The organism is Mycobacterium sp. UNC410CL29Cvi84 (assembly GCF_000686745.1).
In the GTDB taxonomy this organism is placed as follows: Bacteria; Actinomycetota; Actinomycetes; order Mycobacteriales; family Mycobacteriaceae; genus Mycobacterium; species Mycobacterium mucogenicum_B.
In genome coordinates this window covers 148487-204879 of record NZ_KK366011.1, presented here as the reverse complement: position 1 = coordinate 204879, position 56393 = coordinate 148487, and the positions used below count along the sequence as shown (strand labels likewise).

The window sequence follows — 56393 nt, the reverse complement described above, 5'->3', positions numbered from 1 at the left end:
ACCTGGACCCGCGGATCGACCTGCGCGAAGCCGACGTCAAGCCGGGCGACAAGTGGACCGGTTTCCACGTCCTGGAGAAGCAGCTGTGGGTCACCGGCCTGCAGCCAGACGCCAACGCCCTGGCCGACCAGCTGGTCGCCGACGTCAAGGAGCTCGACGCCGGCGTCAAGGATCCGAAGTGGACCATCGACTCCACCAAGATCGCCGGCGGCGCGCAGGAGCTGCTGGACGAGATCGCCAAGACCAAGATCACCGGCGAAGAAGACATCTTCAGCCACACCGACCTCTGGGACATCCAGGCCAACATCGAGGGCTCGCGCACCGCGGTCGGCTCGGTGGACCCGATCCTGGACGAGCGCAACCCGCAGCTGGGCAAGGACGTCGAGGCGGCCTTCGAGAATGTCCAGAAGCTTTTGGACAAGTGGCGCCAGGGCGACGGCTTCATCTCGTACGACAAGGTGACCGAGCCTGAGCGGCAAGAACTTTCGCGTGCCGTCGATGCATTGAGCAAGGAGGTCAGCGAGGTGCAGGGTGTCGTCGCCAAGCAGTGAGCCCCAGCCGGCAGCCGCTGAGCCCACCGTGACCGCGTCCGGAGGGCTCAGCCGGCGCAAGCTCTTCGGCGCCGCCGGGGTGACGGCCGCCGTCGTCGGCGCCGCCGCCACCGGTGCGCTGGCCGGCCGCTCCTCCGCGGCCGTCGTCGAGGACACACTAGGTAAGCCGGTGCCGTTCCGCGGTACCCACCAGGCCGGCATCGTCACCGCGGCGCAGGACCGCATGCACTTCGCCACCTTCGACGTCACGACGGACAAGAAGGCCGACGTCGTGGCGATGCTGAAGAAGTGGACCGAGATGGCCGAGCGCATGACGCTCGGCGAAGAGGCCGTCGCCCACGGGGCCATCGGACTCAATCCGTACGCCCCGCCGGCGGATACCGGTGAGGCCCTTGGCCTTTCGCCCTCTGCTTTGACGCTGACCATCGGCTTCGGCCCGGGCTTCTTCCGCAAGGACGGCAAGGACCGGTTCGGCATCGACGCGCAGCGACCGGCGCATCTGGTGGACCTGCCCAAGTTCCGCAACGAGAAGCTGGACCCGGCCCGCTGTGGCGGCGACATCGTCGTGCAGGCCTGCGCCAATGATCCGCAGGTCGCGGTGCACGCCATCCGCAACCTGGCGCGCGTCGGCTTCGGCACCGTCGCGGTGCGGTACTCGCAGCTCGGGTTCGGCCGCACGTCGTCGACCACGCGGAACCAGTCCACACCGCGAAACCTGTTCGGGTTCAAGGACGGAACCAACAACCTCAAGGCCGAGGACACGTCGGCCATCGACAAGCACGTCTGGGTCGCGAATGGCGACGGACCGGCCTGGATGACGGGCGGGTCGTATCTGATCAGCCGGCGCATCCGGATGCTCATCGAATCGTGGGACCGCACGGTACTGGCCGAGCAGGAGCGGGTGATCGGCCGCCAGAAGGGCAGCGGTGCCCCGAACGGGTACACCGACGAGTTCACCCCGCTGGACTTCGAGAGCAAGGGCGCCGACGGCGCCCCGCTGATCGACGTCGACTCGCACGTGCGGCTGGCCTCCCCCGAAGCCAACAACGGCGCCCAGATTCTGCGCCGCGGCTACAACTTCACCGACGGCTCAGACGGTTTCGGCCACCTGGATGCGGGTCTGTTCTTCATCGCGTTCGTCCGCAACCCGGCCGAGTCGTTCATCCCGATGCAGACCAAGTTGTCCGACAACGACGCCCTGAACGAATACATCACGCACACCGGCAGCGGCATCTTCGCCTGCCCGCCGGGTGTGCGTGATGGTTCGTCGGACTACTGGGGGTCGACGCTGCTCGGCTGAGTGCCGGGCTGGTCGGCGGTGCGGTAGCGGTTGTAGAACGCGAACGACGCGAGCGCTGCCGCAGCACCGATGACGCCCCACAGCGCGATCTGGAAGACCAGCGAGCCGAACAGGAAGTCGTAGGTCATGGTCAGGTACAGCGACCAGGCGACGCGGTAGCCGGACCAGAAGGCCAACAGGCCGGTGCTGATCGCGATGATCAGGCTCTGCTGACGGTCGAAGCGGTTGACGTGCCGTTCGATGGCGGCGGGGAGCTTCATGGTGATTCCTTCCTCAGGTTGCTCGGACGCTCGTTGTCGGCGTCGTTGGAGCAATCACACCGGGGCCGGCCGGCTACCGATCCCAAGTTCACGAGTCAGTCCGCGCGGCCGACGGTGTTGCGCCAGCGCAGCGGCGGGGCCCCGAACCGTCGGCTGAACGCCCGGCTGAAGCCCGCCTCGGAGGTGTAACCCACTGCCGCCGCGATGGCGGCGACCGACGCGGTATCGGTCCGCAACAACTGCGCCGCCCGGTCGAGCCTGCGGTCGATGAGGTAGCCGGCGGGCGGACACCCCAGCAGGCGGGTGAACCGCTCGGCGAACGCGGTCCGTGACAGGTTGGCCATCTGGGCGAGTTCGGCGACCGACCACGGCCGCGCCAGGTCCTGGTGAACAGCCGAAAGCACTTGGCCCAGTACCGGATCCAGCGCCGCAGTCAGCCAGCCCGACGGCGCGGCGGCGTCGCGCGACCAGGCCCGCAGGGTGTGGATGAACAGCAGGTCCAGGATGCGCGAGATCATCACCGCCGAGCCGGGCCGCGGCGCCGCGACCTCTGCCACCAGCAGCCGCAGGCTGACCTCCAGCCACTCCCGATCGACGCCGCCACCGGACACCACGATGGCCGGGGGCAACACCGACAACAGCGGATCAGCGACGGCGTCGTCGACCGCGAACGTCCCGGTCACCCAGCGCGGCGAATCCTGTTGCGGGAGTTCGCCTTCGTCGGTGTAGCGGTCGGCATCGACGGTTTCGCGGACCGGCACACTCGGGCCCGCCTGCAGCTGGTGCCGGTCACCCCGGGCCAGCAGCACGAGGTCACCGTCGTGCAGGGTGATCGCCGGACCGCCATCGCTCACCCGGAGCCGGACGTCGCCGTGCTCGACGATATGCAGCAGTCGTTGCCCGGGCATCGCGATGGTGAACGGCACGGAACGGGGTGCATAACGAACGACGTCCTGACCGCGCAGCCGTACGGTGTCGAGGATCTCGGAGAACGCATCCGCTCCAGATGCCGGTGAATCGGCAAAGTTTGACGCCGTATCGGTCATTGAACTTGCCTCATCGTCCAAATACTGTCACCGCATGACCGAAAAACCAACAGTCGTCCTCGTCCACGGATTCTGGGGCGGCGCGGCCCACTGGGCCAACGTGATCGTCGAACTGAACCGGCGCGGCTACTCGTCGCTGCGCGCGGTGGAGAACCCGCTGACGTCGCTGGCCGACGACGCCGAGCGCACCCGCAAGATGGTCAGTCAGGTCGACGGACCCGTCGTTCTGGTCGGGCACTCGTACGGTGGCGCCGTCATCACCGAAGCCGGAGACCTGCCCAACGTGACGGCCCTGGTCTACATCGCGGCCTTCGCACCGGACGCCGGCGAGAGCCCGGGCGGAATCACGCAGGAGATGCCGCCCGCGGCGGCCGCCAACCTCGCACCCGATTCGGACGGCTACCTCTGGGTCCGCCAGGACAAGTTCCACGAGAGCTTCTGTCAGGACCTGTCCGCTGACGACGCCCTCGTCATGGCCGTGACCCAAAAGGCGCCGCTGGCATCGACTTTCGGCGACACGGTGACCGCACCGGCCTGGCGCGTCAAGCCGTCGTGGTACCAGGTCTCGACGCAGGACCACATGATCCACCCCGACAACGAACGCCGCATGGCAGAGCGGATCAACCCGCGCAAGATCATCGAACTGGACGCCAGCCACGCGTCGCTGGCTTCGCAGGCAGTGGCCGTGGCCGACCTGATCGACGAGGCCGCGACTCAGTCGGCCTGAGCCGGCCAGTGCTCCCGCCACTCATCCTCTGACACGGCACCCAGCGGTGCCGCGTCCAACTCCACCGCCACTTCGTCGCCGCGGCGGGCGGCGACGACGCGGCGCTCGGTCTCGCGCACGGTATCGATGAATTCCAGAGCCACTGTGCGCAAGGCACTTTCGGCGTCGAAGTCGGGCGCCAGGGTCACCGAGGTGAGTCCGGCCGGAAGCAGATCGGACGGCAAACCGGCAGTGCCGGCCCGTTCGATCAGCTTCTGCGCCAGGGCCAGCGCCGGCAGCGCCGTCGGCACCTCGTCCATGCACGAAATGCGGGGCGACGCCTTCGCCCGCATTTCCAAAGCCTTGCGCTCTTCCCACTGGGCGATCTGGTCTTCCAGCGAAATCTCTTGCCCGGCAAGCACTGCCGGCACGCGGTTGCCCAGCTTGCGAATCAGGGTGTCGGCCACGTCGTCGATGCCGAACGGGTGCAGCGGCGCGTCTTCGGCGATGCGGGCGTGAAACAGCACCTGCAGCAAGACATCTCCGAGTTCCTCGCGGACGTCGTCGGCGTTGCCGCCCCGCACCGCGTCGAACAGCTCGTAGGTCTCCTCCAGCAGGTACCGGCGCAGCGAGTCGTGCGTCTGCTCGCTCTCCCACGGACCGTTGGTGCGCAGCTTGTCCATCATCGTGACGGCGTCGATGAGCCGCTCGCCCGGTTGCGCACCGTCCGCGGCGATCAGCTTCTCGCCGGCCGCGAGCCGGGCCCGCACCTGCGGATGTTCCGGGTCGGAGGACAGCAGCACCGGTGCCGGATTGTCGGCGTCACCGTAGGCCGGCCGGCCCGACGGCAACGACCATGGCACCTTGATCGGCAGTTCCTCGGTGTACTGCACGTCGCCGGTGAGCAGCCCCAGCGCGTCGATCGGCATCAGCGAGGGGCGGCGCGGATCGACCAGGACGACCGTCATGCGCGATCCGCCTCTCCCACCGCACTACCTCCCAGGTCGGTTATATCAACTTCACCTGCCGCTTTCCCGTCGAGCACCAGCAGCAGACCGGCTACCGCGCGGGCCAACTCCAGGTCACGGATGCGGGGTGCGCCGACCCCGGCGCCGGCCCGCGGGATCGGGATCTGCACCGTCGACGTGGTGGCCCGGTACGTCGCGCCGGGATACATCCGCTTGAGCCGCAGCTGCCCGGAGTCCATGAGCGTCAGGGGCGTCAGCCGGATGGTCGAGTCCGAGATCGCGCTGACCTCGGTGACGCCGTACTCGCGGCACAGCAGCCGCAGGCGGGCCACCGCGACCAGGCGCTGCGCAGGGTCGGGCAGCGGTCCGTAGCGGTCCACCAACTCCTCGACGACGGACGCCACCGCCGCGTGGTCGGACGCCGCGGCCAACCGGCGGTAGGCCTCCAGCCGTAGCCGGTCGCTGCCGATGTAGTCCGGCGGCAGGTGGGCATCGATCGGCAGATCGACCCGCACCTCCTTCGGTTCCTCCACGGCCGCAATGGTTTTCCCGTCCACCGCAGCCCGGTAGGCCTCGACGGCCTCACCGACGAGCCGGACGTACAGGTCGAAGCCGACGCCCGCGACGTGCCCGGACTGCTCGACACCGAGCACGTTGCCCGCTCCGCGAATCTCGAGGTCCTTCATCGCCACGGCCATACCGGCGCCCAGATCGTTGTTCTGCGCGATGGTCGCCAGCCGGTCGTGCGCGGTCTCGGTGAGCGGAACCTCAGGCGGGTACAGGAAATACGCGTAACCACGCTCACGGCTGCGGCCCACGCGGCCCCGCAGCTGGTGCAGCTGCGACAGGCCGAAGGTGTCGGCGCGCTCCACGATCAGCGTATTGGCGTTCGAAATGTCAAGGCCCGTCTCGACAATCGTGGTACACACCAGGATGTCGTACTCGCGGTTCCAGAAGCCCTCGACGGTCTTCTCCAGCAACTCCTCGGGCATCTGCCCGTGTGCCACCACGACGCGCGCCTCCGGCACCAGCTGGCGCACCCGGGCGGCGGCGCTGTCGATCGACTTCACCCGGTTGTGGATGTAGAACGCCTGCCCATCACGCAACAGCTCGCGCCGCAGGGCCGCGGCGACCTGCTTATCGTCATGCGGCCCAACGTAAGTCAGCACCGGGAAGCGTTCCTCGGGCGGCGTCAGAATCGTCGACATCTCCCGGATGCCGGCCAGGCTCATCTCCAGGGTGCGCGGGATCGGGGTCGCGCTCATGGTCAACACGTCGACGTGGGTGCGCATCGACTTGATGTGCTCCTTGTGCTCGACGCCGAACCGCTGCTCCTCGTCGACGATCACCAGACCCAGGTCTTTCCACGTGACGCCCGTCGCCAGCAACCGGTGCGTGCCGATCACCACGTCGACCGAGCCGTCCTTCAAACCCTCGATCACCAAACGGGATTCAGCCGGATCGGTGAAGCGGGACAGGCCCTTGACCGTCACCGGGAAGCCGGCCATGCGCGCGGTGAAGGTCTGCAGGTGCTGGTCTGCCAGCAGCGTCGTCGGCACCAGGACCGCGACCTGCTTGCCGTCCTGCACGGCCTTGAACGCCGCGCGCACCGCGATCTCGGTCTTGCCGTAGCCGACGTCACCGCAGATGACCCGGTCCATCGGAACCGGTTTCTCCATGTCGGCCTTGACCTCGGTGATGGCGGTCAACTGGTCCATGGTCTCGGTGAAGCCGAACGCGTCTTCCATCTCGGCCTGCCACGGGGTGTCCGGGGCGAAGGCATGCCCCGGCGCGGACTGCCGCTTGGCATACAGCGAGACCAGCTCACCAGCGATCTCACGAACGGCCTTGCGCGCCTTGGTCTTCGTGTTGGTCCAGTCGCTGCCGCCGAGCCGGCTCAGCGTGGGCTCGGTGCCGCCGACGTATCGGGACAGCTGGTCCAGCGAATCCATCGGCACGTACAGCCGGTCGGACCCGCCGCCACGTTTGGCCGATGCGTACTCCAGGACCAGATACTCACGCCGCGCGCCACCGACCACGCGCTCGGTCATCTCGACGAACTTGCCGATGCCGTGCTGGTCGTGCACCACCAGGTCGCCGGCCGTCAACGCCAGCGGATCGACGACGTTACGCCGTTTGGCGGCAAGCCTTTTGCCCTCGGTGGCCCCGGCCCGGTTACCCGTCAGGTCGGTCTCGGTGATGATCACGAGGTTGACGCCGGACAGCACCAGACCGTCGTGCAGCGGGCCCTTGAGCACGCCGACGACACCGGGCTTCGGCACCTCGCCGGGCTCCAACATCGTTGCGGCGACATCGGATTCACCGAGCTGCTCGACGACGCGGTGCGCGGTACCGGTGCCCGGGGTCACCACCGCGGCGAGCCCGCCGGTGGCGATGTGTGCCCGCAGCATCGCGAAGATCTCTTCGAGGCTCTGCTGACTGCGCGCCGACGGCGCCGGCCGGATGTCGAGCTCCTGCGCCGACTCGTTGGCCAACTGGCTCAGCGTCCACCACGGGTGGCCACCGGCGGCCGCCGCCTCCCGGATCTCCGCGAAGTCCCGGAAACCCGAACCACCAAGTTGCTCAATGTCGATCGGTGCGTCACCGCCCACGGCGGCCACCGACCACGAAGCCTCCAGGAACTCGCGGCCGGTCTTGATCAGATCGGCGGCGCGGGTGCGCACCTTCTCCGGATCGCAGATCAGCAGCGGCGCACCGGCCGGGAGCCGATCGGTGAGCAGCGCCAGCTCGCCGGGGCGCAACACCGGCAGCAGCGCCTCCATGCCGTCGACCGGAATGCCTTCGGCGAGCTTGGCCATCATGTCCGCGATGCTGCCGGTGACCTGGTTGTCGCTACTGGGCAAATCCGCGCCGATCTCGGCGGCGCGGTCGCGGACGTCCGCGGTCAGCAGCAGTTCACGGCAGGGCATCGCGATCACGGTGTCGACGGCGATCTCGGGGATGGACCGCTGGTCGGCGACCGAGAACATCCGCATCTCGGTGACCTCGTCGCCCCAGAACTCGACGCGCACGGGGTGCTCGGCGGTCGGCGTGAAGACGTCGAGAATGCCTCCGCGGACGGCGAATTCGCCGCGCTTGCCCACCATGTCGACGCGCGTGTAGGCCAGTTCGACCAGCCGCGCCACGGTGTCGTCGAAGTCCGCTTCACCGCCGATGGTCAGCGTCACGGGTTCGGCGTCGGTCACGCCGCCGGCCAGCGGCTGCAGCAGTGACCGGGCCGTCGTGACCACCACGCGCAGCGGCGGGCCGAGGCGGGCGTCGTCGGGCCGCGCCAGCCGGCGCAGCACCGTCAGCCGGGCACCCACGGTGTCCACGCCGGGCGAGAGCCGCTCGTGCGGCAGCGTCTCCCACGACGGGAACAGCGCCACGGCGTCGCCGTGGACGGCCCGCAGTTCGGCGGCGAGGTCGTCGGCCTCGCGACCGGTGGCCGTGACGACGAGCACCGGGCCGGCGGCGGCCAGCGCGGCCGCGACCGGGAGCCGCGCGCTGACCGGGCCCACCAGAGCCTGCTCAGCGACACCCTCGGCGGCCTGCCGCGTCAATTCCTGCAGGCCAGGATCGGTGAGTGCGAGTTGGACGAGCCCCGCCAACGGGGTTTGGATCGATTGCTGCCCCGGGGAGGTCATGATGCCTCCGATTGTAGTTCGCAGGACTTCGTCAATATTGGGCACCGTCCCGTCAAGGGATCGTCAACGGAGCGCTCAGCGGGCGATTCCGGGCGCAGGGTGGATCCATGACACTGCTCGACATCCTGCCGTCCCTGCGGGGCGCCATGCGTCCGCGCATCGACACCACCATCTGGCCGTCGACCACCCAGGTCGACGCGCTGGGACGACTCTGCGTCGGGTCGGTCGCGCTCACCGACGTCGCCGACGAGTTCGGCACGCCCGCATACGTTCTGGATGAGGCCGACTTCCGCAAGCGGGCCCAGCACTACCGCACCACGCTGCGCGGCGTCGAGGTCGTCTACGCCGCCCAGTCCCTGCTGACCAGGACCGTTGCCGGATGGGTGTACGAGGCCGGCCTCGGCATGGCGGTGTGTTCGACGGCCGAGCTGGCCACGGCCCTCGCCGGCGGCATGGACCCCGCGCGCATCGTCGTCCACGGCAGCGGCAAGTCGGTCGACGAGCTGGCGACCGCAGCGGGCGCCGGCGTCGGCCGCATCGTGCTGGACTGCCCCATCGAGATGGCCTATCTGGCCGGCGTCGCGCGCCGGCGGCAGGCGGTGCTGCTGCAGGTCCGCCCTGGTGTCGACGTGCTGCCGACCGTCCGTCGCGCACTGGCCACGCCGCAACTGCCGCTGGCCGGGCTGTACTGCAATCTCGGCACACAGATCGCCGAACCGGAGGTCTACGTCGAAGCCGTGCGCGGCCTCGTCGACACCATGACCGATGTGCGCGCCGCCCACGGCGTGGTGCTCACCGAACTGAACATCGGCGGCGGCCACGCCATCGCCTACCGGACCGGGGAACCCGAACTCGACGTGCCGGCACTGGCCGATTTCCTCGAAGACGCCCTCGACGCCGCCTGCGCCGCCAACCGGTTCCCCCGGCCGCGGCTCGTCGTCGAACCCGGCCGGGCGATCAGCGGCCGCGCCGGCGTGACACTGCACCGCGTGCAATCGGTGTCGGCCCGCACCGACGGCCGCGCCGTCGTCACCGTCGACGGCAGCCATCCGCATTCCGCGCCCGTCGCGAATTACACTGTCGCCCTTGCCAACCGGCATCCGATCGGACCCACGCGCGAGTCCACCGTCGTCGGCCGCGACGGATCCGTCATCGCAGACCATCTCGACCTGCCCGACGACGTCCACCCGGGCGATCTGCTCGCCACCGCGTGCACCGGCGCCTACCACCACAGCATGGCGTCGAACTTCACCATGACGACGCGGCCGCCGGTCATCGCCGTCTGCGATAGGCGGGTGCGGCCGCTGATCCGCCGGGAGACCACCGCGGACCTGCTGCTGCGCGACTGCGGGTAACAGCTTCAGCCGAACATGAGCTTGTGTGCCAACTCTGCGCCGAATCTCGCACACAAGCTCATGTTGGGCGAGCTACGACTCAGTTCTCGTGCAGCTCCGGGTCGGACTCAAGATGCGTCAGGCCGTTCCACATCAGATTGACCAGGTGCGCCGCGACGACTTCCTTCTTCGGTTCGCGGGTGTCCAGCCACCACTGCGCGGACATCGACACCGAGCCGACGAGCGCTTGCGCATAGAGCGGGGCCAGCTCCGGGTCGAGCCCGCGACGGGAGAAGTCGCCGGCCAGGATCGAGCTGACCTGGTTGACCGCGTCGTTGAGCAGCGTCGAGTAGGTGCCCGATGTAATAGCCGCCGGCGAATCCCTGATCAGGATGCGGAAACCGTCGGTGTGCTCCTCGACGTACGTCAGCAGCGCCAGCGCCACCCGCTCGACCCGCACCCGGGACCGGTTGTTGGTCAGGGACGACGTGATGCCGTCGAGCAGCGCGGACATCTCCCGGTCGACGACGACGGCGTAGAGGCCTTCCTTACCGCCGAAATGCTCGTAGACCACCGGCTTGGAGACGTTGGCGCGCTGCGCGATCTCCTCGATGGAGGTGCCGTCGTAACCCCGCTCCGCGAACAGCGACTTCGCGATCTCGATGAGCTGCTGACGGCGTTCACTGCCGGTCATGCGCGCACGAGGGCTGCGCGCCCCGTTCTCCGCCGCTGCCATGGTCGCCAGCCTATCCGCTTGCATTAGAGTCTCTGGCGAGTAATCCGTCGTGGTGTAATCGGCAGCACCTCTGATTTTGGTTCAGATAGTTCAGGTTCGAGTCCTGGCGACGGAGCAAGACGTGCCGAGCGACCATTGGTGGAGCGCTGAGCAGTCAAAGCGCGACATCGCGTAGAGAGAGGCGTACGTGACTCGAGGCGAAGCCGCTGTCATCGTCCTGGCAGCCGGGTCGGGCACCCGGATGCGCTCCGACATCCCGAAGGTCCTGCATACGCTGGCCGGCCGCAGCATGCTCGCGCACGCGCTGCATGCCGTGGCCAAGGTCAATCCCACGCACCTCGTGGTGGTCGTCGGCAAGGAACGCGAGCGCGTCACCGCCCATGTGCATGAAATCTCGGGCCGGCTCGGCCGGACCGTCACCGTGGCCATCCAGGACGAACAGCTCGGCACCGGGCACGCCGTCAGCTGCGGCCTGTCGGCACTGCCCGACGACTTCGCCGGCACGGTCGTCGTCACCGCGGGTGACGTGCCGCTGCTCGACGCCGACACCATCGAGGGCCTCGTCGACACCCACGCCGCCGCCACCGCGGCCGCCACGGTGCTGACCACGACCGTCGGCAACCCGACCGGGTACGGCCGCATCCTGCGCACGCAGGACCACGAGGTGATCGGCATCGTCGAGCAGGCCGACGCCACCGAATCCCAGCGCGCCATCCGCGAGGTGAACTCCGGGGTCTACGCGTTCGACGCGGCGGCCCTGCGCTCGGCGCTGAGCCGGCTGCGCTCGGACAACGCCCAGCAGGAGCTCTACCTCACCGACGCCATCGCGATCGTCCGCGGCGACGGCCAGATCGTCCGGGCCCACCACGTCGACGACAGCGCGCAGGTCTCCGGTGTCAACGACCGCGTGCAGCTGTCCGAGGTGGCCGCAGAGCTGAACCGCCGCATCATCGCCGGGCACCAGCGTGCCGGCGTCACGATCATCGACCCGGCCACCACCTGGATCGACGTCGACGTCAGCATCGGCCGCGACACCGTCGTCAAGCAATGCACCCAGCTGCTGGGCGCCACCGACATCGGCGCGAACTGCGTCATCGGCCCCGACACCACACTGACCGACATGGAGGTCGGCGACGGCGCCGAGGTGATCCGCACCCACGGCCAGCTGGCCGTCATCGGCGCCGGCGCCACCGTCGGACCCTTCACCTACCTGCGGCCGGGCACCGAACTGGGCGCCGACGGCAAACTGGGCGCGTTCGTCGAGGTCAAGAACTCGAAGATCGGCACCGGCACCAAGGTGCCGCACCTGACCTACGTCGGCGACGCCGACATCGGCGAGTACAGCAACATCGGCGCGTCCAGCGTCTTCGTCAACTACGACGGCGAGACCAAGAACCGCACCACCATCGGATCCCACGTGCGTACCGGCTCGGACACCATGTTCGTCGCACCCGTGAGCGTCGGCGACGGCGCCTACACCGGCGCCGGCACCGTGGTCCGCGAGGACGTACCTCCTGGTGCGCTGGCCGTTTCGAAGGGTGAGCAGCGCAACATCGAGGGCTGGGTCGAGCGGAAACGCCCCGACTCGAAGGCCGCCGCCGCCGCCAGGAAAGCGCGCGGCGAGAGCTGAGCTCGACGTTTGTTGTTGGTGTTCTGGTAACCCGGCAACAGTTCCGGGTTACCGGCAAGTACCATTACCGCGTATCGATCCCCCACCGCGAAAGCAGCACACAGTGGCCACGGACTGGACCGACAACCGCAAAAATCTGATGCTCTTCTCGGGGCGCGCGCACCCCGAACTGGCCGAACAGGTCGCCAAAGAGCTCGGCATCGAGGTCACCCCGCAGACGTCCCGGGACTTCGCGAACGGCGAGATCTTCGTCCGCTTCGACGAGTCGGTGCGTGGCAGTGACGCCTTCGTGCTGCAGAGCCACCCCGCGCCGCTGAACCACTGGCTGATGGAACAGCTCATCATGATCGACGCGCTCAAGCGCGGGTCGGCCAAGCGGATCACCGCGATCCTGCCGTTCTACCCGTACGCGCGCCAGGACAAGAAGCACCGCGGCCGCGAGCCCATCTCGGCCCGCCTGGTCGCCGACCTGCTCAAGACCGCCGGTGCCGACCGCATCGTCTCGGTCGACCTGCACACCGACCAGATTCAGGGCTTCTTCGACGGCCCCGTCGACCACATGCGCGGCCAGTCGCTGCTGTGCGGCTACATCGGTGACAAGTACTCCGATTCCGACCTCGTCGTCGTCTCCCCCGACTCCGGCCGCGTGCGCGTCGCCGAGAAGTGGGCCGACTCCCTGGGCGGCGTGCCCCTGGCCTTCATCCACAAGACCCGCGATCCGCTGGTCCCCAACCAGGTCAAGGCCAACCGCGTCGTCGGTGAGGTCAAGGGCAAGACCTGCATCCTGACCGACGACATGATCGACACCGGTGGCACCATCGCCGGCGCGGTCAAGCTGCTGCGCGAGGACGGCGCCAAGGACGTCATCATCGCCGCGACCCACGGCGTGCTGTCCGACCCGGCGGCCCAGCGCCTCGCCGACTGCGGTGCCCGCGAGGTCATCGTCACCAACACGCTGCCCATCACGCCGGACAAACAGTTCGACGCCCTGACCGTGCTGTCGATCGCGCCGCTGCTGGCGTCGACCATCCGCGCGGTGTTCGAAAACGGCTCGGTTACCGGCCTTTTCGACGGATCCGCCTAAATGGCCCGGATTTTCCACAACCCGAAGTGCTCGACCTCCCGCAAGACGCTGGATCTGTTGCGGGAGAACGGCATTGAGCCCGAGGTCGTGCAGTATCTGAAGACGCCGCCGACCCGGGCCGAGATCGCGGCGATGATCACGGATGCGGGCATCGATGTCCGCACCGCGGTGCGCAAGCGCGAAGCCCTCTACACCGAACTCAATCTCGCCGACGCCACCGACGAGCAGCTGCTCGACGCCATGGCCGAACACCCGATCCTGATCGAGCGGCCGTTCGTCGTCACCGACAAGGGCACCCGGCTGGCCCGCCCGATCGACGCGGTCCGCGAGATTCTGTGACCCTGCTGCGGGTGGCCGTGGCGTCGGCGTCCATCGCTCTGGCACTCACCGCGTGCGAGGCGAAAACACCTGACTACAAGTCGATCTGGTCGACGACGCCGACCACCAGCACGACTCCGGTGGACAAGGCCAGCCTGATCCCGTTCCCCGACTACCTGAACAAGCTCGGGGTGCAGAGCAAGCAGGTGGTCCCCGACCAGCTCACCGATCTCAAGGTGACGCTGCCGCGGCCACCGGGCTGGACGGGCTACAAGAACCTCAACTACTCGCCCGGCACCGTGACGATCGCCAAGAACGACACCTATCCCCTGGCGATGCTGATGGTGTTCCAGTTGTCGGGCGACTTCGACGTCAAGGACGCTCTCAAGCACTCCGACGCCGACGCGCTGCTGTCGGAGAACTTCAAGAAGCTCTACAGCTCCAGCGAGGACTTCCAGGGCTATCCATCGGCGATGATCGAGGGCAGCTACGACCTGCACAACCGCCGGATGCAGTCGTACAACCGGATCGTGATCGCCCAGCCGTCACCGCCGCGGCCGGGCATCCACTACCTGATCCAGCTGACCGTCACGACGTACGCCGAGCAGGCCAAGGAACAGGCCGGCGACATCGAGGCGATCATCAAGGGATTCTCGGTCGGACCGAAGTAGCGGCGCCGCACTAAGCTCGCCGTCATGAGCGAATGGACCGCCGCCGACCTTCCTTCTTTCGCCGGCCGCACCGTCATCGTCACCGGCGCCAACAGTGGCCTCGGCGAGATCACCGCCCGTGAACTGGCCCGCGTGGGCGCCAAGGTCATCCTGGCCTGCCGCAACACCGCCAAGGGCGACGCCGCGGCCGCGGGCATGACCGGCGACGTCGAGGTTCGTCCGCTGGATCTCCAGAGTCTGGCCTCGGTGCGCGAGTTCGCGGCCGGCGTCGACAAGGTCGACGTCCTGATCAACAACGCCGGCATCATGGCGGTGCCCTTCGCGCTGACCGAGGACGGCTTCGAGAGCCAGATCGGCACCAACCACCTGGGCCATTTCGCCCTGACCAACCTGCTGCTGCCCAAGATCACCGACCGCGTCGTGACGGTGTCGTCGGAGCTGCACCTGCTGGGCTACATCAGCCTCAAGGACCTCAACTGGAAGTCGCGGCCGTACTCGGCCTGGCTGGCATACGGGCAGTCGAAGCTGGCGAACCTGCTGTTCACCAAGGACCTGCAGCGCCGGCTGTCGGTGGCCGGCTCTCCGGTACGGGCGCTGACCGCACACCCTGGCTACTCGGCCACCAACCTGCAGGGCCACACCGGCAACGAGTTCGGCGACAAGTTCTGGCTCGCCGCCAACAAGATCGCCACCGATGCGTCGTTCGGTGCCCGCCAGACGCTGTTCGCGGCGTCGCAGGACCTGCCCGGAAACACGTTCGTCGGCCCGAAATTCGGCTTCCGCGGACCGACCGGCCCCACCCAGCTGATCAAGCCGGCCGCCCGCTCGGCACGCACCGCGACGGCGCTCTGGGACCTGTCTGCCCAGCTCACCGCCACTGAATTTCCGCTCTGAGGGGCGTTTCCGCTAGTCTGACTGACGATCACGGCGAGGGTAGGTCCACCAGGACCACCGTTATCGACGGGAACTTCACAGCACTTATGTGCGCTGATATCCCAGCCCTGGCCGTGCCACCCAGTAGATACGGCATCAGGAGCGATTCACATGGCCAAGAACGCGGCCCCCACCTCGAACAATCTGACCGCTGAGGTCCGCACCCGGACCGGCAAGGGCGCCTCGCGTCTGGCCCGTCGCGAAGGCCGTGTGCCGGTCGTCCTGTACGGCCACGGCACCGAGCCGCAGCACCTCGAGATCAACGCCCGCGAGTACGCTGCCGTGCTGCGTAACTCGGGCACCAACGCGGTGCTGACCCTGGACATCGCCGGCAAGGAGCAGCTCGCGCTGACCAAGCAGGTCGTCGTTCACCCCATCAAGCGCAACATCCAGCACGCCGACCTGATCGTCGTGAAGCGTGGCGAGAAGGTCACCGTCGACGTGAGCATCGTCGTCGAGGGTGACGCCCAGTCCGGCACCCTGGTGGCCCAGGACACCAACACCATCCAGATCGAGGCCGACGTCCAGTCGATCCCCGAGTCGCTGACCGTTTCGGTCGAGGGCATCGAGGCCGGTACTCAGATCCTCGCCGGCCAGGTCGAACTGCCCGCGGGCGTCACGCTGGTGACCGACCCCGAGGTGCTGGTCATCAACGTCGTCGCGGCGCCGACCGCCGAGGACCTCGAGGCCGAGGGCTCCGGCGAAGAGGCCGCTTCGGGCGAGGCCGCTGCCGAGGGCGAGGCGGCCGACGAGGCCGCCGCCGAGTCGGAGTAGTCCGCTTTGGCCGAGCCACTGCTGGTGGTCGGCCTGGGCAATCCTGGGCCGCGCTACGAAACAACGCGGCACAACGTTGGATTTCTGGTTGCCGACATCCTGGCCGAGCGCATCGGCGCAGGGTTCAAGGTGCACAAGAAATCCGGAGCTGAAGTCACCACGGGCCGGCTTGGAGGCCGGTCCGTGGTGCTCGCCAAGCCGCGCACCTACATGAACGAATCCGGTAGGCACGTGGGGCCTTTGGCGAAGTTCTATTCGATCGCACCGGCCGATGTCGTGGTGCTCCACGACGAGCTGGACATCGACTTCGGCCGCATCCGGCTGAAGTTCGGTGGCGGCGAGGGCGGCCACAACGGCCTCAAGTCCGTCGCTTCAGCCCTGGGCACCAAGGACTTTCAACGCGTCCGTATCGGCGTCGGCCGCCCGCCGGGGCGTCAGGACCCCGCGGCGTTCGTGCTGGAGAACTTCAACTCGAGGGAACGGCCCGAGTTGGGCACCATCCTCGAACAAGCTGCCGACGCAACGGAATTGCTGCTGCAGCACGGCGTCGAGGCGGCGCAGAACACTGTCCACGCCTGGTAGCCGTTCTTGATCCAAAGCCACGAAAACCCCCAAATTCCACCGAATTTGGGGGTTTTCGCGATTGGTCGCGAAAAACTATCCGCAGATGTGTTGCCGGTCAACGGCATCGGTGTAGCAGTTACGGCGGCCCTGCGCGCCCACGCGCGAGCTCTGGGTGTTGTCCTGACTACGGATGCCCGGGGTCGCCTTGATCGCCACGCTGCCGTTGGTCTCACACGTCGAAGTGCTGCCGGAGTCCTGACAGGTCGGGCGAGCACCAGCGACGGGCGCCATGATGCCGCTGACCGAGGCCAGGCCCACCAGCAGAGCTGCCATCGTGCGCTTGCCTTGATGAGTCATGTCACCTTCTCACTTTCGGGGGAAGGCCGTCTGTCTCTCAGCTGCCTTTTGGCCCCGCATGTTAGTTCGACTATATGTTTCGGCCATGTGACCGTGCCATGAACTCATGGCAAACTCACATGTCCGTGAGCAGCCGAAATGCGGTGACCTGCCGATCTTGAAAACTGCGGTGAGCAACGTCACCGAATGGCCGAGGAACTTTCCCAGGCAACGGAATTCGTCACGACCGCCGCGTGAGTGCCTCAGCTCACGGGCAGGACGAGGCCAATGTGGGTGAGTCCGCAGCAAGAGGGGTGTTGTTGGCCGCCGCCCGGTTGAACGCGTCGCGGCGGGCGTCCTCGAGGGTCGGCCCGGCGCCACCGGCGACGACGCCGCTCGCGGGCGCGTGGACGTTGACGATGCACAACCGGTCGTTGGTGACCTCGTCGCTCGTGCACTGCTCGGCGCCGGCCCGGTGACACGCCGCGATGACCGCAGTAGCGGCAGCGCCGACGTCAGGCCCGCTTGCGGTGAAGCCGACGATGACGCCGCCCCGCACGCCCGAACCGACCGCCGCGGCAATGTTGTTCGGCTTCCCGAGCACGCCCGCCGAGCCGTCGGCGCACGCGGGTATTGCGGCGACGGCACCCGCGCTGAGCACTGCCGCCAGAGCCGCAACTACACGCCCCATGAATACGCCGATCCTCTCGTCAATAATTCAGCGAGATTACCCGGGGTTCACAGCTTTCGCTCAGCGTAGCGAGCGATCAGACCCGCGCGAAAAACGTAAAAACCCCTGATTTCCGGGAAATCAGGGGGCTTTCACGTCTGCACGGAACCTAGCCGGTGACGAGTTCCACCGAGTTGGCGCGGCGCAGCTTGCCGGACGGGGTCTTCGGAATGGTGCCGGGGCCCAGCACGACCACGTTGCGCGGCCGCACGTCGACCTCGGTCACGACTTCGTGCGCCACCTGGTGCTCGATGCGGCGCACTTCCACCGGGTCCTGCCAGGCGTTGGATTCGACTGCGACAGCGAAGGTTTCACGCGAATGACCGGCGTCCAGGCGCACCGCGACGGCACAGCCCGGGCGTACGCCTTCCACCCGGCCCGCCGCGCGTTCAATGTCAGTCGGGTAGATGTTGCGGCCCGCCATGATGATGACGTCCTTCACGCGGCCACACACGACGACGTTCTGCTCCTCGGTGATGTACCCGAGGTCACCGGTGTCGTACCAACCGTTCTCGTCCTGCGTCGGCAGGAAGCCGGCCATGGTGATGTAGCCGGGGGTCACCGATTCACCGCGCAGCTGGATGACGCCGACGCCGCGCTCGGGCAGGACGTTGCCGTCCTCGTCGACGACGCGGGCCTCGAGGTCACGCAGCAGCGGGCCCAGCGAGGCCAGGCGGCGCGTGTTGCCCTTCGACGCGGGTACCGCGCGCCGCAGGGCGGCCAGCAGGTCGGCGTCGACCTCGTCGACGACCAGGCCCGCGTTGCACGGCGAGAACGACACGGCGAGGCAGGTCTCGGCCATGCCGTAGGCCGGCAGGATGGCCGAGGCCTTCAGACCGAACGGCTTGCCGGCGTCGATGAGGTCCTCGACGTCGGCGGGGTCGACGGGCTCGGCGCCGGACAGCGCGAACCGCAGCGTGGAGAGGTCATATTCGCCCGGTTTGGCCTGGCGGCGCAGCCGCTTGGCGAACAGCGCGTAGGCGAAGTTCGGGGCCGCCGTCATGGTGCCCTTGTACTTGTCGATGAGCTTGGCCCACAGCAGGGTGTCGCGCAGGAAGTCCATCGGCGTGACCTTGACCAGCTCGGCACCGAAGTACATCGGGATGGTGAGGAAGCCGACCATGCCCATGTCGTGGAAGCACGGCAGCCAGCTGACCATGACGTCCTTGTCGACGTCGTACTCGGCGCCGATGAACATGGCCTCGGCGTTGGAGTAGATGTTGCGGTGCGTGATCTGCACGGCCTTCGGCGAGCCGGTCGAACCCGAGGTCAGCTGCATCAGCGCGAGGTCGTCTTCGCCGGTCTCGACAGGGTCGATGGGCTCGGCGGCGAGCAGGTCGCCGACCTTGAGGACCTGCAGGCCCTTCTCCTCCAGCACGGGGATGGCGACCAGGAACGGCTCGGAGACGATGACGGCCTTGGCCTCGATCATGCTGATGACGTTCATGGTGTCTTCAGCCCAGACGGCCAGATCGGTACGGGGTGTCGGCTGGTGCAGCATGGTGAGGCTGCCGCCGCGCATCCAGATGCCCTGCACGGTCGGGGCGATCTCGACCGGGAAGCCGGCCAGCACGCCGATCTTGTCGCCGTGCCCGATGCCGGCAGCCGCCAGGCCGCCCGCGATGCGGCGCGCCCGCTCGTGGACCTCACCCCAGGTGTGGCGCACTGGCTCGTGCGGCTCACCGGTGACCATGCCCCGCTGCGATGTACGAGCGTTGTAGTACATCTTGTCGGTAAATCGGCTCACGACAACCTCCTGAGGTCAGGCGCCACTGCCCGTCGTTCCATAGTCCGTCCGGTGCCAGGCGCACTCGTAGAGGCGCGCACGCACAATTCGGCCGCGGTTATATCTCGAAACGATGGCTCCGAGTGCCCGGGCGACGCTGCCCTGGCGTGCGTCGAACCCTCACCGACACCGCCGGTGAGAGAAACCATTGCGTTCCACGCCTGGCCGCTGGCATACACCATCGATCATCTTAAGAGACTCTTAAGTAGCTAACAAACTGTTGGCCGAATTGAGTGCTGAGTCACACCGGGATCAGGCCTGCTTGCTGGGCGCCGGCACCACTCTGGCGCCGTGCACCGGGCCGCTGGCCACGCGTACCGTCCGGCACACCCCGGCGCCGGAAAGCTGGGTGCCGACCTCGATGGCGTCCTCGGCGGAGGCGCACAGGAACGCACAGGTGGGCCCGGAACCGGACACGATGCCCGCCAGGGCGCCGGCTTCGACGCCCGCGCGCAGTGTGCGCCGCAGCCCGGTGTCCAGGCTGACCGCCGCGGGCTGTAGATCGTTGCCCAGCAGCGGCGCCAGCTCTCGCGGGTCCCCGGAGGCCAGCGCGGTCAGCAACGGCTCGGGATCGTCCAGCGCCGGCGGGCCGCCCTTGCGTCCGTCTGCCCGCAGATTGTCCAGCTCGGCGAAGACCTTCGGCGTGGACAGCCCACCCTCGGCAAACGCCAGCACCCAGTGGAAGGTGCTCCGCGCCAACACAGTGGCCAACTGCTCGCCGCGTCCGGTGCCCAACGCGGTGCCGCCGTGCAGTGCGAACGGGACGTCGCTGCCGAGCCGGGCGGCCAGCGCATGCAGGTCCCGGCGAGGCACACCGAGCTCCCAGAGATTGTTCATCGCGACCAGCACGGCGGCCGCGTCGGCGCTGCCGCCGGCCATGCCACCGGCCACCGGGATGGACTTGTCGATCGAGATCGCGACGTCGGGCGCGCGGCCGACGTGCTCGGCCATGAGTTCGGCGGCCCGCCAGGCGAGGTTGCGATGGTCGGTCGGCAGACCCTCGGCGCCGTCGCCGAACATCTCCAGCGACAGCAGGTCGGCGTTGCGGACCGTCACCTCGTCGAACAGGGATACAGCGTGGAACACCGTGGTGAGCTCGTGATAGCCGTCATCGCGGCAGTCCCCGACACCGAGGTACAAGTTCACCTTGCCCGGCACGCGGACGGTCACCGACCCTGTGGGTACCCACTCAGAAGCAGTGTTTCCATCCGACGTAGACACGTCACGACACTAACGCCCGCGGCGATGGCCACAACACCAAGTACGGAAAAGCCTGCCCGACAGCGTCAGTGGGTGGCGTCGACCTGCTGCTCAGGCTCCGGTGTGGCGGCGCGCTGCTCGCGATCCAGCTCACCCGAACGCTGCAGCAGCCGCACGAAGTCGGCGATCGCCAGCGTCTCGCCACGGCGGGCCGGATCGATGCTCGCGGCCAGCAGACGCTCGGCCGAGGCATTGCCCGAACCCGCCCACTCGGCGAACGCGTTGCGCGACGTCTTGCGCCGCTGCGCGAACGCGATGTCGATCAGGTCGAACACCTGCGAGCGGAAGCTGTCATCGGTCGGCCACGGCGACGTCTCGTGCCGGTCGATGCGGACCAGGCCCGAGTAGACCCGCGGGATCGGCCAGAACACCGTCGGCGACACCATGCCGTAGCGCCGGACGTTGCCGAAGAACCGCACCTTGGCGCTGGGCACCCCGTAGTCCTTGGTGCCCGGGTCGGCGGCGAGCCGCTCGGCGACCTCGGCCTGGACCATCACCATGACGGTGCGGATGGTCGGGAATTCCGAGAGCAGGTGCAGGATGGCCGGCACCGCGACGTTGTACGGCAGGTTGGCGACCAGCGCGGTCGGCTGCTCGTCCAGGTCCGACGGCATGAGGTCGAGCACGTCGCGGTTCAGGACGGTCAACCGTCCGATCTCGCTGTGGGAATGCTCGGCGACCGTGGTCGGCAGCTGGCGGGCCAGCACCGGGTCGATCTCGACGGCCGTCACCTTCGCGCCGCGGTCCAGCAGTGCCAGCGTCAGCGAGCCCAGGCCCGGGCCCACCTCCAAGACGTGGGACTGCCGGTTCACCCCGGAGGCCGACACGATGCGGCGCACCGTGTTGGCGTCATGCACGAAGTTTTGTCCGAAGGCCTTACGCGGCCGGAAATCAAGCTCTTTTGCCAGATGCCGGATTTCGGTTCGACCGAGTAGCCGGATCGTCATCGTGCCCCAATTCTCCCGCTACAAACTGGCCAGGCACCCCAACCTTGGCGGGCTCGCGTCACTTCAGCAATCGCGATCTGCTCTTCACGTGTCGCAAGATCAGCCCTCGCAGCATAACGCAGTCCGCCCTGCCGCTCCCAGGTGTTCTGATCAAATTGGACTCCGCCGTAAAAACCGTTACCCGTATTGATGGCCCAGTTGCCGGTGGACTCACAACGCGCCAGCGCATCCCAAGCGGCCCCCTGCGTCACCGGCGGCACTTCGGTGCCGGGCTTGGCGCCGATGCGGATGACGCCGTCGCGCGCCGGGGTCAGCACCTGATTGGAGACCGGCAACCGCCCGGTCTCGACACCGTTGACCGTGGCAACGGCGAACGTCACGTTCTGGGTCCCGGGCTGGCCCGGATCGTCGACCACCTTGCGGCTCATGTTCAGCGCCGGGTCCGGAACCTGGTTCATGGCCGGAGCTAGCGGCGACTCCATGGTCACCTGCTGCAGCCGGATCCGGGTCACGTCGATCTGCATGCCCTCGGTCACCGGCGTGGACGCCGCGGGGACGACGGTGTCGCGCTGCTCCAGCGGCACGCCGGCGGCGGCCAGCAGGCCGGCCACATTGGCCGCGGCCAGGTGCACCTGACGCGGCACACCGCCGTCGACGATGGTCACGTTGCGGGCGCTGACCACGGGCAACGACATGCCGGCGAGCGGCACGCGGGTGGCGCGGTCGGCCGCGACGGGCGCGGTGTCGGTCATGGACAGCTGCTTGAGGGCGTCCTGAACGGTGGCCGCGGTGGTCCACACCTGACGCGTGTTCTGGCCGTCCATCGAGATCTCGAGCGGGCGGCTGCGGCGCAGCACGATGTTGTCCGCGTCGTGCACGTCCTGGTCGGCCGCGGGGAACAGGTCGTCGCGCTCGCCGACGGAGAAGCCGTTCTCGGAGAGGACGTCGCCGATGCGGGTCTTCATGGTCTGCACCGTCATCGGTGCGCCGTCGATGGTGAGGGTGACGGTCTTGTGGTTCGCGACGGCGAACCCTCCGGCGACGGTCAGCGTGGCGAGGAAGGCCCCGGTCACGCCACGCAGCATCGGCGAGCGCGCATCATGCAACTTGTTCAGAACGTTCAAGGCGTCAATCCCGTGTCTATCGAGCCCGGGGCGGCCCCGAGCAGCGGCCGCGGTGACCACATAAAAGCCACCTCGACCGGGTTGATCACAGAACGGTAACGAACGTCCCCGGGAGGCGGCAACTTGAACTAATGATACAGTCCATAGCTTTTCGAAGCGTTTTCCGAGGTCACCGCGGCAATTTCGGCCGCTGAAGAATTTCTGATCTCGGCCAGTGCGCGGACCGTGTACGGCAGGCAGTACGACTCGTTGGGCGCGCCGCGGAACGGGTGCGGGGTCAGGAACGGCGCGTCCGTCTCGACGAGCAGGAGCTCCGCCGGGATGATCGCCGCCGCCTCACGCAGCGCATGCGCGTTCCGGAAGCTGACGGTGCCGGACAGGCTCATGAGCCAGCCGTGGTCGGCGCACGTCCGGGCCATCGCGGCATCCGACGAGAAGCAGTGGAAGATCACCGTCTCCGGCGCACCCTCGGACCTGAGCATGTCGAGGACCTCGGCGTCACCGTCCCGGTTGTGGATCATCAGCGGCTTGCCGACACGTTTGGCCAGGTCGATGTGCCAGGCGAAGGCCTCGCGCTGCGTCGCTTCGTCGGCGCAACCGTCGAGCTTGCCGGGCCAGTACATGTCGATGCCGGTCTCCCCCACCGCGACCACGCGCGGGTCGGCGGCCAGGCGTTCCAGGGTGCGTTTGGCCTCGTCATCGAGGGCGTTGGCACGGGTTGGATGCAGCGCGACGGCGGCGTACACGCGCGGATCGGCATGCGCGGCCCCGACGGCCCACTCGGCGGCCTCGAGATCGTCGGCGATGGTCACGACCTTCTCGACGCCGACGGCCGCGGCGCGGTCCAGGATCACGCGGATGCTCTCGGCGTCGGTCGCGCCACACGCATCCAGGTGGGTGTGGGCGTCGATCAGCCCGGGCAGTGGCTCCGGGGCGGGCGGCTTCTCTCGTTTGGCGCTCACAGCGACACCCTAAAGTGAGACCAAATGAGTGAGCCTTTTTACATCACCACCGCCATCGCGTACCCGAACGGCGCACCGCACATCGGGCACGCGTACGAGTACATCGCCACCGACGCGATCGCCCGGTTCAAGCGGCTCGACGGTTTCGACGTCCGCTACCTGACCGGTACCGACGTGCACGGGCAGAAGATGGCCGAGGCCGCGGCGGCCGAAGGCATCACCGCCGCGGAGCTGGCCACGCGCAACTCCGACGTGTTCCAGGCGCTGCAGGAGAAGCTCAACATCTCCTTCGACCGGTTCATCCGGACGTCGGACGCCGACCACTACGAGGCGTCCAAGGAAATCTGGCGCCGGATGAACGAGGCCGGGGACATCTACCTCGGCACGTACGCCGGCTGGTACTCGATCCGCGACGAGCGCTTCTTCGCCGAGGACGAGACCGAGGTCCGTGACGGCGGCCGGTTCGCCATCGAGACCGGCACGCCCGTCACGTGGACCGAGGAGCAGACCTACTTCTTCAAGCTGTCGGCCTACACCGACCGCCTGCTGGCGCACTACGAAGCGCACCCCGAGTTCATCGGACCGGACGTGCGGCGCAACGAGATCGTCAGCTTCGTCTCGGGCGGGCTCAAGGACCTGTCGATCTCGCGGACCACGTTCGACTGGGGCGTCCCGGTCCCCGACCACCCCGAGCACGTCATGTACGTGTGGGTCGACGCGTTGACGAATTACCTGACGGGCGTGGGTTTTCCGGACGAAGCGTCGCAGGCCTTCCAGAAGTACTGGCCCGCGAATCTGCACATGATCGGCAAGGACATCATCCGCTTCCACACCGTCTACTGGCCGGCGTTCCTGCTGTCGGCCGGAATCGCCCTTCCGGAGCGGGTTTTCGCGCACGGCTTCATCAACGTCAAGGGCGAGAAGATGAGCAAGTCGGTGGGCAACGTGGTGGATCCCATCGCGCTGATCGACGCCTTCGGCCTGGATCAGGTGCGCTACTTCTTCCTGCGCGAGGTGTCCTTCGGCCAGGACGGCAGCTACAGCGAGGAAGCCATCATCGGCCGCATCAACGCCGACCTGGCCAACGAACTGGGCAACCTGGCACAGCGCTCGCTGTCGATGGTGAACAAGAACCTCGGCGGAATCGTCCCGGAGCCAGGCGAATTCACCGCCGCCGACCTGGAGTTGCTCAAGCAGGCCGACGCGCTGCTCGAACAGGTACGGGCGCACTACGACGTGCCGGCAATGCATCTGGCCCTCGAGGCCATCTGGCAGATGCTGGGTGCCGCCAACCGCTACTTCTCGGCCGAAGAACCGTGGGTGCTGCGCAAGTCTCCCGCTGAGTCGGACCAGACCCGCTTCGGCACAGTGCTATACACGACGCTGGAGGCGGTCCGGATCGCCGCGCTGCTGGTGCAGCCGGTGATGCCGGAGTCCGGCGGGAAGCTGCTCGACCTTCTCGGGCAGGACGCCTCGGCACGGGATTTCCGTGCCCTGGGTACCCGGCTGGCACCGAGCACGGTGCTACCGACACCCGAAGGCGTATTTCCCCGCTATCAGGCGGAGACCAAGGAGTAACGAAAAGATATGGCGCAGGACGGCTTACACGAGCGGCTGCACGACGTCTACGAGGAAGTCACCCGCCGCAACGCCGGCGAGATCGAATTCCACCAAGCCGTCTACGAGGTTCTGACGAGCCTGGGCCCGGTCGTCGACAAGCACCCCGAGTACTCCGACACCGCCATCATCCGACGGCTGTTCGAGCCCGAGCGGCAGATCATCTTCCGCGTGCCGTGGATCGACGACACCGGCGCCGAACAGATCAACCGTGGCTTCCGCGTCGAGTTCAACTCTGCGCTGGGCCCGTTCAAGGGCGGCCTGCGGTTTCACCCGTCGGTGTACCTGGGCATCGTGAAATTCCTTGGTTTCGAGCAGATTTTCAAGAACTCGCTGACCGGCCTGCCCATCGGCGGCGGCAAGGGCGGGTCGGACTTCGACCCGAAGGGCCGCTCCAAGAACGAAGTGATGCGCTTCTGTCAGTCGTTCATGACCGAGCTGTACCGGCACATCGGCGAGTACACCGACGTCCCCGCCGGCGACATCGGCGTCGGCGGCCGTGAGATCGGCTACCTGTTCGGCCAGTACAAGCGCATCACCAACCGCTACGAGTCCGGCGTCCTGACCGGCAAGGGCCTCACGTGGGGTGGCTCGCAGGTCCGCACCGAGGCCACCGGCTACGGCACGGTGTTCTTCGTCGACGAAATCCTGCGCAGCACTGGGCAATCCTTCGACGGCAAGCAGGTCGTGGTGTCCGGGTCCGGCAACGTCGCGATCTACGCCATCGAGAAGGTGCACGCGCTGGGCGGCACCGTCGTCGGCTGTTCGGACTCCAGCGGGTACATCGTGGACGAGAAGGGCGTCGACCTCGAGCTGCTCAAGGAGCTCAAGGAAGTGCGCCGCGGCCGAATCTCCGAGTACGCCGAAATGCGCGGCGGCGCTGCGCGGTTCGTCGAGAACGAATCGATCTGGCAGTTGCCGTGCGACATCGCGCTGCCGTGCGCCACGCAGAACGAGTTGGACGGCGACGACGCGAAGGCACTGATCGCGTCCGGCTGCCAGGTCGTCGCCGAGGGCGCCAACATGCCGTGCACCCCGGAAGCGGTCAAGTTGTTCGCCGAGGCCAAGGTCGCCTTCGCGCCCGGCAAGGCCGCCAACGCCGGCGGCGTCGCCACCAGCGCGCTGGAGATGCAGCAGAACGCGTCGCGCGACTCCTGGACGTTCGAGGAGACCGAGCAGCGGCTGGCCGAGATCATGGGCCGCATCCACGACCGCTGCCTGAGCACCGCCGACGAGTACGGCCAGCCGGGCAACTACATGGCCGGGGCCAACATCGCCGGGTTCATCCGGGTCGCCGACGCGATGTCGGCCCTCGGAGTCGTCTGACCTGGGCATTGACCCCTGCCGATCGCAGGGTCCGCACTAGAGTCGAGTGATCTGGGCCACATCTGTGGGTACGTTTGTCACACTTTCGGCACCGCCGGTGTCTTGAGGGCATAACCAACCCGAAGGAGATGCAGTGATGACCGGAAACCAGAACCCCAACCGCGTCGTCGTCATCGGCGGCGGCTACGCCGGCGCGCTGGCGGCCAATCACGTTCTTATGCGCGACGACGTGGCCGTCACCCTGGTGAACCCGCGGCCCAAGTTCGTCGAGCGCATCCGCCTGCACCAGCACGCGGCCGGGAACTACAACGCCACCGTCGGCTACGACACGCTCCTCGCCGACGACGTGCGCCTGGTGGTCGACACCGCCACCCGTATCGACGCCGCGGCCCGCACCGTCGAGCTGGCGTCCGGCGACAGGCTCGACTACGACTACCTGATCTACGCCGTCGGCAGCACCGGCACCGTCCCGGCGTCGGTGCCCGGGGCCGCTGAATTCGCTTACCCCCTCGCTGAATTCGAACAGGCCGAGCGACTGGTGGCCCGGTTGCAGGACGTGCCACTGTCGGCGCAGATGGTGGTCGTCGGCGCCGGACTGACCGGCATCGAGGCCGCTTCCGAGTTCGCCGAGGCGGGCCGCAACGTCGTGCTGGTCGGCAGCAAGCTGGCGCCGTCGATGAGCGCCCCCGCCCGCCGCTCGGTGGCCAAGGCCCTGGCCAAGCTGGGCGTGACGGTCATCGAAGGCGACGTCAGCTCCGTCGCCGCCAACCGGGTGACCCTCGCCGACGGGCGCTTCATCAGCAGCGCCGTGACGGTGTGGACTGCCGGCTTCGGCACCCCGCAACTGGCGGCCGCCAGCGGACTGCGCACCGACGAAATGGGCCGGCTGCTCACCGACGAAAGCCTCACCAGCATCGATGATCCGCGCATCGTCGCAACCGGTGACGCCGCCGCGCCGTCGGGACAGCCGCTGCGGATGAGCTGCCAGGCCTCGAGCCCGCTCACCGCGACGGCCGTGGCTACAGTGCTGAGCCGCATCGCCGGCACCGAGCCCAAGCCACTCGACCCCGTCTTCGTCGGATCGTGCGTCAGCCTGGGCCGCCACACGGCGACCATCCAGATCGCCCACAAGGACGATTCGCCGACCAGCTACTACATCGGCGGACGCGTTGCGGCGAAGCTGAAGGAAGCCATCTGCAAGGGCACGCTGTGGGGCATCCGCCGGACCGCCCGCAAGCCCAGTTCGGTCTTCCTGATGACGGGCGGCAAGCGTGCCGAACAGCTGGCGGAGGCAGTCAACGCATGACCGGCGCCACCGGGGCAGCAGGGGGTGAACACGCCGAGCGATTCACCCACCTGCGGCCGTTGCTCTTCACCATCGCCTACGAAATCCTGGGTTCGGCAACGGAATCCGACGACGTGCTGCAGGACAGCTACCTACGCTGGGCCGACGTCGACCTCGACACCGTGCGCGACACCAAGTCGTACCTGGCGCAGCTGGTCACCCGGCAGGCGTTGAATGCCTTACGGGCCGGCGCACGGCGCCGGGAGGAGTATGTCGGCCCGTGGCTACCCGAGCCCCTGCTGCTCGACGAGCGCGACGCCTCATCGGATGTCGTTCTCGCCGAGTCGGTTTCGATGGCGATGCTGGTGGTCCTGGAGTCGCTGGGCCCCGACGAACGGGCCGTGTTCGTGCTGCGCGAGGTGTTCGGGTTCGACTACGACGAAATCGCCGGCGCCGTAGGCAAATCGACCGCGGCGGTGCGCCAGGTCGCCCACCGGGCCCGCGAGCATGTCCAGGCCCGGCGCAAGCGGTACACGCCCGACACCGCCAAGTCCGCCGAGGTGACCACCCAGTTCCTGACGGCGGCCGCGACCGGCGATCTGGACGGCCTGATGACGCTGCTGGCCCCGAACGTCACGTGGACCGCGGACAGCGACGGCAAGGTCAGTGCCGCCCGGCGGCCGGTGTACGGCCCGGACCGGGTCGGGCGAATGCTGCTCGGCCTCATGCGCGGAATCGGCGACTTCCCCGAGGCCCGCTTCGACCTCGCGACGTACAACAACGCCCCGGCGATGGTGCTCTACCTCGGCGAGAAGCTCGACAGCGTCATCCTGATCGAGATCGAGGACGGCAAGATCAGCCACTTCTACGCCATCCGCAACCCCGACAAGCTCGGTGGGGTGCTGGTGGAGCGGGAGATCCAGCGCTGATCCGTGCCCCACGAGTAGTCCCGCGAGCAGTCGCAAAACTGTCCTTTTCCGCAGCAGATCGACAGTTTTGCTGGGGGCACCCCCGCTGGGGGACTGCTCGCGGTCATAGGCGAAGCTGTGGGGCGTGCGAGTCGAGCGGTTGGCCGATCTGGGCGACGCCCCGGGGGTGTTGAAGGCTGTCGCCGACGCCGCCGCCCAGCGCGGCCTGCCACCGCCCGCCGCGCTGCTGGGCGACTGGTTCGGCGCGACGGCCGTCATCGCACCGAGCGTCGCCATCGAGCCGGTGACGGCCACCGAAGTCTTCGACGCGCCAACGGGTTCCGGTGAGGCGATAGGTGGCGGCTGGTTCGGCTACCTGTCGTACCCGGACGGGGGTCACCGGATCCCGGCGGCTGCCGGGGGCTGGTCGGACTCGGTGCTGCGGCAGGACGCCGACGGGCACTGGTGGTACGAAAGCCTCTCCGGGGCAACGCTTCCCGACTGGCTGGCGAACCTGAAACCGGCAGCGCCCGCGCCGTATGCCATCGACTGGCGTGCGCCGGACCGCGCCAGCCACCGCGCCGGCGTGCTGTCCTGTCTGGACGCGATCACCGCCGGCGAGGTGTACCAGGCCTGCGTCTGTACCCGCTTCACCGGACGACTGTCCGGTGCGCCCGTCGACTTCTTCGTCGACGCGGTGGCGCGGACCGCGCCCGCCCGGGCCGCGTTCATCGCGGGCGAGTGGGGCGCTGTCGCGTCGCTGTCCCCCGAGCTGTTTCTGAGCCGGCGCGGCGAGATCGTCACCTCCAGCCCCATCAAAGGCACGCTCCCCCTTGATCATCCGCCGTCGGAGCTGGCGTCGTCGGCCAAGGACGTCGCCGAGAACATCATGATCGTCGACCTCGTGCGCAATGATCTGAGCCGCGTCGCGACGACCGGGTCGGTCCGGGTACCGCAACTGCTGGCAGTCGAACCCGCGCCGGGCGTCTGGCATCTCGTGTCGACGGTGGCCGCGCAGGTGCCCGTCGACACCCCGATGACGGCGGTGCTGGACGCCACCTTCCCGCCCGCCTCGGTGACCGGCACCCCGAAGTGCCGCGCCCGCGAACTGCTCGCCGAATGGGAACCCTACGACCGCGGAATCTATTGCGGGACGGTCGGTTTGGCGTCGCCACTGGCTGGAACCGAACTGAACGTCGCGATCCGCACCGTGGAATTCGACACCGACGGTGCCGCGGTCCTGGGCGTGGGCGGCGGCATCACCGCCGACTCGGACCCGGACCGCGAATGGGAAGAGTGCCTCCACAAAGCCGCACCTACCGTCGGCCTCGCCTTATCCAGCGAGCAGTCCGCTGCAAGCGGGCGGTACCCTACGCAAAATTGGGTCGATCGACACTGATCTAGCGACCCGACTCTCTTAGGTCTCGGATCCCAGTCACCTGGTGACTGGGATCCGAGACTTTAGCGCGACCTAAGCGAGTCGGGTCGGTTCACGCGGAGATTAGCGGCGAATTTCGTAATCGCCTGCGAAGCATCGCAGGCAATCGCCCGCGTGGCGCATCCCAGGCCCGCACCGGCTGGACAGTCGACCCACAGAAAACGTCAGCAGAGCCTTTTTCAATAGTTTTATGTCTCACGGGCCTTGAGGACCGCGTCGTAGAGCTCGCGGCGAGACGGCGCCCCGGGGTTCTCGGCGATCACTTGCGCGCAGGCGTCTTTGACGCGCGCGCCGTCGTCGACCAATTCCTGTACCAGCGCGACCAAACTGTCGATGTCCGCCACCGGCGTCGCCCCCGCGAGCACCACGGTGATCTCACCGAGCACGCCGTCGGCGGCCCATTCGGCCAGTTCCGCGAGGGTGCCCCGGCGAATCTCCTCGTGGGTCTTGGTCAGCTCACGGCACACGACCGCGCGCCGGTCCGGCCCCAGCGCGGTCACGGCCTCGGCCAGGGTCTCGGCCAGCCGGCGCGGTGACTCGAAGAAGACAGACGTCCGCCGCTCGGTCGCGAAGCCGGCCAGCCACGCCGCCCGGCCCTTGCGCGGTGCGAAGCCTTCGAAGCAGAACCGGTCCGACGCCAGCCCGGAGACCGCCAGCGCCGTCGTCACCGCCGACGGGCCCGGCAGACACGACACCGGCAGCCCGGCCTCGGCGCACGCCGCCACCAACCGGTAGCCGGGATCGCTGATCAACGGCATACCGGCGTCACTGACGACCAGCACGGTCTCCCCCGCGGCAATCGATTCGACGAGCCCCGCCACCCGCGACGCCTCGTTCTGGTCGAAGAAACTGACGACGCGCCCGACGGGCCGGACATCCAGCGACGCGGCCAGGGCACGCACCCGTCGGGTGTCCTCGGCGGCGATCACGTCCGCGGTGCCGAGCGCCTCGATGAGGCGGGCCGAAGCGTCGCCGGGCTGGCCCAACGGAGTGGCCGCGAGCAGCAGCCGACCAGCGTCAGCGAGCGGACCAAGTGCTGATGTCACACCGGACAGCCTAAGCTCGCTGACGTGACCGCCCCCGCCCTCGACGCCGCCGACGCCGAGCGCGAGGTCCCCGTGATCAGTCCGGCGCCGCTGACGCCTGCCGCCGATTTCGGCCCTACCGACCGGCTGCGCGGCTGGACCATGACCGCGGTGATCACCGCGCTGGCCGTCATCACCCGGTTCCTGAACCTCGGCTCGCCGACCGACGCGGGCACCCCGATCTTCGATGAGAAGCACTACGCGCCGCAGGCCTGGCAGGTGCTGCACAACAACGGCGTCGAGGACAACCCCGGCTACGGCCTGGTCGTGCACCCGCCCGTCGCCAAACAGCTGATGGCCATCGGCGAATGGATCTTCGGGTACAACGGCGTCGGCTGGCGGTTCTCCGGCGCGGTGTGCGGCGTCATCCTGGTGCTGCTGGTGGCGCGGATCGTGCGGCGCATGACGCGCTCGACGCTGCTGGGCGGTATCGCCGGGCTGCTGATCATCGCCGACGGCGTCAGCTTCGTCTCGGCCCGCACGGCGCTGCTCGACGTCTATCAGGCCGTGTTCATCGTGGCGGCGTTCGGCGCGCTCATCGTCGACCGCGACCAGGTGCGCGCCCGGATGCACGTCGCGATGACCGAAGGCCGGATCAACGAGACGCCGTGGGGCCCGCGGCTCGGCGTGCGGTGGTGGCGGTTCGGCGCGGGCGTGCTGCTGGGGCTCGCCCTGGCGGTGAAGTGGTCGGGCCTCTATTACATGGTGTTCTTCGGCCTGCTGACGGTCGCGTTCGACGTCGCGGCGCGGCGCGCGTACCGCGTGCAGCGACCCTGGCTGGGGACGCTGCGCCGCGACGTCGCGCCCGGGATGTGGGCGTTGACGCTGATCCCGGTCGGCGTGTACCTGGCGTCGTACGCGCCGTGGTTCGCGTCGGAGACCGCGATCGACCGGCACATGGAAGGCCGGAACATCGGCGACGGACCGTTCGCGACGCTGCGCTCGCTCTGGTACTACACGCACGACGTCTACCGCTTCCATTCCGGGCTGACCAACGCCGCGGGCAATCACCACCCGTGGGAATCCAAGCCGTGGACGTGGCCGATGTCGCTGCGGCCGGTGCTGTACGCCATCGACAACAACAATGTGCCGGGCTGCGGTGCGCAGTCGTGCGTCAAGGCCGTCATGCTGGCCGGCACGCCGGCGATGTGGTTCATCGCCGTGCCGGTGCTCGGCTGGGCGGTGTGGCGGACGTTCGTCAAACGCGACTGGCGGTACGCCGCCGCGCTCACCGGCTACGCCGCGGGATACCTGCCGTGGTTCGCCGATATCGACCGGCAGATGTACTTCTTCTACGCGACGCCCATGGCGCCGTTCCTGATCATCCTGATCACGCTGATCCTCGGCGACATCCTGTATCCGAGATCGACGGAACCGGAACGACGAACACTCGGGCTGCTGGTCGTGTGCTTCTACGTGGCGTTGGTGATCACCAACTTCGCCTGGATGTACCCGATCCTGACGGGTCTGCCGATCTCCCCGTCCACCTGGAACATGGAGATCGTGCTGCCCTCGTGGCGCTAGGGCGCATCGAACGCCTGTGCGATAGGATCGCGGGGTGTCCTTGGCGGTTCAGGGTTCGCTGTTCGACCATGCCGAACGGCGCTGGCTCGGCGACGGCGCCTGGGTCGACGTCCGCGCCGGCTGGCTGACGGGCGCCGACACACTTTTCGACGAGCTGCTGACCGCCATCCCCTGGCGCGCCGAGCAACGCCAGATGTACGACAAGGTTCTCGACGTACCGCGTCTGGTCAGCTTCCACGACCTCGCACAGGAACGGGCGCCGCATCCCGGGCTGGCGCGGCTGCGGGTGCGGCTCAACGACGCCTACGCCCACGAACTCGGCGAGCCGTTCACCAGCGTGGGACTGTGCCTGTACCGCGACGGCAACGACAGCGTGGCCTGGCACGGCGACACCATCGGCCGCAGCCGCACCGAGGACACCATGGTCGCGGTACTGAGTCTCGGCGCGACAAGGGTTTTCGCGCTGCGCCCGCGCAACGCGGGCGCCGACGGCAAGCGCACCAGTGTCCGGCTGCCACAGGTCCACGGCGACCTGCTGGTGATGGGCGGGTCCTGCCAGCGCACCTGGGAGCACGCGGTGCCCAAGACCGCCCGTCCCACCGGGCCGCGCATCAGCATCCAGTTCCGGCCGCGGAACGTGCGGTAGTTACTGCCCGCGGACCGTGGCGACCGACTTGGTCAACAGCTCCGTCGCCTTCTGCGTATTCACCGGCACGACAGGCTTGTCCGGGACGACGAGCGAGTTGGCGGTGACGATCACCAGGAACCTGCCGAAACCGGCGACGTAGTTGTACAGCTGACCGGCAGCGGGTTTGCCGCCCGCCACCGTCTCGAGAATGCGGTGGGTGCCCAGCGTCTTCACCTGATCGATGGGCGGCGCCGGCACCTCTTCGACCAGGCCCCGTACCCCGGCGCCGGAGAACGCGACCTTCTTGCAGCCGTCACCCGGATCGGCCGGCGCGATCGGCTCGGAGGTCTCCACCGCCAGGATGACGAACCGGTTGCCCTGCCCTTCGGCGGTGACGGCAGTCATGTTGCCCTTGGCACCTGGGGAGACGGCCATGCCGGAGGCGAATTTCGCGCAGTCGGGCGGCTCGAATTTCAGGCCCGGCGGCAGCGTCTGCGGGGCGAACGCGCGCGGGTCGATGCCTGTCGGCGCGACCGTCTTGACCTGGTAGTCCGGCCCGAAAGTGCCCTTCAGATCAAGGATTTTGGTGATGTCGGGGTCAGCGACCACCACCTGGGAGTGGGACGTGCATGCCGCCACCAGACCGGCGGAGAGCACCGCGAGCACCGTTCTGCGCATTGTGGCGAATCTACCGGGCCAACCCGTCGTCGGCCGGGATGCCCCGCACCGACCGCACCGCCGCGTCCAACAACGTCGCCGGGAGCTCGCCGGGCAACGGCGGCGCGACGGCCCCCGGGTCGGTCACCATGGTGACCGAAACCGCCAGCGTGTCGACGTACGCGATCAGAGTCGTTGCCTGCGAATGGGTTTGCGCCCCGTTCTCGACGCTGGTGGTGATGTGCGCCGTGAGGCCCAGCGTGCGGGCGTCGTCGACCTTGGGCGCGTCGACGACGTCGACGGCCCCGCGCGCACGGCCGGTGCTCAATGTCCAGGCGTGGCAGTCGCCGACGAGCTCGGGCGCCGGGGCGACGGCCGGCGCCGCAGTCACGTACACGATGCCGCCGGGTCCCGATGCCGACCAGCCGCGAACGCCGTCGGCCGGTGCGGCCACCAGCGCCGCGCAGTCCGCCGGGTTGGCAGCCGACCCGGCGGACATGCCCCAGAAGGTCGTCGGCGCGGCGGGTGCCGGCAACGCACCGAACTCGTAGCCCTGCAGGTCCCCGGGCAGGTGTTGGCGCATCCGGCCGATCGCCGCCGGGTCGGCGGGTTTCGCGGCCGCCGGGGTGGTCGGCCGCGTGGGCGGGGTCGTCGACCCGCACGCGGCACACAGCAGAACCGCCGCCGACCACGCGAGTGCGCGCATTTGCTGTTGATAGCACGGCGAACGCACCGACCCCGGCCGATGTCCGGCGCCACGCCGATGCGACTTTTGCGGACACGGCGTTGCACCGGAAGCTTGTGCCACCGGCTTCGTCCGCCCCGTAGTCTGCAACCGACGACAGGAGACGGAAATGTTGCCGATGAGGGTTGCCGGCGTCGCGCTGGCCGTGACTGTGACTGCGCTGGGCGCGAGTGCCTGCAACTCGGACTCGAAGCCGGCGCCGTCGTCGACGTCCAGCAGTGCCTCGAGCAGCAGCGCGGCGGCAGCTCCGACTTCTGCGGCACCGAGCGCACCGGCGGTTCCGAAGAAGACCATCCGGGACTACCTGCACGAGAAGAACATCACCGAGCAGCAGCTGCATCCCGGCGATCCCGGCGCCCCGACACTGACCATGCCGCTCCCCCAGGGCTGGGTGGATGCCGGTCCGCTGACGCCGAAATGGGCTTGGAGCGCAAGCAAATTCGACGACCCGGCGATGAAGGCCGACCCGCCGACCATCATCGTGCTGATCTCGAAGTTGCCCGGCGCCAATGCCGACGAGGTGCTGCAATACGCACCCGGCGAGCTGCAGAACCTGCACAACTGGCAGGACGCCGGCACCAACTGCGAGGCCATGCTCGCCGGCTTCAAGGCGTGTCAGGTCGGCGGCATGTACAACCAGGACGGCAAGGACCGGCTGATGGCCCAGAAGACGGCGGCCATCCCGACCAAGGACGGTGTGATCGTGCTGCAGATCAACGCCAGCGGCACCAAGGAGACGATCGGGCCGCTGATGGACGCGACGTCGTCGATCGACAAGACGATGAAGATCACCGTGCCCTGAACTGCCTGACGTCAGGCGCGGGAGAACGCCGATGCCGCGGCGACCTGGTCGGCGGTCGGCCGCACCCCGGTGTACCGCTCGAACTGTTCTGCGGCCTGCAGGGCGATGACCTCGGCGCCGGTGATCACCGGGATCCCGGCTGCGCGCGCCGCACGCACCAGCGGGGTCTCCGACGGCAGGGCCACCACGTCGAACACGGTGTGCGCCTTGGCAATAACTTCGGGCGTGAACGACAGGTCGTCGGCTTCGGCGCCACCCACCATCCCGATCGGGGTGACGTTGACGATGATGTCCGCGTCGGCTGACGCGTCCGCCGCGTAGCGGTACCCCAGCCGGTCGGCCAGCCGCCCGCCGGTCTCCGCGTTGCGGGCCACGATGGTGCCCGCCTCGAATCCCTTGTCCCGGAACGCCGCCGCCACCGCGCTGGCCATGCCGCCGCTGCCGCGGATCTGCAGCGACGCGGCGGGATCCAGGCCGTGCTCGTCGATGAGCCGGGCGATGGCCAGGTAGTCGGTGTTGCAGGCCGTGAGCCGGCCCGCGTCGTTGACGATCGTGTTCACCGAATTGATCACGCGCGCCGACTCTTCCAGCTCGTCGATCAGGGCGATGACGTCCTCTTTGAACGGCATGGACACCGAACAGCCGCGGATGCCCAGGGCCCGGACGCCGCCGATCGCCGCGGCGATGTCGGTCGTGGTGAAGGCCTTGTAGACGAAATCCAGGCCCAGTTCGTTGTAGAGGTAGTTGTGGAAGCGCGTGCCGATGTTGCTGGGCCGGGCGGCCAGCGAGATGCACACCGAGGTGTCCTTGTTCAGCAGTGGGCGCCGGGTGTACAGCGAGTCCGTCATCAGCCGACCGCCTTGATCACGTGCTGCGCCAGTGTGTAGATGTCGCGATACTGCTTGTGCGACAACGCCAATTGCTTCGGCGCCGGCACATCGAACTCAGTGACGATCATGTTGCGGTCGTCGCGCTCCCAGGTGGCGCCGTAGTGCTCGAGAATCTTGCGCATCGGAAAGTTGTCGGACAGCACCCGCGCGGCGAACCGCTCGATGCCCGAGCCTCGGGCAGCCGGCACCAGCGCATCCATCAGAAAGGTGCCGATGCCCTTGCCCTGGTAATCGTCGCCCACCATGAAAGCCACCTCGGCCACCGTCGGATTCTCGTGCAGCCGAACGAATCTGGCGTCCGCGACCATGGGCCCGTCGGGTCCGTCGGCGCCGTCGGTGAGCACCCACACGAAATGGTCCACGTAGTCGACCTCGAACAGATAGGCCATCAACGCCGGGCTGGGTTCGTACGCGGTCTGGAATCTGCGGTAGATGGTCTCGGTCGAGAAATGGACCGGCCCCTTGCGCACGCGCGGGTTGTCGCCCGGCAACACGGGCCGCAGGTACATGCGGCTGCCGTCGCGCAGCGTCACCGGCAGCGGCGTGATGAACTCGGCGAGCCGCTGCCGGGCGGTCCGCACGAGGCGCTCTGCCATACAGGGCACGTCGAGCATGGCGAGCAGGGCGTCGTGTCCGCCGACCCATCCGGTGAGCCGTTCGGTGACGAGCACGGTCGCGTTGCGGGTACCACCCCGCAGGAGCGCGATCTCACCGACGATCAGGCCGGCACCGATGTGGTGGACGATGAGCTCGCCGTCCGCCGCGGTGTGCGTCACCTGGACACTGCCGGAGCTGATCAGCATGAACGACGACGCCGGCTCGCCCTGCGTCAGCAGCACCTCGCCGGCTTCGGCGGTCAGCGGACGCAGGAGGGGTGCGAGCCGGTCAAGGTCCTCTCGACGGCACTTGGCGAAGAACCCCAACGAGGCGAGCTCATCTGTGGTCGATTCCGGCACGGGGAAAACGTTACCGGCGGACGGCATGCCGCGTGGGGCCGTTGACACCCCGCATCAGTGAAAACGATTTTCGACAAGGCTGCGGGCGTCGGGTATCGTCGGCGACGTCTTAATGAAAACAATTTTCATCTAGTTGACGGAGGGTTTCCATGAAGGCCGGCATTCACCCCGACTACCACCCCGTCGTCTTCCAGGACGCCACCACCGGTCGCACGTTCCTGACCCGATCCACCGCCACCAGTTCGCGCACCATCGAATGGCAGACTGCCGACGGCGTCCGCACGTACCCGCTGATCGTCGTCGACGTCACCTCGGACTCACACCCGGTATGGACCGGCAAGCGGCAGATCCTGGACACCGCGGGCCGTGTCGAGAAGTTCAACCGAAAGTACGGTCGATGACCTTGGCGCGGGTATCCCCTTGCCACCCAGAATCATTCGTATCACCGTCTCGCACCACCCGGCACCGGCCGCGTCCCGGGTCCCACAGCCGGGGTGCCGCCACCACCGCGGCCTGGGACTGGCAGTTGCACGCCCGTTGCCGCGGACTGCCGGCCGAGGTCTTCTACACCGGCGACGACGATCGTGGCGCCCGGCGGGTCGCCCACGAAGAGCACGCCAAACAGATCTGCCACCACTGCCCGGTACTGCGCGATTGCCTCGGCCACGCCATGGAAGCCAACGAGCCCTACGGCATCTGGGGTGCCACGACACCGAAGGAGCGCTCCGCCATACGAAGTTCACAGATTTTTATTAGCTGATCTATTAAATCTCTCGGTACCTTGGTGTCAATACCACGACACCGACGGGAGCACCGATGGGATTCGGACCGCCACAGGGCCGGCCGACCGTCACCGACGACGAGATCACTGCCATCATGGACCCGCCGCAACGCGTCCGCACATTGCGAAATGTGTTGGACGCCACAGGCGATGCCCTCGAGCCACTGATCGACCTGTATCGGCCGTACGTCACCGGCCTTGACCGGCTGCCGCGCGACGGCCGTTTCCTGCTGGTGGGCAACCACACCGCGTTCGGCTTCGCCGAGATTCTGCTGATGCCGTACTACACCCGCCGCGAGCTCGGCGTGCAGGTGCGCCCGCTCGCGGAGCGGGGCCTGGCACAGGCCAAGGGCTTCGGCGGTGATCTGGTCGCCGCGTACGGCGGCGTGGTCGGCCATCCCGACACCGCGCGAGAACTGATGCGGCACAACGAGACCGTGCTGGTCTTCCCGGGCGGCGGACGCGAGATGCCGAAGTTCAAGGGCGAGGAGTACCAGCTGAAATGGGACGGGCGAAGCGGTTTCGCCCGAGTGGCCATCGAGAGCGGCTATCCGATCGTGCCGGTCGGACTGGTCGGCAGTGACGACGTCTACGAGCCCCTCTTCGAGCGCGACAGCACCCTCGGCCGGCTGAGCCAGTCCATCGGCGAGCGGCTGGGCGGACGGTCCGACATGGCGATGCCGCTGGTTCGCGGCATCGGCCCGACGCTGATCCCCCGTCCGCAGCGCATGTACCTGGAGTTCGGCGAGCCGATCAGCACCACGGCGCCGTCCGGCACGACCGACCACGCCCGCTGGATGGAGACGGTCAAGGCGACGACTCAGCAAGCGCTGGAACAGATCCTGGCGGACCTGCAGGAAGTCCGGGCAAGCGACCCATACCGCGGCCTCAATCCCCTGGCCTGGTCCCGGGCCGCCCAGCCGCCCGAGGCCGCCGTCCGCGTGGGCTGACCACGGTGACGGTCGGGAGACCGTAACGTGGGTTGCCGTCGGGCGCGGCGCTTCATGCACCCGCACGCGGCAGAAAGGCTTCGCGCGATGGCATTCACCGACTACCAGCAGCTGTCCCTGACGCGCCGTGACAACGGCGTCCTGCTGATCACCCTCAACCGGCCGGAGAAGTACAACGCCGCCGACGAGGGCATGCACGCCGAGCTGGCCAACATCTGGAAGGACGTCGCAGCCGATCCGGAAACCCGGGTGGCCGTGATCACTGGCGCGGGAAAGGCATTCAGCGCCGGCGGGGATCTGGCGATGGTCGAACGCATGGCGGGCGACTACGACCGCGTCTCGCACATGCTCGGCGAGATGGGCGACCTGGTCTACAACATGATCAATTGCGACAAACCGATCGTGTCGGCCATCAACGGCGTCGCGGTCGGCGCGGGCGCCGTGGCCGCGCTGCTGGCCGATGTGGCGATCATCGCCGAGGACGCCCGGATCGGCGACGGCCACGTCAAGCTCGGGGTGGCGGCGGGCGATCACGCCGCGATCATCTGGCCGTTGCTGGCCGGAACCGCGAAGGCGAAGTACTACCTCATGACGGGCGAGATGATCGACGGCGTCGAGGCCGAGCGTATCGGCATGGTCGCCAAAGCCCTTCCCCGCGAACAGGTTCTGGACGAGGCGCTCCGGGTGGCCGACGTGCTGGCCACCGGCGCCCAGCAGGCGATCCGGTTGACCAAGCGCGCGCTCAACAACTGGCTCCGCAACGCCGGCCCGATCTTCGATCAGTCCGCGGCCTACGAGATGCTGACGTTCCTCGGGCCGGATGTGGTCGAGGGCTACACCGCATTGCGCGAGAAGCGCCCGCCACAGTTCCCGTCGGCGCGTTAACCCGAGGAGCCGACGTGAGCTGGCAGCAGATCGAACCCTTCCTCGTAGCGCTCGCCATCGGGCTGCTGCTCGGCCTGGAGCGCGAACGTAGCCACGCGCGCAAACTGCCTGCCGGCTCGCGCTCGTTCGCGCTGCTGTCTTTGGCCGGTGCGGTCGCGGCGGATTTCGGCCAATGGGTCATCGTCGTCGGATTTCTCGGCGTCGGCGCGCTGATCGCGCTGGCCTACTTCCGAACCAGTGCGGAAGACCCCGGGACCACCACCGCGACGGCGGCGCTCGTCGCGTATCTCCTTGGCGCCCTTGCCTACTCCCGGCCGGCACTCGCGGTGGCCCTCGCGGTCGTCGTCGCAGGGCTGCTCGTCTCGAAGAACCGCATCCACCGATTCGCCCGCGACATCATGACCGAGGTCGAGTTGGAAGACGCCATCAAGTTTCTGGTCGTCGCATTCGTGATCCTGCCGCTGCTGCCGGATCGTGGTCTCGGACCGTACGGCATCCTCAATCCAGAGAAGGTCTGGCTCCTCGTCGTACTGCTCACCGGCATCGGATGGGTGGGCTACATCGGCGTTCGAGCGCTCGGCCCCGAACGTGGACTGCTGATCACCGGCATCGCCGGTGGGTTCGTCTCGGCGACCGCGACAACGGCATCCATGGCGAGGCTCAGCCGCACGACACCGAGCGTGCGCGCGCCCCTGGCCAGCGCCCTGCTGGCCAGCCTGGCCACCTTCGTCCAACTGCTCATCGTGATCGCAGTGGTGGATGCCCAAGTGCTCCAGCGCCTGTGGCCGCCCGTGGCTGCCGGCGCCCTCGTGCTGGTGGTGATCGCCGCCGTCGTCTACCGCGGAGCCGGTCTCGCCGAGGGCAACCCATCAGCAGAGCAGGACACCGGCGCGAAAGCCGCAAGCCGTCCCTTCGCGCTGCGCCCGGCGTTGATCCTCGCCGCGGTACTCACCCTGGCACTGCTTGTCGGGCGGTGGGGCGCTGATGTGCTCGGCTCCGGCGGCACCGTACTCGCCGCGTTCGCCGCGGGCCTGGCCGACGCGCATGCCGGGGCGGTGGCCGCCGCCAGCCTGGCCGCCAAGGGCGATATCACCGTAGATACCGCGCTGCTCGCGGTCGCGGCCGCACTGGGCTCAAACCTGATCGTGAAGACCGTGCTGGCGTTCACCGCCGGCGGTCACCGGTTCGGACTTCGCTTTCTGGCCGGGATGACGCCGCCCGCCGTGGTTTTCGGAGTCGTCTTGTCCCTGACGATGGCCTGATAACGCGTCCGGGGCGGCCGCCGGTGCCGAAAGTCCCACCATCGCTGTCCTTTTGGCACCACCGGGGAGCTGCCCCGCGGCGGGACAATGGTCCACAGCAGCGGAAGGAGCAGCAGATCATGATGTTCTGGTACGGCGACGACATGGGCGGATGGGGGTACGCCGGCATGGCGATCGGGATGTTCCTGTTCTGGGCACTGGTGCTCGGCGGCATCGTCGCGTTGATCCGGGTCGCCGCCGGCGACCAGAGGTTCGGCTACTCCGGCCCTGCCGAACCCGACGCTCGACAGATACTCGCCGCGCGATACGCACACGGTGACATCACCGAGACGGAGTACCGCGAACGGTTGGCGGTACTGCGCGAGCACGCACCGACCTGACGCCTGCCGACCGACCAGCCGTTACGCCGACACCGCTTCAGTCAGTGCGTCCGCGGCGAGCAGACCGAGGTTGTTCGAAGCCAACGGACTATCGCCGGTGAGCAGGCGCCGGTCCTGATGGACCTGACCGGTCATCTGGTCATTGACAACCTTGAGACCCTGACCCTCCAGCGCCTCCCCGATGAAGAGCCGCAGCCCGCCGGGGATGTAGCCCATCTCCTTGTTGGGCCCCTTGTCGAGCACATCGGGAAAAACGCAGATGCTGTAGCCCTTGAACGGCGACTCCGTCTTGCCGATCGCGGCCGCCAGCAGGCTGGCAGGCCCGTGACACAGCGTGATGACGAACTTGTCGTTCTCGAGTGCCCAGTTGAGCACCTGACCGACCTCGGGGCTGAACGGGATACCGACCTCGGCGCCGTGGCCACCCGGGATGAATACCGCCAGATAGTCGGAATCGGGCCCGAGCCTGTCGGCGATCACCTCACGAAGGCTCAGCGGCTCCTTGAGTTTGGGCTTGAGGTCGGCGTAGGTCTGCTGCACGGCGTCGTCCTTGCCCGGCATCGCCCACAGCTCCAGCTTCGCCGGGTTTCCGGTGATGGTGGCGACGTCGACGTCGAAGCCCGCGGCCATCAGGTGATGCAGCGGCAGCAGCATCTCCACGGGGTGGTTGCCGGTGGAGAACATCGTGCCGTTGTCCATCAGCAGATACCGCTCGTCGGTGGCGATCATCAAGATTTTCCACCGTCCACCGGTATAGGCGCCAGCATGCTTGACACCACCGAAATCGGTTCTGTCCGAGGTGTATTGACTCAACGAGTACGCCGAGGGAAAGAAGGCGTTGTCCTCAGCCGGATCGGGTGTCGGGGACTTGCTCAGTTCGTTCTCACTCATGACGGGAAAGCTCCTTCGTCCGGGTAGTGACACGACAGTGACCATCGTATGGAGTTCCCTCAGCGCTCACTGGAGAAGCGCGACGAGACGTCGGATTCGTCGGAAGTTGCGAGAACTGATCACGTTTGTATCCGCCGTGATGGAGACTCGCCCATATGTCACGACAGGACTGGGTACTCGGAGCTGACCGCAACGCCGAGGCACTGGACCGCATCCTGTCGGCCGCGTCGGAACTCGTCTCGCGCAACGGATTCGAAGCGTTCACGATCGATGCACTGGCGGCAAAGCTGCATTGTTCGCCCGCCACCATCTACCGCCGGGCCGGCGGAAAGGCGGCCATCCTCGAGCGCCTCATAGCGCTTTTCGCCGACCGTATCGTCAGCTCCATCCGGCAGGCCATCGCGGGCAAGGAAGGCACCGAACGCACCGTCACGGCCATTGCCGTCGCGTTGGAATGTATGCGCGCCGAGCCGTTGGGAAAGCTGATCATGGGAGACATCCGGCCCGATCACGACGCCGGGGCCGTCACCGCATCACCGCTCGTCGCCAAACTGGCCGAAGAGATGATCGGACGCCATGATCCGCTGGCCGCACAATGGCTGATCCGCATCACGTTCGCACTGTGGTACTGGCCGCTCAAGGACAAGCAAACCGAATACGAATTGGTGAAGCGGTTTGCGGGCCCCTCGCTGACACTGGGTCTCGGCGAATCGCCGACGCCCGGAGCGACCCAAATATCCTGAGGCTAAGTCGAATCGAACTTCTGCCGGTACAGCAGGCTGGTGTTGAAATAGGTCAGATAGCCGGCTGTGGCGACCACGGCGGCCCGACGGGTTCGGGCCTTCAGCAACAACAATCCCAGGCCGGCCTCGATGGTGCCGTTGATCAGCACGTGCCGTTGGATGTGGTCGGCGAAGGCCATCCGGTTGACCGATTCGAATGCCTGCGGCCACACGAGGTGCGCGATACCGGACACGGTGAGCGCCGAGCCCGCGGCCAGTGCGCACCGTCCGGATCGCGTGCGTCCACCGGTCATGACGCACGCTTCGGGTGGAGAACGACCGGTAGGCGGGTGGGACCGCGCAGCGAGCTGTTGGTCGACCATGTCGTCGTCCCGGCCATCGAGATTCCGGACACGCGGTCGACCAGTTCACGAAGGACGGCCTGCGCCTCCATGCGTGCGAGCGGCGCTCCGAGGCACAAGTGCGGGCCGTAGCCAAAACCGACGTGAGAACGGGGGTTTCGGTCCACTCGGAAGTTGTTGGGCTCGTCGAAGGCGAGTGGGTCGCGGTTGGCCGCACCGAATGACAGCAGCACACGAGAGCCCGAAGGGATGGTGACATCGCCGACCTGATAGTCAGCGCGGGTGTAGCGGTAGAGATTCTGAATGGGACAGGTGTACCGGACGTGTTCTTCGATGGCCTGCGGGATGAGGCCGGGGTCGGCGCAGATCCGCTGGTATTGCTCGGGGTCGTGGGCGTAGGTGTGCAGCATGCCGCCGAGAAGGTTGGTCGTGGTCTCGTTCCCGGCGATCAGCAGCAGGATCGCGATGTAGAACAACTGGCTGTCGGTCAACGCGCCGTCGGTGCTGTGTGCCACCAGGCGACCCAGGACGGTATCCGAGTCCTTGAGGTGACCGTCCGCGAGATGGCGCATGAAATAGCGACGTAGCGCGAATGCGGCTCGCAGCGACCGCGCTGTGTTCGCGACGCCTTTGGCCGTGGGAGTGAAGTTGATGATCTGGGTGGCGTCGTCAGACCACCGGCGAAAGTCGGCGATATCGCTTTCGGGCACACCGAGAATGGCGGCGATCACCCGAAGCGGCATCGGGATCGTCAGCCGCTGTACGGCATCGCACTCGCCCGCAGTGATCATGTCGTCGACGAGTTCGGCCGCCATCTGGCCGATGATGCTGCGCCAGCTGTCCAGAGCGCCTTTGGTGAACGCCGGCTGGACTTGTTTTCTGAGGCGGCTGTGCTGCTCGCCATCGGTGACCACAACGAGATCGGCGACCATCCGCACGCGGGTCACGCCATGACTGCTCGTCACCTGATCGGTGTCGCGCAGGGCTGCGCGGACATCGTCGAGCCTGTGCAGAATCCAGGTCGCGCGCCGCGGGTTGTAGTGGACGCGACCGCTGCGGTGTAAGGCGTCGTAGGCCGCATAGGGGTGTGCGGCGACGACAGGATCCAACGGGTCGTAGTCGGTGTTGACCGCACCGGTCCACCCGTCATACCCGCGCCTTCGGGCGTCGATTGCCGCGGACACGTTCAGCCGTCCCGCCGCGATGAGCGGCGAGAACATGGTCGTGGCGCCGCCGACGGCCCGATGCCGAAAGTTCACGATTCGGCGCACCTTTCCCGAGGTCATGGTTCTCAGGGTCGGCACTGCCGGAAGCGGGGTCAACGTCCGGCAGCGAAACTGCAAGGCCCGAAACGGAACTGGCGTGCACGCCCAGCCCCGCGCCCCTCTGGGAGCTGCACAATTCGGTGAAACATGCGCACGAATGTGTCTCGTCGTGAGAGAACGGATTCGCGGCGCCGTCAGCGTCTCGCGCGATTGTTCGGCGCGCTTTTGGCGTCGGGAGTGCCCCGCCGGCTGGCTTAGCATCGATTGAGGCGTGGACTTCGTCCCGCCTGCACTGGGGGAAGTGGGATCAGCGATGGTGAATTTTGCGCAATTGCGCCATGCGCAACCTGCGCTGTGGACAACAGCCGCCCATGACATGCGCAGCGCCGCTTCTCAATGCGAGCGCGTCAATCAGGACATACACCGCAACGGAGTTCAACCACTCGACGAACATTGGCCGGATCATGTCGGCGCACTCGCAAAGGACGCGCTGACCGCACTGGCGGTCCGTGCTGAAACAGCTTCCATCCTCGCAAGGGCAACCGTCGATCCGCTGGACACGCTCAGCCACGCCGTCACCATCGCCCAGAATGAACTCGAAAACGGCGTGCGGATGGCAGAAGGCGCCGGGTTCGTCGTCAATCCGGAAACGGGTGACATCACCGCACCGCCGTCGATGTCAGAAGACGAATTCGCAACGAAAACGGCGATATTGGCCGAAGCACACCGATTGATTGCCGATGCCGTCGAAGCAGCCACCCAAGCTGACGGGCTCTGCGCGGGTGCGCTATCCGATGTCAGTAATGACAACGACCCGAGCGATGTCGGCAAGGCGCAAGGAATCCAGGCCGGCAATACATTGAAGGCCTTGGAAGAAATCCGAGACACGCTACCGGATGGGTTGTCGCCGGACGAAGTCAAACAATGGTGGAATCAGCTCACTCCGCAGGAGCAGTATGACCTCCAGCGCGCGTGTCCTGTCGAACTGTATGACTTGAACGGCATTCCGGACGATGTCAAGAAGCAAATGGACCGACCGGACCGTGGCTACAGTTCCGTCGGTACGGTGCGATACGCGATCGCGAATTACAACAACGCCGACCTCGACTCGTTCTCGGACAACTGCACGAATTTCGTCTCGGATTCGCTCAGTTACGGCGGCGGCATGAAGCAGAAGGAATCATGGTTCCTGCCTCGCCATTTCGATCGCGACGGTTGGAGCGACGGCACCATGGGGCACAAGGACATTCTGCCTCCCGGCATGACACACACCCCGACGTGGGCAGCAGCACAGAACAATCGCGACTTCTTCCTCGGTCATGGCGGCCAAGTCGTCTCGCCCGACCAAGCCAGACCCGGCGACGTCGTCTACTACACGATGACGCAGGACGGCCAAGGTCACCACGCCGGTGAAACACACCACGCCGCCGTGGTGACCGGAGTCCTGCCGGACGGCGAAGTTCTGTATACGCAACACTCGGATTCAGCCAAAAACTACCCACTCAATGGCCGCCTTCCCGAATTCGAGCAGGGGTACGGCCAGCAGAAGATCGAGATCGTGCAGCCCAAGAGGACCTGGTAGCCCCACCACTCGGCAGCATAAGGAATGCGATGAGCGACGACATCAACATCGAACCCGGCGAAGTGAAGGCAAGCGGTCAGCGCCTCGGTGAATTGGCCGGCACGGCAAAGGCACAAACGAACAATTACTTCACTTCACAAGAAGCAGCGGCAAGTGGTAACCCCGGATTTGCGGCTGGACCTCGACTCGTTGAATATGCGAACAAGCTGCACAATCAGATGAACAGCTTCATCGACGACTTGACCGCCAATGGAAACAAGATCGTTTCGGCGGCCAACAACGTCACCCAGACGGACTCTGACACCGCAACAGGATTCAGTCGGGAACTGTCCTCGCTCAACGGTTTGTCACAGCCGGCTGTGGCGAGTCGCTGAAGCACCGCAGGTCAGATGGCCTGGCCGGCCGACGACACACCGGCCGCGCCGCGGGAGTCGGCAGCCGTGTACTCACTGGCGCCGGCGCGCAAGGCGTCGGCCTCATCACGAAGACCCATGAGAACGAGGCGGAATCCGTCACTCCATTCGTCCCACGCGGACCGGCACGCATCAGCGGCCGCGCCTTTCCACCTGCCGTCGAGCAGACCGACAACTTCGGCAGCCATCGCGTGATACCGCTCGAACATCTCATCGGCAGTGGTATCGGCGGCCTGCGCCGTCAGTGTCAAATCCGCCGGGTTGACGCGCAGCTCCCCACTCATGAGAACAACGCCTTGTTGGCTTGCACTGTCGTGGTGAATGCACTGTGTGCGCCGGCTGAAGCCTCTCGGAGGCGACGTATACCGTCGGACATCAATTGGGCGCCTTGCGTCCATTCGGCGTGAGCCTTCGCATGCGCCTCGGCTGCAGTGCCATGCCATTGCGCGTGCAGGTTGCCGATGTGGCTCTCCAGGCTGTCGACCTTCGCGTCGATCTCGGCCGAGAACGCCGCAAGTTGGCCGATGAACCGGTCCAATTCGCCGAGATCGACCGCTACCGCGTTCCCCGCCATACGAACAACCTTCCCCAAGGGCATTCTTGTCGATAACCGACACTACCCGGGTTTTCGACCGGTCCCGACGCCAATCGCGTGCCCGCGGTCGACTCTGTCAGCTGCGCTTCCCGAGCTGACCGGGGAGGTCCGCGCTCCCGTAGTTGACAGCGGCAGCGACCGGTCGGTCATCGTAAAATGCTGCGCGACAAGTGAACTCCATCGTGGCCGGCTGGCCCGACCGTCCCGGCGAGGTCACCGAACCCGATACCCCCCACATGGCAACGACTTTTGCGGCGTCGAATCCGAGACGAATGTGGTCATCTTCGGTGACGCTGTCCACCCGCGCCTTGACGCCGTCGAAGTGGGCCTGCTCAGGAACCGCCAAATCGTGCCGTACGGCGCCCTCACAGCGGTCTATGGCGACAGTCTCGCGGGGATCCGGACTGAGCCCGAACCAGCGTGTCTGCGTGCCGGCAACGGCGACGCCGGCAGCCACCGCCGCGACGATGAGCGCGCCAACCAGCCGGCGACGGGACGTCTGTGGATTCAGCGCAGCCTCGTCGGCGCCGGCTTGATCGTCGACCACGCAGATTCCCCCTCGAAATCCCCGACCGCCGCATACGCTCCCCCGACGGAGCGCTCGCACTGACCTGACAGATCAGCTCAATCTCTGTGGAGCTAAGGGGAATCGAACCCCTGACCTTCTCGATGCGAACGAGACGCGCTACCAACTGCGCTATAGCCCCTTGTACCGGAAGCAAAGGCTACCAGTACCAGTCCGTCACATGAAAACCGGTTACTGTCCCGCCGCTCGGGGCAGGTCATAGTCGCGTGCCATCCGGGCATATTCCAGGTGCTCGAAGATCGGATCCTCGTCGTCGATGTCCAGCACTACGGCGCCTGGCCGCCGCAGCCTAGAAGGGACGACATCGAACTCCTCGTCCTGCGTGTTCTCCACGCCATGCCGGGACCGCATCATCCGCTGGGCACGACGGCGCCGCAGCTGCTCCTCGATACGGGTCTGCCGGCGCAGGTACGCCAGGTACAGCACGGAGATGACGCTGACGGTGCCGCAGACCCACCACAGGCTCGACGACAGCGAGAAGGCGGCGATGCCGGTGAACAGGATCGCCAGCGCCATGCCGGACAGCATGCGGCTGCGGAAGCGGTACTTGCGTTCGGCGGCCGCGACGGCTGCCTTCGATTCGTAGCGGACGCGGCGCGCCTTGGACATCGAATCGGCCAGCTTCGGCTCGGCCTCGGATGCCGCCTCGACGCCCGAGGTGTCGTCGACGTACTCGTAGTCGTGGTCGGTGCCGTCCTCGGCTTCGGCCGCGGGCTCGGTCGTTTCCTCGGCCGGCTCCTCGTCAGCCGCGATCGCCTCGTGCACGTCGGTGGTCGGCTCTGCCTCGGCCTCGGGCTCGGCCGCCGCGATCTCGTCGGTGAGCGCTTCCTCCGGCGCGAAGTCGGCCTCGGAGACGGTCCGGATCGCCATGGTGGGCGTCGCAACATCGTCGAAAAGCGTTGGCTGCTCGTGGGTTTCGGGCTCGGGAACGGCTTTCATGCGCCCGGAGGCGCCGATCGGCAACGCACCGGAGTCCATCTCGACGACCTCGACGTCGAGGTACTCCGATTCCTCGACGACGACCTGGTCGGCGAGCACCACCGAACGCGGCGCATCAGCCTCGGGATCGGCGACCGGGATCGAATCGGTGGTCGCATCACTGCGCGCAAAGTCCTCTTCGAACGCGCTGAGGTCGTCGTCCTGCTTCCAGTGCGGGTCGCTGTAGTGCCCCGCAGCAGGTCCACTGCGGCGTCGCAGCCGGCTGTTGCCGTTCGTGTTGAGCACGCGGGTCGCCAATGCGACATCGCTCGTCCGGCGGACGTTCTCGCGCTTGCTGATCAACATCGGCACCAACACGAACAACCACAACACGACGAGGGATATCCACAGTAGGGATTGGGGGATGCTTGGCATGTCGCCGGCTCCTTTCCCCATCAGATTAGGTCCGTGACCAGCGCATCCGAAGCCGACGCGCCAAGGTCAATTACACACCTGTAATTCGCTACTTACAAGCACATCAGTCACAGATGTCACATCTGCAACACAGTCCTATTTGCGATTTGTGCACGATTTCCCGCGCCTGCCGCGGAAAATCGTGCACAAATCACTCAGACCCAGGTGGCGCGACCATCTCTGACCAGCGCCGATGACGCCGACTGCGTCATCTCCTCCACGGTCACGGCAACCAGCAGGTGGTCCCGCCAGGCCCCGTCGACTTCCAGATACCGCTGCAGCAGGCCCTCCTCGCGGAACCCCACCCGCGCCAGCACCGACCGGCTCGGACCATTCTCCGGGCGGACGGTCGCCTCGATCCGGTGCAGTCCGACCGGACCGAAGGCATGGTCGACGCCCAGCGCCAGCGCGGCCGTCGCGATGCCGCCGCCGGTGAACTGACGCGCCACCCAGTAGCCGATCCACGCCGACCGCAGCGCTCCGTGCGTCACGTTGCCGATGGTCAGTTGACCGCAGAACTCACCGTCCAACTCGATGACGTACGGCAGCATGCGCCCGCGCCGGGCCTCCGACCGCAAGCCCGAGCACAGCGCCGGCCATGACGAAACCGCATGGCGCGCAGTCCAATCCACCTCACCGACCGGCTCCCAAGGCTCCAGGTGGGCGCGGTCCGTCAGCCGCATCCGGCTCCACACCGGACCGTCGCGCAACCGCACCGGACGCAACCGCACCACCCCGGCCTGCACGCGGATCGGGCCGACCGACAGCGGCCAGCCCGGATGCATCGCACTCGAACGCAACAGGTTCACGAATCAGCCGCGCTGTGCAAGAAAGGCCACATCGACCGATTCGCCCGTGCGAATCTGCTCTGCCTCGGTGGGCACGATCACCAGGCAGTTCGCCTCGGCAAGGGTGGCCAGCAGATGCGACGCGCCGGGCGCTCCGCCCAGCGCCTGCACCAGATATTCGCCGGTGTCCTGATCACGCATCAACTGGCCGCGCAGAAATCCCTTGCGCCCCACCACCGATGAGATCGGCGACAACGTCCGGGCGGGCACCACACGCCGCATCGGCTGCCGCTTGCCCAGCGACATCCGGATCAACGGACGGACCATCACCTCGAAGACCACCAGCGCACTCACCGGGTTCGCCGGCAGCAGGAAGACCGGGACGCCGTCGCGCCCGAGCGTGCCGAAACCCTGCACCGATCCGGGATGCATCGCGATTCGCGCGACCTCCATCTCCCCCAGCTCGGCGAGCACCGCGCGCACGCCCTCGGCCGCCGCGCCGCCGACAGCGCCCGCGATCACCACGGCTTCCGACCGGCTCAGCTGACCCTCGACCACATCGCGCAGGGTCTTGGGATCGGCATCCACGATGCCGACGCGGTTCACCTCGGCGCCGGCGTCACGGCCGGCAGCCGCCAGCGCGTAGGAGTTGACGTCATAGACCTGGCCGTTGCCGGGCGTCCGGGAGATGTCGACGAGCTCACCGCCGACGGAGATGATCGTCAGCCGGGGCCGCGGGTGGACCAGCACGCGTTCGCGGCCCACCGCCGCAAGCAGTCCGACCTGGGCCGGCCCGATGATCGTGCCGGCACGCACCGCAACGTCGCCGGGCTGCACGTCGTCCCCGGTACGACGGACGTAGGCACCGGACCGCACACCGCGCAGGACTCGGACCCGCGCATCGCCGCCGTCGGTCCAGCGCAGCGGCAGCACGGCATCGGCCAGTGTGGGCATCGGCGCACCGGTCTGCACCCGTGCGGCCTGACGCGGCTGCAGTCGGGTGGGAGTGCGTTCACCGGCGGCGATGGTCGAGACCACGGGCAGGGTGACGTCGGCGTCGCCGCCGGAATCCGCGCCCATCACGTCGACGCTGCGCACGGCGTAGCCGTCGATGGCGGCTTGATCGAAACCGGGCAGCGGGCGTTCGGTGACCACCTCTTCGGCGCACATCAGGCCCTGCGCTTCGGCTATCGCCACCCGCACCGGGCGCGGCGCCACCGCCGCAGCCGCAACCCGGGCCTGCTGGTCCTCAACCGAACGCACCGCTCGCCTTTCTGCCTACGTCGTACACCGTGGCTGACCACATGCTCGCGCACGTGCGGGCCAACCGTACCGCCGGTGTCAGGCGCTCAGCGCTCGGCAAGACCCAATCGCTCGACCAACCAACGCCGCAATTCCGGGCCGTAGTCGTCGCGTTCCAACGCAAAGTCAACCGCAGCTTTAAGGTAGCCGCCCGGATTTCCCAGGTCGTGTCGGGACCCGCGGTGCACCACCACATGCACGGGGTGGCCGTCCTCGATGAGGAGCGCGATGGCATCCGTCAACTGGATCTCGCCGCCGACACCCTTCTGCACACGCCGCAGCGCGTCGAAAATGGCGCGGTCCAAGATGTACCGGCCGGCCGCGGCAAACGGCGACGGGGCGTCCTCGGCCTTCGGCTTCTCCACCATGCCCTTGACGCGCAGCACATTCGGGTTGGCGGCGTCGGGCACCGTCTCGACGTCGAAGACGCCGTAGGCGCTGATCTCGTCCTCGGGCACCTCGATGGCACACAACACCGAGCCACCGCGCTTGGCGCGCACCTTCGCCATGGTCTCCAGCACACCGGTCGGCAGCACCAGGTCGTCGGGCAGCAGGACCGCGATGGCGTCCTCGTCGGGCAGCAGCACCGGCTCGACGCAGCTGACGGCGTGACCCAGACCCAGCGGCTCGGCCTGCACGACCGACTCCACCTTGATCAAGGCGGGCGCGCGCCGCACCTTCTCGAGCATCACGTGCTTGCCGCGGGCCTCGAGGGTTCCTTCGAGGATGAGGTCCTCGACGAAATGCGCAACGACGCCGTCCTTACCCTCCGACGTCACGATGACCAGTCGCTCGCCGCCGGCGTCGGCAGCTTCCGCAGCAACGAGCTCGATACCGGGGGTGTCGACGACCGGCAGCAACTCCTTGGGCACGGTCTTGGTGGCAGGCAGGAAACGCGTGCCCAGACCAGCCGCCGGGACCACCGCGGTGCGCGGCATCGGCACTGAAGTCTGTGTCGTCATTGTTCACACGATAACGGCAATGCCTTGATCTGCCCTACCAAGGTTGGACTTTGCGCGGTCGGCGGCAACGTCGAAGTGGCCATTACCTGGACAGGTGTACAACACCACGCGAGCAAATGTGTCACGGTGGTAACCGTGAGCCCCGAGGTCGGAAAGCGCGAGCTGCGCAGCACAATCCTTCGACGACGTCGCGCGCTGACCCCAGAGCAGCGGCTGGCGGACGCCGAAGCCCTTGCGCGATGGGCGTCCGAATTGGTGTCCCCCGGCGTCGTGGTGTGCGCGTATGTGCCGATCGGCACCGAACCGGGCTCGCCCGCGATGCTGGACGCCCTGGTCGATGCCGGCGCCCGGGTGCTGTTGCCGGTGACCCGCCCCGACGCCCCACTGAGCTGGGGCTGGTACCGCTCCGGGCACCTCACGGAAGCGTCCTACGGGCTGCTCGAACCGGCAACGCCGCATCTGCCGCCCGACGCGATCCGGCAGGCCGGTGTGATCCTGGTGCCCGCGCTCGGGGTCGACCGCGCGGGCGTGCGGCTCGGCCGCGGCGCCGGCTTCTACGACCGTTCGCTGTCGTTGGCCGCGCCGGACGCACGGCTCGTGGCGGTGGTGTACGACGACGACCTGCTGCCGGCGCTACCCGCCGAACCGCACGACATCGCGATGACGCATGCCCTGACCCCACGGGCCGGGCTCGTCACGCTGGGAATTTAAAACTGCGGGAGAAAATCAGTCCTTGCCGCAGGTACAGCCCGATCCACAGTTGCAGTTCTCGCAGGTGCAGTCCGGGTTGTCGCAGCCGCCGCCCTTGGTGATGTTGCCAGTCATGCGCACAATGCTATGTGTCCCGCCGCCGCCCCGGACGCGATTGCCCCTGTCACCAGGCCAGCGGGCGTGCCGCCAGGGAATGCCCGGGACCGAATAGCTGTTTTGGCACTTAAGCCGGTAGAGTGCTAACAAGTTTGACGACCTCGGAGGTTTACGTGCCGACCTATTCCTACGCGTGTACCGAGTGCGACAACCGGTTCGACGCGGTGCAGGCATTCAGCGATGACGCGCTGACCGAATGCCCCAAGTGCCACGGCCGGCTGCGCAAGCTGTTCGGCTCCGTCGGCGTGGTCTTCAAGGGCAGCGGCTTCTACCGCACCGACAACCGCGATTCGAAGAGCTCGAGCACCGCAGCCGCACCGGCCAAGAGCGAGTCGAGCTCGAGCTCGTCGGACTCGTCCTCCTCGTCCTCGTCGAGCAGCACGACGTCGGCCGCACCGGCCGCCGCCGCGTCCAGCTGAGTTATCCACAGGCCGGAAGCCTTCCGGCCTGTGTTTCCCGCGCGGAATCCCTACCGTTACGGCATGGGGGATTCGCTCGACGCGCCGTTGCTCGGCCGACTGACACAGAAGCTGCGGCCCGATTGGGCCAGGACCACCGCCGCGCGCCGCGTCGCCGCAGGAATGCTGGTGGTCCTCGCGGCCGTCATCGAATTTCGCCCCGACCCTGAGGACGGACAGGTCGCCGTCGTCGTGGCCAAGCACGACCTGTCCCCCGGCTCGGCCTTGACGGCCGACGACGTCGTCATCGAATCCCGTTCCGCGCCAGGCATTCCCGACGGCGCGCTGCGCGAATCGAGCGCCGCCGTCGGCTCGACTCTGGCCGCCCCCGCGCGACGCGGCGAGGTCATCACCGATGTCCGGCTACTCGGTTCCCGGCTCACGGTGGCGACCGCCGGACCCGACGCGCGCATGGTGCCACTGCATCTGGCCGACGCCGCGCTCCCGGACCTGCTGCGCGCGGGCGACGTCGTCGACGTCCTGGCCGGACCGGAGAACACCGGCGCGGCAGCGGATCAATCGTCGGCCGAGCTGGTCGCCACCGATGCCCGGGTGGTGCTGGTGTCCGAACGCCGCAAATCACCGACGAGTGCCGACGAACGCGTCGTACTCGTCGCCCTGCCGCGGCACAGCGCCAACGCCGTCGCCGGGGCGGCTCTGCACCGGGCCATCACCGTCACCCTGCACTGACGGGAAATTTGCCCGTCGGCCGATTTCGATTTCGTCACCGGATCGCATCTGTTGCGATCGTGAGGCCGCCGACTACTGCGCGAAGCTCAGGTCAGTCTTACCGTTCGTGGGTACAAGCCGTATCACAGGGAGGGCAGTCATGCTGAAGGGCTTCAAAGATTTCCTCGCGCAGGGGAACATCGTCGATCTGGCGGTCGCGGTGGTCATCGGTGCCGCGTTCACCACGCTGGTGAAGGCGTTCACCGACCAGGTGATCCAGCCGCTGATCTCCAGCATCGGCGCCGGCGGCGATCACTCGTACGGGATCCTGCGCGTCCACCTACTCGGCGACAACTACATGGACTGGAACGCCGTCCTGAGCGCGACGATCAACTTCGTCCTGGTCGCTGCCGTCATCTACTTCGTGGTCGTGCTGCCGTACAGCAAGTTCCGGGCCGCCAAGGAGGAGGCGATCAAGGAGGAAGTGGAACTGCTGAAGCAGATCCGCGATCTGCTCGACAAGAAGTAGCGGCTCCGACGCTGCTCCCCGGCCGGTGGCCGGGGGCTACGACGCGCCAGTGTGAACTCGCTTGGGTCAGTTCATGTTCCAGGGTTCGCCGTATGTCGTCACCGAGTCACCGGTCTCGGAGACCAGCCGCGCGAAGGGCCGCAGCAGCACGCCGCCGGCCGCACCGGTGACGGTGCCGTGCGCGTTCGACACCGCGACGGCACCCGAGGGACCCGCCACATTCACCGAGAAGGTCGCGACTTCCTGAATCCCCGGACCGTTGCCCAGATCTGCGGAGATCGTCACGCCCGGGAACAGGTTCGGCGTGATGATCCCGCCCCACCCGACACCGGCCAGGGTCGCCGGAGATACGTTGTCCAGCAAGATGTTCGGCGTCTGGTAGCTGAAGTTGATACCCACACCGAGCGACCACGGGAACCCGATCTGGTAGCCCAGCTCCAACGCCCCGGCGAACTCATCGCAACCCTTGCCGGCGCAGTTGTACCTGGCCTTGCCCGAGTGGAACCACTCGCGCGTCAGCCGGTTACGGTCGAGTGGAAACACCCCGTTGAGAAAGGTGTCGCACTGCTGCACCGTCAACGTGCGGTCCTGGCCGTCGACCAGGCTCAGCTCATTGTCCACACCGGCCCTCGCTGTGCCCGTTGCCAGGAACAACGACGAGACCACGACCAGCACTGCCATCGACACACGACCGAACGCCGTCAATTTCCCCACTCCCGGGCTTGCTCTTCACTGTCAATGCCCGGCAATACGACGGGGCGGCGTTGACTGACCGATTCGGTCTGTCAACGCCGCCCCAAAGTACGTCGTTGGCGCTCAGCAGACGGGCTGCGCGCTCCTACTCATACCCTTTTCAGGCCTAATTCATGTTCCAGGGTTCGCCGTAGGTGGTCACCGAGTCACCCGTCTTGGCGATCAGGCGTGCGAAGGGCCGCAGCAGCACGCCGCCGGCCGCGCCGGTCACGGTGCCATGGGCGTTCGAGACCGCCACACCGCCGGCGGGGCCGGACACGTCCACCGAGAACGTCGCGACTTCCTGGATACCCGGACCGTTGCCCAGGTCAGCCGAGATCGACACACCCGGGAACAGGTTCGGCGTGATGATGCCGCCACCGACGTTCGGGAACGTGAACGGGTTCACGTCATCGAGCAGGATGTTCGGCGTGGTGTAGCTGAAGTTGATGCCCACACCCAGCGACCAGGGGAAACCGATCTGGTAACCCA

General features: G+C 67.4%; 61 protein-coding genes and 2 tRNA genes (1 of these 63 cut by a window edge). 33 read left to right on the top strand and 30 right to left on the bottom strand.

Annotated elements, in window-relative coordinates; genetic code table 11:
* Window positions 1-551 carry the end of an iron uptake system protein EfeO gene (gene efeO / locus BR47_RS0127940; protein WP_081831421.1) on the top strand. 610 nt of this gene lie to the left of the window's left edge, so the window shows 551 of its 1161 coding nt (coding positions 611-1161); its start codon lies off the left edge, out of view; its stop codon occupies window positions 549-551.
* 28 nt (window positions 552-579) lie between these two features.
* Window positions 580-1851, top strand: a complete 1272-nt coding sequence (gene efeB, locus BR47_RS0127935; RefSeq protein ID WP_036428039.1) for an iron uptake transporter deferrochelatase/peroxidase subunit — start codon at window positions 580-582, stop codon at window positions 1849-1851.
* On the opposite strand, the gene BR47_RS31690 is transcribed toward efeB, so the two are convergent.
* Both BR47_RS31690 and BR47_RS0127925 read right to left on the bottom strand, forming a co-directional pair.
* On the bottom strand, window positions 1824-2111 hold the full coding sequence (locus BR47_RS31690; protein WP_036427936.1) for a hypothetical protein: 288 nt from the start codon (window positions 2109-2111) through the stop codon (window positions 1824-1826). The two genes, efeB and BR47_RS31690, sit on opposite strands and share 28 nt — an antisense overlap.
* 95 nt (window positions 2112-2206) lie before the next feature.
* Complete coding sequence (locus tag BR47_RS0127925) at window positions 2207-3157, bottom strand: AraC family transcriptional regulator (protein WP_020099109.1); 951 nt, start codon at window positions 3155-3157, stop codon at window positions 2207-2209.
* A 34-nt stretch (window positions 3158-3191) separates the two neighbouring features.
* Here BR47_RS0127925 and BR47_RS0127920 point away from each other — a divergent pair, with 34 nt between their 5' ends.
* Complete coding sequence (locus BR47_RS0127920) at window positions 3192-3884, top strand: alpha/beta hydrolase (protein WP_029121493.1); 693 nt, start codon at window positions 3192-3194, stop codon at window positions 3882-3884.
* Here the strand turns inward: BR47_RS0127920 and BR47_RS0127915 are convergent.
* Window positions 3872-4831, bottom strand: coding sequence for a nucleoside triphosphate pyrophosphohydrolase (locus BR47_RS0127915; RefSeq protein ID WP_029121492.1), 960 nt, complete (start codon window positions 4829-4831; stop codon window positions 3872-3874). The genes BR47_RS0127920 and BR47_RS0127915 overlap by 13 nt on opposite strands.
* Window positions 4828-8478 (bottom strand): transcription-repair coupling factor, encoded by a 3651-nt coding sequence (gene mfd, locus BR47_RS0127910; protein WP_029121491.1) that lies wholly within the window; start codon window positions 8476-8478, stop codon window positions 4828-4830. Before mfd ends, BR47_RS0127915 begins: the two co-directional genes overlap by 4 nt.
* Before the next feature lie 107 nt (window positions 8479-8585).
* Here mfd and BR47_RS0127905 point away from each other — a divergent pair, with 107 nt between their 5' ends.
* The gene (locus BR47_RS0127905) at window positions 8586-9833 is read left to right on the top strand and encodes a diaminopimelate decarboxylase family protein (RefSeq protein WP_029121490.1); all 1248 of its coding nucleotides are present in this window, start codon (window positions 8586-8588) and stop codon (window positions 9831-9833) included.
* A 79-nt stretch (window positions 9834-9912) separates the two neighbouring features.
* Here the strand turns inward: BR47_RS0127905 and BR47_RS0127900 are convergent, their stop codons facing one another.
* On the bottom strand, window positions 9913-10506 hold the full coding sequence (locus BR47_RS0127900) for a TetR/AcrR family transcriptional regulator (protein ID WP_020099104.1): 594 nt from the start codon (window positions 10504-10506) through the stop codon (window positions 9913-9915).
* A gap of 85 nt (window positions 10507-10591) precedes the next feature.
* On the opposite strand from BR47_RS0127900, the gene BR47_RS0127895 reads away from it, so the two are divergent.
* The 8 genes from BR47_RS0127895 (at window position 10592) to pth (ending at window position 16540) form a co-directional block, all read left to right on the top strand.
* Window positions 10592-10663: transfer RNA gene (locus BR47_RS0127895), tRNA-Gln, on the top strand.
* A gap of 72 nt (window positions 10664-10735) precedes the next feature.
* Complete coding sequence (gene glmU, locus BR47_RS0127890) at window positions 10736-12178, top strand: bifunctional UDP-N-acetylglucosamine diphosphorylase/glucosamine-1-phosphate N-acetyltransferase GlmU (RefSeq protein ID WP_029121489.1); 1443 nt, start codon at window positions 10736-10738, stop codon at window positions 12176-12178.
* A 103-nt stretch (window positions 12179-12281) separates the two neighbouring features.
* Window positions 12282-13262, top strand: a complete 981-nt coding sequence (locus tag BR47_RS0127885; RefSeq protein ID WP_020099102.1) for a ribose-phosphate diphosphokinase — start codon at window positions 12282-12284, stop codon at window positions 13260-13262.
* A complete protein-coding gene (gene arsC / locus BR47_RS0127880; protein ID WP_020099101.1) occupies window positions 13263-13601 on the top strand; it encodes an arsenate reductase (glutaredoxin) in 339 nt (112 codons plus the stop codon).
* Window positions 13598-14251: an LpqN/LpqT family lipoprotein gene (locus BR47_RS0127875; protein WP_020099100.1), complete on the top strand. Its 654-nt coding sequence runs from the start codon at window positions 13598-13600 to the stop codon at window positions 14249-14251. The genes arsC and BR47_RS0127875 overlap by 4 nt, the downstream gene beginning before the upstream one ends.
* A gap of 24 nt (window positions 14252-14275) precedes the next feature.
* The gene (locus tag BR47_RS0127870) at window positions 14276-15145 is read left to right on the top strand and encodes an oxidoreductase (RefSeq protein ID WP_029121488.1); all 870 of its coding nucleotides are present in this window, start codon (window positions 14276-14278) and stop codon (window positions 15143-15145) included.
* 150 nt (window positions 15146-15295) lie between these two features.
* Entirely contained in the window at window positions 15296-15958 is a 663-nt protein-coding gene (locus tag BR47_RS0127865) for a 50S ribosomal protein L25/general stress protein Ctc (protein WP_029121487.1), read from the top strand.
* A 6-nt stretch (window positions 15959-15964) separates the two neighbouring features.
* A complete protein-coding gene (pth, locus tag BR47_RS0127860; RefSeq protein WP_020099097.1) occupies window positions 15965-16540 on the top strand; it encodes an aminoacyl-tRNA hydrolase in 576 nt (191 codons plus the stop codon).
* Between the two features lie 75 nt (window positions 16541-16615).
* Here pth and BR47_RS31685 read toward each other — a convergent pair whose 3' ends face one another.
* From BR47_RS31685 to BR47_RS0127825, 7 genes are all read right to left on the bottom strand, one after another.
* Complete coding sequence (locus BR47_RS31685) at window positions 16616-16879, bottom strand: hypothetical protein (RefSeq protein WP_020099096.1); 264 nt, start codon at window positions 16877-16879, stop codon at window positions 16616-16618.
* A 247-nt stretch (window positions 16880-17126) separates the two neighbouring features.
* Entirely contained in the window at window positions 17127-17549 is a 423-nt protein-coding gene (locus tag BR47_RS0127850) for a hypothetical protein (protein ID WP_029121486.1), read from the bottom strand.
* Window positions 17550-17697: 148 nt separating this feature from the next.
* Window positions 17698-19335 carry a fatty acyl-AMP ligase gene (locus tag BR47_RS0127845; RefSeq protein WP_029104690.1) on the bottom strand — a complete coding sequence of 546 codons (1638 nt, stop codon included), beginning with the start codon at window positions 19333-19335 and terminating at the stop codon, window positions 17698-17700.
* Window positions 19336-19626: 291 nt separating this feature from the next.
* Complete coding sequence (locus BR47_RS0127840; RefSeq protein WP_029104689.1) at window positions 19627-20595, bottom strand: 4-(cytidine 5'-diphospho)-2-C-methyl-D-erythritol kinase; 969 nt, start codon at window positions 20593-20595, stop codon at window positions 19627-19629.
* A 65-nt stretch (window positions 20596-20660) separates the two neighbouring features.
* Window positions 20661-21581, bottom strand: coding sequence for a 16S rRNA (adenine(1518)-N(6)/adenine(1519)-N(6))-dimethyltransferase RsmA (rsmA, locus tag BR47_RS0127835; RefSeq protein ID WP_020099092.1), 921 nt, complete (start codon window positions 21579-21581; stop codon window positions 20661-20663).
* Window positions 21578-22705 carry a resuscitation-promoting factor gene (locus BR47_RS0127830; RefSeq protein ID WP_036427934.1) on the bottom strand — a complete coding sequence of 376 codons (1128 nt, stop codon included), beginning with the start codon at window positions 22703-22705 and terminating at the stop codon, window positions 21578-21580. Before BR47_RS0127830 ends, rsmA begins: the two co-directional genes overlap by 4 nt.
* Before the next feature lie 128 nt (window positions 22706-22833).
* Window positions 22834-23667 carry a TatD family hydrolase gene (locus tag BR47_RS0127825; RefSeq protein ID WP_029121484.1) on the bottom strand — a complete coding sequence of 278 codons (834 nt, stop codon included), beginning with the start codon at window positions 23665-23667 and terminating at the stop codon, window positions 22834-22836.
* A 24-nt stretch (window positions 23668-23691) separates the two neighbouring features.
* On the opposite strand from BR47_RS0127825, the gene metG reads away from it, so the two are divergent.
* The 5 genes from metG (at window position 23692) to BR47_RS0127800 (ending at window position 30202) form a co-directional block, all read left to right on the top strand.
* Window positions 23692-25245 carry a methionine--tRNA ligase gene (gene metG / locus BR47_RS0127820; protein WP_029121483.1) on the top strand — a complete coding sequence of 518 codons (1554 nt, stop codon included), beginning with the start codon at window positions 23692-23694 and terminating at the stop codon, window positions 25243-25245.
* A gap of 9 nt (window positions 25246-25254) precedes the next feature.
* Window positions 25255-26610, top strand: a complete 1356-nt coding sequence (gene gdhA / locus BR47_RS0127815) for an NADP-specific glutamate dehydrogenase (protein WP_029121482.1) — start codon at window positions 25255-25257, stop codon at window positions 26608-26610.
* A gap of 136 nt (window positions 26611-26746) precedes the next feature.
* Window positions 26747-27916: an NAD(P)/FAD-dependent oxidoreductase gene (locus BR47_RS0127810; RefSeq protein ID WP_029121481.1), complete on the top strand. Its 1170-nt coding sequence runs from the start codon at window positions 26747-26749 to the stop codon at window positions 27914-27916.
* A complete protein-coding gene (locus tag BR47_RS0127805; protein ID WP_029121480.1) occupies window positions 27913-28824 on the top strand; it encodes an RNA polymerase sigma-70 factor in 912 nt (303 codons plus the stop codon). Before BR47_RS0127810 ends, BR47_RS0127805 begins: the two co-directional genes overlap by 4 nt.
* A gap of 124 nt (window positions 28825-28948) precedes the next feature.
* Window positions 28949-30202 carry an aminodeoxychorismate synthase component I gene (locus tag BR47_RS0127800; protein WP_029121479.1) on the top strand — a complete coding sequence of 418 codons (1254 nt, stop codon included), beginning with the start codon at window positions 28949-28951 and terminating at the stop codon, window positions 30200-30202.
* A 227-nt stretch (window positions 30203-30429) separates the two neighbouring features.
* Here the strand turns inward: BR47_RS0127800 and rsmI are convergent, their stop codons facing one another.
* A complete protein-coding gene (gene rsmI / locus BR47_RS0127795; RefSeq protein ID WP_036427931.1) occupies window positions 30430-31287 on the bottom strand; it encodes a 16S rRNA (cytidine(1402)-2'-O)-methyltransferase in 858 nt (285 codons plus the stop codon).
* A gap of 24 nt (window positions 31288-31311) precedes the next feature.
* Here rsmI and BR47_RS0127790 point away from each other — a divergent pair, with 24 nt between their 5' ends.
* On the top strand, window positions 31312-32850 hold the full coding sequence (locus tag BR47_RS0127790; RefSeq protein WP_020099083.1) for a dolichyl-phosphate-mannose--protein mannosyltransferase: 1539 nt from the start codon (window positions 31312-31314) through the stop codon (window positions 32848-32850).
* Window positions 32851-32884: 34 nt separating this feature from the next.
* Entirely contained in the window at window positions 32885-33496 is a 612-nt protein-coding gene (locus BR47_RS0127785) for an alpha-ketoglutarate-dependent dioxygenase AlkB (RefSeq protein WP_020099082.1), read from the top strand.
* On the opposite strand, the gene BR47_RS0127780 is transcribed toward BR47_RS0127785, so the two are convergent.
* A complete protein-coding gene (locus tag BR47_RS0127780) occupies window positions 33497-34156 on the bottom strand; it encodes a DUF5642 family protein (RefSeq protein ID WP_029121477.1) in 660 nt (219 codons plus the stop codon).
* A gap of 10 nt (window positions 34157-34166) precedes the next feature.
* Window positions 34167-34841 (bottom strand): DUF5642 family protein, encoded by a 675-nt coding sequence (locus tag BR47_RS0127775; RefSeq protein ID WP_029121476.1) that lies wholly within the window; start codon window positions 34839-34841, stop codon window positions 34167-34169.
* Window positions 34842-34989: 148 nt separating this feature from the next.
* Here BR47_RS0127775 and BR47_RS0127770 point away from each other — a divergent pair, with 148 nt between their 5' ends.
* Window positions 34990-35682 (top strand): LpqN/LpqT family lipoprotein, encoded by a 693-nt coding sequence (locus tag BR47_RS0127770; RefSeq protein WP_020099079.1) that lies wholly within the window; start codon window positions 34990-34992, stop codon window positions 35680-35682.
* A gap of 11 nt (window positions 35683-35693) precedes the next feature.
* On the opposite strand, the gene BR47_RS0127765 is transcribed toward BR47_RS0127770, so the two are convergent.
* On the bottom strand, window positions 35694-36530 hold the full coding sequence (locus tag BR47_RS0127765; protein ID WP_029121475.1) for a shikimate 5-dehydrogenase: 837 nt from the start codon (window positions 36528-36530) through the stop codon (window positions 35694-35696).
* Window positions 36530-37555, bottom strand: a complete 1026-nt coding sequence (pat, locus tag BR47_RS0127760; protein ID WP_020099077.1) for an acetyltransferase Pat — start codon at window positions 37553-37555, stop codon at window positions 36530-36532. Before pat ends, BR47_RS0127765 begins: the two co-directional genes overlap by 1 nt.
* Before the next feature lie 122 nt (window positions 37556-37677).
* Here pat and BR47_RS0127755 point away from each other — a divergent pair, with 122 nt between their 5' ends.
* From BR47_RS0127755 to BR47_RS0127735, 6 genes are all read left to right on the top strand, one after another.
* Entirely contained in the window at window positions 37678-37929 is a 252-nt protein-coding gene (locus BR47_RS0127755) for a type B 50S ribosomal protein L31 (protein ID WP_029121474.1), read from the top strand.
* Window positions 37857-38288, top strand: a complete 432-nt coding sequence (locus BR47_RS33375; protein WP_353583008.1) for a WhiB family transcriptional regulator — start codon at window positions 37857-37859, stop codon at window positions 38286-38288. The genes BR47_RS0127755 and BR47_RS33375 overlap by 73 nt, the downstream gene beginning before the upstream one ends.
* A gap of 56 nt (window positions 38289-38344) precedes the next feature.
* On the top strand, window positions 38345-39259 hold the full coding sequence (locus BR47_RS0127750) for a lysophospholipid acyltransferase family protein (protein ID WP_051635053.1): 915 nt from the start codon (window positions 38345-38347) through the stop codon (window positions 39257-39259).
* Window positions 39260-39346: 87 nt separating this feature from the next.
* On the top strand, window positions 39347-40144 hold the full coding sequence (locus BR47_RS0127745; RefSeq protein WP_029121472.1) for an enoyl-CoA hydratase/isomerase family protein: 798 nt from the start codon (window positions 39347-39349) through the stop codon (window positions 40142-40144).
* 14 nt (window positions 40145-40158) lie between these two features.
* On the top strand, window positions 40159-41406 hold the full coding sequence (locus BR47_RS0127740) for an MgtC/SapB family protein (RefSeq protein WP_029121471.1): 1248 nt from the start codon (window positions 40159-40161) through the stop codon (window positions 41404-41406).
* A 119-nt stretch (window positions 41407-41525) separates the two neighbouring features.
* Window positions 41526-41786, top strand: coding sequence for an SHOCT domain-containing protein (locus BR47_RS0127735; protein WP_029121470.1), 261 nt, complete (start codon window positions 41526-41528; stop codon window positions 41784-41786).
* 21 nt (window positions 41787-41807) lie between these two features.
* Here BR47_RS0127735 and hchA read toward each other — a convergent pair whose 3' ends face one another.
* On the bottom strand, window positions 41808-42677 hold the full coding sequence (hchA, locus tag BR47_RS0127730; protein WP_029121469.1) for a glyoxalase III HchA: 870 nt from the start codon (window positions 42675-42677) through the stop codon (window positions 41808-41810).
* Between the two features lie 155 nt (window positions 42678-42832).
* On the opposite strand from hchA, the gene BR47_RS0127725 reads away from it, so the two are divergent.
* Window positions 42833-43420, top strand: a complete 588-nt coding sequence (locus tag BR47_RS0127725; protein WP_029121468.1) for a TetR/AcrR family transcriptional regulator — start codon at window positions 42833-42835, stop codon at window positions 43418-43420.
* Between the two features lie 2 nt (window positions 43421-43422).
* On the opposite strand, the gene BR47_RS0127720 is transcribed toward BR47_RS0127725, so the two are convergent.
* Entirely contained in the window at window positions 43423-43713 is a 291-nt protein-coding gene (locus BR47_RS0127720; protein WP_029121467.1) for a DoxX-related protein, read from the bottom strand.
* A complete protein-coding gene (locus tag BR47_RS0127715; protein ID WP_036428033.1) occupies window positions 43710-44981 on the bottom strand; it encodes a cytochrome P450 in 1272 nt (423 codons plus the stop codon). Before BR47_RS0127715 ends, BR47_RS0127720 begins: the two co-directional genes overlap by 4 nt.
* A 316-nt stretch (window positions 44982-45297) precedes the next feature.
* Between BR47_RS0127715 and BR47_RS0127710 the strand changes: the two genes are divergently transcribed.
* Together BR47_RS0127710 and BR47_RS0127705 are read left to right on the top strand one after the other, a co-directional pair.
* On the top strand, window positions 45298-46608 hold the full coding sequence (locus BR47_RS0127710; RefSeq protein WP_231506796.1) for an amidase domain-containing protein: 1311 nt from the start codon (window positions 45298-45300) through the stop codon (window positions 46606-46608).
* 29 nt (window positions 46609-46637) lie between these two features.
* Entirely contained in the window at window positions 46638-46982 is a 345-nt protein-coding gene (locus BR47_RS0127705; protein ID WP_020099065.1) for a hypothetical protein, read from the top strand.
* Between the two features lie 11 nt (window positions 46983-46993).
* Here BR47_RS0127705 and BR47_RS31680 read toward each other — a convergent pair whose 3' ends face one another.
* The 8 genes from BR47_RS31680 to BR47_RS0127665 all read right to left on the bottom strand — a co-directional run bounded on the left by BR47_RS31680 (window position 46994) and on the right by BR47_RS0127665 (window position 52622).
* A complete protein-coding gene (locus BR47_RS31680) occupies window positions 46994-47305 on the bottom strand; it encodes a WXG100 family type VII secretion target (protein WP_036427929.1) in 312 nt (103 codons plus the stop codon).
* Window positions 47302-47595: a WXG100 family type VII secretion target gene (locus BR47_RS0127695; RefSeq protein ID WP_020099063.1), complete on the bottom strand. Its 294-nt coding sequence runs from the start codon at window positions 47593-47595 to the stop codon at window positions 47302-47304. The genes BR47_RS31680 and BR47_RS0127695 overlap by 4 nt, the downstream gene beginning before the upstream one ends.
* 97 nt (window positions 47596-47692) lie before the next feature.
* Complete coding sequence (locus tag BR47_RS0127690; RefSeq protein WP_029121464.1) at window positions 47693-48163, bottom strand: hypothetical protein; 471 nt, start codon at window positions 48161-48163, stop codon at window positions 47693-47695.
* Between the two features lie 87 nt (window positions 48164-48250).
* Window positions 48251-48323 (bottom strand) — tRNA-Ala (locus BR47_RS0127685).
* A 50-nt stretch (window positions 48324-48373) separates the two neighbouring features.
* Entirely contained in the window at window positions 48374-49555 is a 1182-nt protein-coding gene (gene sepX / locus BR47_RS0127680; RefSeq protein WP_029121463.1) for a divisome protein SepX/GlpR, read from the bottom strand.
* Window positions 49556-49749: 194 nt separating this feature from the next.
* Window positions 49750-50403 (bottom strand): GNAT family N-acetyltransferase, encoded by a 654-nt coding sequence (locus tag BR47_RS0127675; RefSeq protein ID WP_029121462.1) that lies wholly within the window; start codon window positions 50401-50403, stop codon window positions 49750-49752.
* A 3-nt stretch (window positions 50404-50406) separates the two neighbouring features.
* Entirely contained in the window at window positions 50407-51645 is a 1239-nt protein-coding gene (gene glp, locus BR47_RS0127670; protein ID WP_029104682.1) for a molybdotransferase-like divisome protein Glp, read from the bottom strand.
* 86 nt (window positions 51646-51731) lie between these two features.
* On the bottom strand, window positions 51732-52622 hold the full coding sequence (locus tag BR47_RS0127665) for a UTP--glucose-1-phosphate uridylyltransferase (RefSeq protein WP_020099058.1): 891 nt from the start codon (window positions 52620-52622) through the stop codon (window positions 51732-51734).
* 159 nt (window positions 52623-52781) lie between these two features.
* Here BR47_RS0127665 and BR47_RS0127660 point away from each other — a divergent pair, with 159 nt between their 5' ends.
* From BR47_RS0127660 to mscL, 4 genes are all read left to right on the top strand, one after another.
* Window positions 52782-53357 carry a 5-formyltetrahydrofolate cyclo-ligase gene (locus BR47_RS0127660; RefSeq protein ID WP_020099057.1) on the top strand — a complete coding sequence of 192 codons (576 nt, stop codon included), beginning with the start codon at window positions 52782-52784 and terminating at the stop codon, window positions 53355-53357.
* A gap of 269 nt (window positions 53358-53626) precedes the next feature.
* Complete coding sequence (locus BR47_RS0127655; RefSeq protein ID WP_020099056.1) at window positions 53627-53932, top strand: FmdB family zinc ribbon protein; 306 nt, start codon at window positions 53627-53629, stop codon at window positions 53930-53932.
* Window positions 53933-53995: 63 nt separating this feature from the next.
* A complete protein-coding gene (locus BR47_RS0127650) occupies window positions 53996-54661 on the top strand; it encodes an SAF domain-containing protein (protein WP_029121461.1) in 666 nt (221 codons plus the stop codon).
* 139 nt (window positions 54662-54800) lie between these two features.
* Entirely contained in the window at window positions 54801-55169 is a 369-nt protein-coding gene (gene mscL, locus BR47_RS0127645; protein ID WP_020099054.1) for a large-conductance mechanosensitive channel protein MscL, read from the top strand.
* Window positions 55170-55235: 66 nt separating this feature from the next.
* On the opposite strand, the gene mspA is transcribed toward mscL, so the two are convergent.
* A complete protein-coding gene (gene mspA, locus BR47_RS0127640) occupies window positions 55236-55874 on the bottom strand; it encodes a porin MspA (RefSeq protein WP_029121460.1) in 639 nt (212 codons plus the stop codon).
* A 154-nt stretch (window positions 55875-56028) separates the two neighbouring features.
* A partial coding sequence (locus tag BR47_RS31675) for an MspA family porin (RefSeq protein ID WP_020099052.1) occupies window positions 56029-56393 on the bottom strand: 365 nt, incomplete at its 5' end.

Coding starts and splice junctions, on each gene's coding strand:
- BR47_RS31690 (WP_036427936.1), bottom strand. CDS start 2,111: ATGAAGCTCCCCGCCGCCATCGAACGGCACGTCAACCGCTTCGACCGT.
- BR47_RS0127925 (WP_020099109.1), bottom strand. CDS start 3,157: ATGACCGATACGGCGTCAAACTTTGCCGATTCACCGGCATCTGGAGCG.
- BR47_RS0127920 (WP_029121493.1), top strand. CDS start 3,192: ATGACCGAAAAACCAACAGTCGTCCTCGTCCACGGATTCTGGGGCGGC.
- BR47_RS0127915 (WP_029121492.1), bottom strand. CDS start 4,831: ATGACGGTCGTCCTGGTCGATCCGCGCCGCCCCTCGCTGATGCCGATC.
- mfd (WP_029121491.1), bottom strand. CDS start 8,478: ATGACCTCCCCGGGGCAGCAATCGATCCAAACCCCGTTGGCGGGGCTC.
- BR47_RS0127905 (WP_029121490.1), top strand. CDS start 8,586: ATGACACTGCTCGACATCCTGCCGTCCCTGCGGGGCGCCATGCGTCCG.
- BR47_RS0127900 (WP_020099104.1), bottom strand. CDS start 10,506: ATGACCGGCAGTGAACGCCGTCAGCAGCTCATCGAGATCGCGAAGTCG.
- arsC (WP_020099101.1), top strand. CDS start 13,263: ATGGCCCGGATTTTCCACAACCCGAAGTGCTCGACCTCCCGCAAGACG.
- BR47_RS0127870 (WP_029121488.1), top strand. CDS start 14,276: ATGAGCGAATGGACCGCCGCCGACCTTCCTTCTTTCGCCGGCCGCACC.
- BR47_RS0127865 (WP_029121487.1), top strand. CDS start 15,296: ATGGCCAAGAACGCGGCCCCCACCTCGAACAATCTGACCGCTGAGGTC.
- BR47_RS31685 (WP_020099096.1), bottom strand. CDS start 16,879: ATGACTCATCAAGGCAAGCGCACGATGGCAGCTCTGCTGGTGGGCCTG.
- BR47_RS0127850 (WP_029121486.1), bottom strand. CDS start 17,549: ATGGGGCGTGTAGTTGCGGCTCTGGCGGCAGTGCTCAGCGCGGGTGCC.
- rsmA (WP_020099092.1), bottom strand. CDS start 21,581: ATGACGATCCGGCTACTCGGTCGAACCGAAATCCGGCATCTGGCAAAA.
- metG (WP_029121483.1), top strand. CDS start 23,692: ATGAGTGAGCCTTTTTACATCACCACCGCCATCGCGTACCCGAACGGC.
- gdhA (WP_029121482.1), top strand. CDS start 25,255: ATGGCGCAGGACGGCTTACACGAGCGGCTGCACGACGTCTACGAGGAA.
- BR47_RS0127810 (WP_029121481.1), top strand. CDS start 26,747: ATGACCGGAAACCAGAACCCCAACCGCGTCGTCGTCATCGGCGGCGGC.
- BR47_RS0127805 (WP_029121480.1), top strand. CDS start 27,913: ATGACCGGCGCCACCGGGGCAGCAGGGGGTGAACACGCCGAGCGATTC.
- BR47_RS0127780 (WP_029121477.1), bottom strand. CDS start 34,156: ATGCGCAGAACGGTGCTCGCGGTGCTCTCCGCCGGTCTGGTGGCGGCA.
- BR47_RS0127775 (WP_029121476.1), bottom strand. CDS start 34,841: ATGCGCGCACTCGCGTGGTCGGCGGCGGTTCTGCTGTGTGCCGCGTGC.
- BR47_RS0127770 (WP_020099079.1), top strand. CDS start 34,990: ATGTTGCCGATGAGGGTTGCCGGCGTCGCGCTGGCCGTGACTGTGACT.
- BR47_RS0127765 (WP_029121475.1), bottom strand. CDS start 36,530: ATGACGGACTCGCTGTACACCCGGCGCCCACTGCTGAACAAGGACACC.
- pat (WP_020099077.1), bottom strand. CDS start 37,555: ATGCCGTCCGCCGGTAACGTTTTCCCCGTGCCGGAATCGACCACAGAT.
- BR47_RS0127755 (WP_029121474.1), top strand. CDS start 37,678: ATGAAGGCCGGCATTCACCCCGACTACCACCCCGTCGTCTTCCAGGAC.
- BR47_RS33375 (WP_353583008.1), top strand. CDS start 37,857: ATGGACCGGCAAGCGGCAGATCCTGGACACCGCGGGCCGTGTCGAGAA.
- BR47_RS0127750 (WP_051635053.1), top strand. CDS start 38,345: ATGGGATTCGGACCGCCACAGGGCCGGCCGACCGTCACCGACGACGAG.
- BR47_RS0127745 (WP_029121472.1), top strand. CDS start 39,347: ATGGCATTCACCGACTACCAGCAGCTGTCCCTGACGCGCCGTGACAAC.
- BR47_RS0127735 (WP_029121470.1), top strand. CDS start 41,526: ATGATGTTCTGGTACGGCGACGACATGGGCGGATGGGGGTACGCCGGC.
- hchA (WP_029121469.1), bottom strand. CDS start 42,677: ATGAGTGAGAACGAACTGAGCAAGTCCCCGACACCCGATCCGGCTGAG.
- BR47_RS0127725 (WP_029121468.1), top strand. CDS start 42,833: ATGTCACGACAGGACTGGGTACTCGGAGCTGACCGCAACGCCGAGGCA.
- BR47_RS0127720 (WP_029121467.1), bottom strand. CDS start 43,713: ATGACCGGTGGACGCACGCGATCCGGACGGTGCGCACTGGCCGCGGGC.
- BR47_RS0127715 (WP_036428033.1), bottom strand. CDS start 44,981: ATGTTCTCGCCGCTCATCGCGGCGGGACGGCTGAACGTGTCCGCGGCA.
- BR47_RS0127705 (WP_020099065.1), top strand. CDS start 46,638: ATGAGCGACGACATCAACATCGAACCCGGCGAAGTGAAGGCAAGCGGT.
- BR47_RS31680 (WP_036427929.1), bottom strand. CDS start 47,305: ATGAGTGGGGAGCTGCGCGTCAACCCGGCGGATTTGACACTGACGGCG.
- BR47_RS0127695 (WP_020099063.1), bottom strand. CDS start 47,595: ATGGCGGGGAACGCGGTAGCGGTCGATCTCGGCGAATTGGACCGGTTC.
- sepX (WP_029121463.1), bottom strand. CDS start 49,555: ATGCCAAGCATCCCCCAATCCCTACTGTGGATATCCCTCGTCGTGTTG.
- BR47_RS0127665 (WP_020099058.1), bottom strand. CDS start 52,622: ATGCCGCGCACCGCGGTGGTCCCGGCGGCTGGTCTGGGCACGCGTTTC.
- BR47_RS0127650 (WP_029121461.1), top strand. CDS start 53,996: ATGGGGGATTCGCTCGACGCGCCGTTGCTCGGCCGACTGACACAGAAG.
- mscL (WP_020099054.1), top strand. CDS start 54,801: ATGCTGAAGGGCTTCAAAGATTTCCTCGCGCAGGGGAACATCGTCGAT.